Source organism: Paenibacillus aquistagni, from assembly GCF_900177815.1.
In the GTDB taxonomy this organism is placed as follows: domain Bacteria; phylum Bacillota; class Bacilli; order Paenibacillales; family Paenibacillaceae; genus Paenibacillus_B; species Paenibacillus_B aquistagni.
Genome location: NZ_FXAZ01000007.1, coordinates 115,343 through 173,013, shown reverse-complemented (window position 1 = coordinate 173,013; position 57,671 = coordinate 115,343). Strand labels below are relative to the sequence as shown.

General features: G+C 49.4%; 48 protein-coding genes and 1 riboswitch (2 of these 49 running past the window's edge). Of the genes, 36 read left to right on the top strand and 12 right to left on the bottom strand.

Going from position 1 to position 57,671, the window contains the following annotated elements; translation table 11 throughout:
- On the top strand, positions 1-799 hold the 3' portion of the coding sequence (locus tag B9Y93_RS20610) for a DMT family transporter (protein WP_085497755.1). It extends 206 nt beyond the left edge of the window; the window shows 799 of its 1,005 coding nt (coding positions 207-1,005); its start codon lies beyond the left edge, outside the window; its stop codon occupies positions 797-799.
- A 181-nt stretch (positions 800-980) separates the two neighbouring features.
- Here B9Y93_RS20610 and B9Y93_RS20605 read toward each other — a convergent pair whose 3' ends face one another.
- Both B9Y93_RS20605 and B9Y93_RS20600 read right to left on the bottom strand, forming a co-directional pair.
- Positions 981-1,796 (bottom strand): histidinol-phosphatase, encoded by an 816-nt coding sequence (locus B9Y93_RS20605; protein ID WP_085497752.1) that lies wholly within the window; start codon positions 1,794-1,796, stop codon positions 981-983.
- 52 nt (positions 1,797-1,848) lie between these two features.
- Positions 1,849-2,751, bottom strand: a complete 903-nt coding sequence (locus B9Y93_RS20600) for a LysR family transcriptional regulator (RefSeq protein ID WP_085497750.1) — start codon at positions 2,749-2,751, stop codon at positions 1,849-1,851.
- A gap of 361 nt (positions 2,752-3,112) precedes the next feature.
- Between B9Y93_RS20600 and B9Y93_RS20595 the strand changes: the two genes are divergently transcribed.
- Entirely contained in the window at positions 3,113-4,456 is a 1,344-nt protein-coding gene (locus B9Y93_RS20595; RefSeq protein ID WP_085497748.1) for an MFS transporter, read from the top strand.
- A gap of 175 nt (positions 4,457-4,631) precedes the next feature.
- Here the strand turns inward: B9Y93_RS20595 and B9Y93_RS20590 are convergent, their stop codons facing one another.
- Complete coding sequence (locus tag B9Y93_RS20590; RefSeq protein WP_244903518.1) at positions 4,632-7,304, bottom strand: calcium-translocating P-type ATPase, SERCA-type; 2,673 nt, start codon at positions 7,302-7,304, stop codon at positions 4,632-4,634.
- A 265-nt stretch (positions 7,305-7,569) separates the two neighbouring features.
- Complete coding sequence (locus tag B9Y93_RS20585) at positions 7,570-8,541, bottom strand: zinc dependent phospholipase C family protein (protein WP_085497744.1); 972 nt, start codon at positions 8,539-8,541, stop codon at positions 7,570-7,572.
- A 294-nt stretch (positions 8,542-8,835) separates the two neighbouring features.
- On the opposite strand from B9Y93_RS20585, the gene B9Y93_RS20580 reads away from it, so the two are divergent.
- The 4 genes from B9Y93_RS20580 (at position 8,836) to B9Y93_RS20565 (ending at position 13,099) form a co-directional block, all read left to right on the top strand.
- Entirely contained in the window at positions 8,836-10,206 is a 1,371-nt protein-coding gene (locus B9Y93_RS20580; RefSeq protein WP_085497742.1) for a sulfatase family protein, read from the top strand.
- A 123-nt stretch (positions 10,207-10,329) separates the two neighbouring features.
- Positions 10,330-11,652: a glycoside hydrolase family 125 protein gene (locus B9Y93_RS20575; RefSeq protein WP_085497740.1), complete on the top strand. Its 1,323-nt coding sequence runs from the start codon at positions 10,330-10,332 to the stop codon at positions 11,650-11,652.
- A gap of 206 nt (positions 11,653-11,858) precedes the next feature.
- The gene (locus B9Y93_RS20570; protein WP_085497737.1) at positions 11,859-12,305 is read left to right on the top strand and encodes a chemotaxis protein CheX; all 447 of its coding nucleotides are present in this window, start codon (positions 11,859-11,861) and stop codon (positions 12,303-12,305) included.
- Positions 12,306-12,322: 17 nt separating this feature from the next.
- Positions 12,323-13,099: an SDR family NAD(P)-dependent oxidoreductase gene (locus B9Y93_RS20565; protein ID WP_085497735.1), complete on the top strand. Its 777-nt coding sequence runs from the start codon at positions 12,323-12,325 to the stop codon at positions 13,097-13,099.
- A 153-nt stretch (positions 13,100-13,252) separates the two neighbouring features.
- Here B9Y93_RS20565 and B9Y93_RS20560 read toward each other — a convergent pair whose 3' ends face one another.
- Positions 13,253-13,513 (bottom strand): DUF2573 family protein, encoded by a 261-nt coding sequence (locus B9Y93_RS20560; RefSeq protein WP_244903517.1) that lies wholly within the window; start codon positions 13,511-13,513, stop codon positions 13,253-13,255.
- A 180-nt stretch (positions 13,514-13,693) separates the two neighbouring features.
- Here B9Y93_RS20560 and B9Y93_RS20555 point away from each other — a divergent pair, with 180 nt between their 5' ends.
- The 5 genes from B9Y93_RS20555 to B9Y93_RS20535 all read left to right on the top strand — a co-directional run bounded on the left by B9Y93_RS20555 (position 13,694) and on the right by B9Y93_RS20535 (position 20,178).
- The gene (locus B9Y93_RS20555; protein WP_085498009.1) at positions 13,694-14,983 is read left to right on the top strand and encodes a DEAD/DEAH box helicase; all 1,290 of its coding nucleotides are present in this window, start codon (positions 13,694-13,696) and stop codon (positions 14,981-14,983) included.
- 68 nt (positions 14,984-15,051) lie between these two features.
- Positions 15,052-16,203, top strand: coding sequence for an AI-2E family transporter (locus B9Y93_RS20550; protein WP_244903516.1), 1,152 nt, complete (start codon positions 15,052-15,054; stop codon positions 16,201-16,203).
- Positions 16,204-16,304: 101 nt separating this feature from the next.
- Positions 16,305-17,804 carry an ABC transporter substrate-binding protein gene (locus B9Y93_RS20545; RefSeq protein WP_085497730.1) on the top strand — a complete coding sequence of 500 codons (1,500 nt, stop codon included), beginning with the start codon at positions 16,305-16,307 and terminating at the stop codon, positions 17,802-17,804.
- Between the two features lie 320 nt (positions 17,805-18,124).
- Positions 18,125-18,913: an ABC transporter ATP-binding protein gene (locus tag B9Y93_RS20540; protein WP_085497728.1), complete on the top strand. Its 789-nt coding sequence runs from the start codon at positions 18,125-18,127 to the stop codon at positions 18,911-18,913.
- Entirely contained in the window at positions 18,901-20,178 is a 1,278-nt protein-coding gene (locus B9Y93_RS20535) for an ABC transporter permease (protein ID WP_085497725.1), read from the top strand. Before B9Y93_RS20540 ends, B9Y93_RS20535 begins: the two co-directional genes overlap by 13 nt.
- A gap of 189 nt (positions 20,179-20,367) precedes the next feature.
- Here the strand turns inward: B9Y93_RS20535 and B9Y93_RS20530 are convergent, their stop codons facing one another.
- Positions 20,368-21,663 (bottom strand): aminotransferase class I/II-fold pyridoxal phosphate-dependent enzyme, encoded by a 1,296-nt coding sequence (locus B9Y93_RS20530; protein WP_085497722.1) that lies wholly within the window; start codon positions 21,661-21,663, stop codon positions 20,368-20,370.
- A 278-nt stretch (positions 21,664-21,941) separates the two neighbouring features.
- Positions 21,942-22,580: a pyridoxamine 5'-phosphate oxidase family protein gene (locus B9Y93_RS20525; protein WP_085497720.1), complete on the bottom strand. Its 639-nt coding sequence runs from the start codon at positions 22,578-22,580 to the stop codon at positions 21,942-21,944.
- Positions 22,581-22,721: 141 nt separating this feature from the next.
- On the opposite strand from B9Y93_RS20525, the gene B9Y93_RS20520 reads away from it, so the two are divergent.
- Together B9Y93_RS20520 and B9Y93_RS20515 are read left to right on the top strand one after the other, a co-directional pair.
- Positions 22,722-24,224 (top strand): aminotransferase-like domain-containing protein, encoded by a 1,503-nt coding sequence (locus B9Y93_RS20520; protein ID WP_085497718.1) that lies wholly within the window; start codon positions 22,722-22,724, stop codon positions 24,222-24,224.
- 70 nt (positions 24,225-24,294) lie between these two features.
- A complete protein-coding gene (locus tag B9Y93_RS20515; RefSeq protein ID WP_085497716.1) occupies positions 24,295-25,080 on the top strand; it encodes a helix-turn-helix domain-containing protein in 786 nt (261 codons plus the stop codon).
- 185 nt (positions 25,081-25,265) lie between these two features.
- Here the strand turns inward: B9Y93_RS20515 and B9Y93_RS20510 are convergent, their stop codons facing one another.
- Complete coding sequence (locus B9Y93_RS20510) at positions 25,266-27,605, bottom strand: hypothetical protein (RefSeq protein WP_085497714.1); 2,340 nt, start codon at positions 27,603-27,605, stop codon at positions 25,266-25,268.
- Between the two features lie 219 nt (positions 27,606-27,824).
- Between B9Y93_RS20510 and B9Y93_RS20505 the strand changes: the two genes are divergently transcribed.
- The 5 genes from B9Y93_RS20505 to trpB all read left to right on the top strand — a co-directional run bounded on the left by B9Y93_RS20505 (position 27,825) and on the right by trpB (position 31,692).
- Positions 27,825-28,769: a hypothetical protein gene (locus B9Y93_RS20505; RefSeq protein WP_085497713.1), complete on the top strand. Its 945-nt coding sequence runs from the start codon at positions 27,825-27,827 to the stop codon at positions 28,767-28,769.
- A 134-nt stretch (positions 28,770-28,903) separates the two neighbouring features.
- Entirely contained in the window at positions 28,904-29,119 is a 216-nt protein-coding gene (locus B9Y93_RS20500; protein ID WP_085497712.1) for a hypothetical protein, read from the top strand.
- 409 nt (positions 29,120-29,528) lie between these two features.
- On the top strand, positions 29,529-29,969 hold the full coding sequence (locus tag B9Y93_RS20495) for a GNAT family N-acetyltransferase (protein WP_085497711.1): 441 nt from the start codon (positions 29,529-29,531) through the stop codon (positions 29,967-29,969).
- Between the two features lie 109 nt (positions 29,970-30,078).
- Positions 30,079-30,399, top strand: coding sequence for a hypothetical protein (locus B9Y93_RS20490; protein ID WP_085497708.1), 321 nt, complete (start codon positions 30,079-30,081; stop codon positions 30,397-30,399).
- Between the two features lie 135 nt (positions 30,400-30,534).
- Positions 30,535-31,692, top strand: coding sequence for a tryptophan synthase subunit beta (trpB, locus tag B9Y93_RS20485; RefSeq protein ID WP_085497706.1), 1,158 nt, complete (start codon positions 30,535-30,537; stop codon positions 31,690-31,692).
- 113 nt (positions 31,693-31,805) lie between these two features.
- Here trpB and asd read toward each other — a convergent pair whose 3' ends face one another.
- The gene (gene asd, locus B9Y93_RS20480) at positions 31,806-32,618 is read right to left on the bottom strand and encodes an archaetidylserine decarboxylase (RefSeq protein ID WP_085497703.1); all 813 of its coding nucleotides are present in this window, start codon (positions 32,616-32,618) and stop codon (positions 31,806-31,808) included.
- Positions 32,619-32,781: 163 nt separating this feature from the next.
- Positions 32,782-33,885 (bottom strand): YheC/YheD family endospore coat-associated protein, encoded by a 1,104-nt coding sequence (locus B9Y93_RS20475; protein WP_085497701.1) that lies wholly within the window; start codon positions 33,883-33,885, stop codon positions 32,782-32,784.
- Positions 33,886-34,029: 144 nt separating this feature from the next.
- Here B9Y93_RS20475 and B9Y93_RS20470 point away from each other — a divergent pair, with 144 nt between their 5' ends.
- Positions 34,030-35,184: a glycosyltransferase family 4 protein gene (locus B9Y93_RS20470; protein ID WP_085497699.1), complete on the top strand. Its 1,155-nt coding sequence runs from the start codon at positions 34,030-34,032 to the stop codon at positions 35,182-35,184.
- 197 nt (positions 35,185-35,381) lie between these two features.
- Complete coding sequence (locus B9Y93_RS20465) at positions 35,382-39,980, top strand: WIAG-tail domain (protein ID WP_085497696.1); 4,599 nt, start codon at positions 35,382-35,384, stop codon at positions 39,978-39,980.
- A 16-nt stretch (positions 39,981-39,996) separates the two neighbouring features.
- Here the strand turns inward: B9Y93_RS20465 and B9Y93_RS24395 are convergent, their stop codons facing one another.
- A complete protein-coding gene (locus B9Y93_RS24395) occupies positions 39,997-40,365 on the bottom strand; it encodes a hypothetical protein (protein WP_139829200.1) in 369 nt (122 codons plus the stop codon).
- A gap of 65 nt (positions 40,366-40,430) precedes the next feature.
- Between B9Y93_RS24395 and B9Y93_RS20460 the strand changes: the two genes are divergently transcribed.
- The 13 genes from B9Y93_RS20460 (at position 40,431) to B9Y93_RS20400 (ending at position 51,957) form a co-directional block, all read left to right on the top strand.
- Positions 40,431-41,369, top strand: a complete 939-nt coding sequence (locus B9Y93_RS20460; protein ID WP_244903515.1) for a glycosyltransferase family 2 protein — start codon at positions 40,431-40,433, stop codon at positions 41,367-41,369.
- Positions 41,366-42,631, top strand: coding sequence for a glycosyltransferase family 2 protein (locus B9Y93_RS20455; protein ID WP_085497694.1), 1,266 nt, complete (start codon positions 41,366-41,368; stop codon positions 42,629-42,631). The genes B9Y93_RS20460 and B9Y93_RS20455 overlap by 4 nt, the downstream gene beginning before the upstream one ends.
- Complete coding sequence (locus B9Y93_RS20450; protein WP_244903514.1) at positions 42,628-43,386, top strand: glycosyltransferase family 2 protein; 759 nt, start codon at positions 42,628-42,630, stop codon at positions 43,384-43,386. The genes B9Y93_RS20455 and B9Y93_RS20450 overlap by 4 nt, the downstream gene beginning before the upstream one ends.
- Before the next feature lie 13 nt (positions 43,387-43,399).
- Positions 43,400-44,131, top strand: a complete 732-nt coding sequence (locus B9Y93_RS20445) for a sugar phosphate nucleotidyltransferase (RefSeq protein ID WP_085497691.1) — start codon at positions 43,400-43,402, stop codon at positions 44,129-44,131.
- On the top strand, positions 44,128-45,120 hold the full coding sequence (rfbB, locus tag B9Y93_RS20440) for a dTDP-glucose 4,6-dehydratase (RefSeq protein WP_085497689.1): 993 nt from the start codon (positions 44,128-44,130) through the stop codon (positions 45,118-45,120). Before B9Y93_RS20445 ends, rfbB begins: the two co-directional genes overlap by 4 nt.
- Positions 45,059-46,159 (top strand): GT-D fold domain-containing protein, encoded by a 1,101-nt coding sequence (locus B9Y93_RS20435; protein ID WP_244903513.1) that lies wholly within the window; start codon positions 45,059-45,061, stop codon positions 46,157-46,159. The genes rfbB and B9Y93_RS20435 overlap by 62 nt, the downstream gene beginning before the upstream one ends.
- A 39-nt stretch (positions 46,160-46,198) precedes the next feature.
- A complete protein-coding gene (locus B9Y93_RS20430) occupies positions 46,199-47,602 on the top strand; it encodes a glycosyltransferase family 2 protein (protein ID WP_085497687.1) in 1,404 nt (467 codons plus the stop codon).
- Positions 47,603-47,755: 153 nt separating this feature from the next.
- Positions 47,756-48,049 carry a nucleoside-diphosphate sugar epimerase gene (locus tag B9Y93_RS20425; RefSeq protein WP_085497685.1) on the top strand — a complete coding sequence of 98 codons (294 nt, stop codon included), beginning with the start codon at positions 47,756-47,758 and terminating at the stop codon, positions 48,047-48,049.
- A gap of 15 nt (positions 48,050-48,064) precedes the next feature.
- A complete protein-coding gene (locus tag B9Y93_RS20420) occupies positions 48,065-48,397 on the top strand; it encodes an alpha-helical endospore appendage domain-containing protein (protein WP_085497683.1) in 333 nt (110 codons plus the stop codon).
- Positions 48,394-48,702, top strand: coding sequence for a hypothetical protein (locus tag B9Y93_RS20415; RefSeq protein ID WP_085497681.1), 309 nt, complete (start codon positions 48,394-48,396; stop codon positions 48,700-48,702). Before B9Y93_RS20420 ends, B9Y93_RS20415 begins: the two co-directional genes overlap by 4 nt.
- 4 nt (positions 48,703-48,706) lie before the next feature.
- On the top strand, positions 48,707-48,988 hold the full coding sequence (locus tag B9Y93_RS20410; protein ID WP_085497679.1) for a hypothetical protein: 282 nt from the start codon (positions 48,707-48,709) through the stop codon (positions 48,986-48,988).
- Between the two features lie 595 nt (positions 48,989-49,583).
- Positions 49,584-50,780 (top strand): CgeB family protein, encoded by a 1,197-nt coding sequence (locus B9Y93_RS20405; protein ID WP_085497677.1) that lies wholly within the window; start codon positions 49,584-49,586, stop codon positions 50,778-50,780.
- 448 nt (positions 50,781-51,228) lie between these two features.
- A riboswitch (cyclic di-AMP (ydaO/yuaA leader) is annotated at positions 51,229-51,448 on the top strand.
- An 89-nt stretch (positions 51,449-51,537) separates the two neighbouring features.
- Positions 51,538-51,957 (top strand): hypothetical protein, encoded by a 420-nt coding sequence (locus tag B9Y93_RS20400; RefSeq protein ID WP_085497674.1) that lies wholly within the window; start codon positions 51,538-51,540, stop codon positions 51,955-51,957.
- Positions 51,958-52,098: 141 nt separating this feature from the next.
- On the opposite strand, the gene B9Y93_RS20395 is transcribed toward B9Y93_RS20400, so the two are convergent.
- The gene (locus tag B9Y93_RS20395; protein WP_085497672.1) at positions 52,099-53,826 is read right to left on the bottom strand and encodes an ABC transporter ATP-binding protein; all 1,728 of its coding nucleotides are present in this window, start codon (positions 53,824-53,826) and stop codon (positions 52,099-52,101) included.
- Positions 53,827-54,029: 203 nt separating this feature from the next.
- On the opposite strand from B9Y93_RS20395, the gene B9Y93_RS20390 reads away from it, so the two are divergent.
- The 3 genes from B9Y93_RS20390 to B9Y93_RS20380 all read left to right on the top strand — a co-directional run.
- Entirely contained in the window at positions 54,030-55,484 is a 1,455-nt protein-coding gene (locus B9Y93_RS20390; protein WP_085497669.1) for an ABC transporter permease, read from the top strand.
- A 14-nt stretch (positions 55,485-55,498) separates the two neighbouring features.
- The gene (locus B9Y93_RS20385) at positions 55,499-57,004 is read left to right on the top strand and encodes an ABC transporter permease (RefSeq protein ID WP_085497667.1); all 1,506 of its coding nucleotides are present in this window, start codon (positions 55,499-55,501) and stop codon (positions 57,002-57,004) included.
- A gap of 140 nt (positions 57,005-57,144) precedes the next feature.
- Positions 57,145-57,671, top strand: the start of a protein-coding gene (locus B9Y93_RS20380; protein ID WP_085497665.1) for an ABC transporter substrate-binding protein. Its footprint extends 1,294 nt past the window's final position; only the first 527 of its 1,821 coding nucleotides appear in the window; it begins with the start codon at positions 57,145-57,147; the stop codon falls past the right edge of the window.

Below are 57,671 nucleotides of genomic sequence, written 5' to 3'. Positions count from 1 at the left end.
GCTGGAGCGAAGCACAAAAGAGATTCGCGATGAGGGGGGAACTGCTCCGGGCAAGCCGCTTACGTGGGGAAAAAGCTGGCTTCGTGTTACCCGTCTAGCGTCCATTCAGACGCTGCTGCAATATTTATTTTTCTATATCGGCCTTAGCTTAAGCACAGGCATGCAAGGTGCGATTATTACAGGCGCCACTTCCTTTTTCCAAATGGTTGTCGCAAGATTGATGGATCGAAGCGAGCGTTTCACGATGAATAAGACAATGGGACTTCTGCTTGGCTTTGGAGGAGTAGCAATCGTTACCTTCACCCAAGGAGGGCTTCACATGGAGCTTGGTCTTGGAGAGCTCTGCTTGATCTTATCGGCCTTCTTCGGAGGGTTCGGCAATGTTCTCGCCAAGCATGAGGCTAAGGAGCTGCCAGTGCTTTGGCTTACGGGACGGCAGATGTTCCTTGGCGGAGTGGTGCTGATGATCATTGGAGCCGCACGCGTCGGCTTTACGCCTTTTCAGTGGGAGCTGCGCTCCATGCTGCTGTTATTTTATTTGGCCTTCTTGTCTGCAGCAGGCTTTGGATTGTGGAATTTGATTATGAAGTATAATCGTGTAGGGAAGGTATCGATGTTCTTATTCCTTATCCCTGTATTCGGTGTATGCTTGTCTGTCTTGCTGCTGGGCGAGCAGTTCAATCAATGGATATTGCTGGCGCTTGTTCTGGTTGCAGCAGGTATCCTCGTTGTCAACCTTGCACCTAAGAGCAGCAAGAGGCTGAAAGGTGCGCCTTCTGTAAATGTTACACAACCGTAATACTCCTGTTATCGTCACATAATGTTTGGGAGGTAATATAATAGGCAAGACCCCCTTTTGATGAAAATATATATCCCTTGAGGTGACCTGCTCTATGATGCAGGTCCTTTTTTTTGTTCCAAAGAAAAAAAGCTATTCGCACAGCTGGATTGCTGACAAATAGCTCGTATAATTCGGATGGCTAGCGCGGAAGAGGTACGATCTGCTTTTGCTTCTGCCGATAGAACACCCAGCGCTTAAAACCGATCTCCTGAAGTCGCTGCGCAACTTCGTCCCATTCATCGCCAACACGTGATGGCTTATGGGCATCAGAGCCAAAGGTGACATCCACGCCAAAGTGAAGCGCCCGCTCTAGAATATCATCAGAAGGGTACCATCCTCCGCTAAGCTTGGTCTTGCCGGATGTATTAATCTCAATGGCGACATCGCTGTCAGCAATGATTTTAAGCGTCTCATCGATGACTTCAGGCGTCTTGATACCAGAGAACGCTGGATAATTGCCCTTCATGGCATCGATGTGACCAAGAATTTGAAACATGCCTGATTGAGCAGACGCTCGAATCAAACGATAATACTCTGATTTGGTTTCAATGGCCTTGTCAGGTTGAAGTCCCTTCCAGCGAGATTTATTGAAGATGCTGACACCGAATGTGTGATGAATGGAGCCGATAATATAGTCAAAAGGATATTGGACAAGCTCAGCTTGATAAATCGACGCAGATTCAGGGAAAAAATCGGACTCAATGCCGAGGAGAACCTCTATCTTGCCTGCATATTCTTCTTTTAGCTTCAGCACCTCTTGAACATACCCTTCGAACTCACTCTTCTTCATGGTGATCTTAGGGAAGGGCTGGTCTTCGTTATAGGCAAAATACGGCGAATGGTCTGAAATTCCGATGACCTGTAGACCTTGCTTGATTCCAGCTTCGACATAATCACGAATTGTTCCATCTGCATGTCCGCAGCGAAAGTGATGGGTATGCAGGTCGAATTTCATAATGAATCCTCCAATCGAGTAGTCAGAATCATGATGGTATACTATGCGGACTTTATTCCGATGCGTAAAATTGATCCTCTGGCATTCCTTTAAGGTCATTAAGGAACTGCTGCATCGCAGAGTTCAAGTATCGTCCAGATCGGTAAATAACGCCCACAGGATGAGCAGTCTCAAGCTCTTTGATATGGACCATCTTAATGGAGCCGCGCTTTAATTCAGCAGAGACAGACAGCTTCGAGATGATGGCAGCACCAAGATCAAGCTCAACCATCCTCTTTACTTCCTCGCTGCTCGACAGCTCCATGACAATATGAGGCTGAACACCATGTTCGCGGAATACCTCATCCGCGAAACGTCTGCCTACAGTATCAGGCGAGAGCATAATCAGCGGGACATTTTCCAGCATATCAATCGTTACCGTCTGGTATTGAGCCAATGGATGTTCTGGATTGACGACAAGCTCAAATGTGTCGTAGTACAGGACGGATGTGATGAGATTCGGATTGTTCTCCGTCAAATATCCGATGCCGATATCGACGTTACCGGTCTCTATATGTGCGGCTACCTGAGAAGAGGACATGGACAGAATGCTTGTCTTGATAAGGGGATACTGATCTTGAAAATAAGAAAGGATGCGAGGTAGAATCTGTATGGCAATCGAGGTTGTTGTACCTAGTACGATATGGCCTTGCGGTATTTGGTTCAGATCAGACAGCTTCTGCTTCATATCCTCAACGACTCTAAGGATGTTCTCAGCATGCTCGAGAAAGACCTTGCCGCTGTCTGTCAGCGTCACAGGCTGGTTGCGATCGATAAGAACCGTCTTGAATTCATCCTCAAGACTTTTAATTTGAGCAGATACGGCAGGCTGTGTCAGATTAAGCAGCTCGCCTGCTTTGCGGAAGCTCATGGTCTTCGATATCGTGATCAGCGTCTCCAATTGGCTTAAGTTCATCTAACATCCCTCCCATCAATGTATGAATCAACCTGGGTCATCAGGTGTGATACCTCGTACAGCAAGACCACTCCAATAGAAAAAAGTCTTGAAAACCCTCTGGTCAGTGAAGGGGGCACTCATGTGCTTCTATGCTTATGTTACCCGTCACAAAAAACATTTATCAAATTATCCGGATCAATAAATAAAGTTTCTCGTTGTTCTCATTATAGTGTATGATTCGCTTAGGAGCAATGCTGGGAGTTCTTGGGTTCGGCTATCGCTGCATATGCATCAGTATCTTTACAAATTCTTGAATAGTCTAAGCCGCTTAGGATGCACTACGATGAAGTTGAATCAATGATCGAGGGTGGAGATAGGGATGCAGACAAAGCAGCTAAGATATTGGATGCTCTATGATTGGGCGAACTCAGCCTTCGCCACAACGATGCTGGCGGCGGTGCTGCCTATTTATTATCAGAGCGTGGCTGGAAAAGGACTTGAGCAGGCAGCCAGCTACTGGGGCTTTACACAGACGGTCGCGATGCTATTGGTTGCGCTGTCCGCACCCGTATTAGGGGCGATGGCTGACTTGTCCCAACGAAGAATGGCTTTTCTGCGCGTATTTGCTTGGATTGGATCCCTCAGCTGTATATTAATGAGTTTGGCTGGAGAAGGAGATTGGATGCTTGTCTCCATCTTGTTCGTTCTAGGCACGCTTGGCTTCTCCGGAGGCAATACCTTTTATGACTCACTCTTGCCGCAACTCGCCCTGCCTGAAGAGAGAGATGAGGTATCTGCGAAAGGCTATATGTATGGTTATATTGGCGGCGGTGTCTTGCTTGCAATCAATGTTGTCATGCTGGAGAAGTTCTCTTGGTTTGGCCTGCCTGATAAGATTAGTGCGACACAAGCCGTATTTATTACAGTGGGCGTATGGTGGTTTTTGTTCTCACTTCCGCTGTTCCGTACGGTGAAAGATCCAGCGCGAACAGCAGCTAGACCAATTGGATTGTATATCAAAGAAGGATTTGGGCGGGTAGGGGTGACGATCAAGCGATTGCCGAAATACCCCGAACTGTTAAAATATCTGCTCTCCTTTTGGTTTTTTAATGATGGCATTACGACGATTATCAGCATGTCGGCCATTTACGGCGCAGAGCTTGGAATTGGCACAACTCATCTTATCGTTGCTTTATTAATTACGCAGTTTGTGGGCATCCCGTTTACGTTCTTATTTGCCAAGTATGCGCGGGCGATCGGCTCCAAGCGAGCGCTCTATATCTCCTTGCTTGCGTATATGGGAATAGTGGGAATGGGTTACTTTATGCAGAATGCCCTCCATTTCTATTTGCTTGCTTTTATGGTTGGGATGGTGCAGGGCGGCAGCCAGGCAGTGGCAAGGTCGATCTACAGCCAAATGGTGCCCAAAGCCTATGCAGCCCAGTTTTTTGGCTTTTTCAGCCTCTCAGGGAAAGTATCGGCGTCCATTGGTCCAGCGGTGTTTGGTACGGTGGGACTGCTTACTGGCTCTACAAGAACAGCGATTCTGTCGATTCTCCTCTTCTTTATTGTTGGACTGATCATGCTTCGCTTCGTGGATATTGACAAAGGCAAGCGTGAAGCAGAAGCAGCTGATGAACAGGAGCACCTTCTTGGAAGCTCGCTTTTGTCCCCGAAGGAAAAGAGTTCACTGCAGCGAGACGAGGATCAGACCTTGTTGTAGGTCGAATTGTATCCGAATGGAATCCAAGTTGAATTCAGATGATTGAGAAGAGGACCTCAGCTATCACTTTGACGTGGCGGCTGAGGTCCTCTTATGTGTAGGGAACTGCCCATCTTCATATGAGCATTAGAGGGCAGTTTCTATATTTATCATGTAAATCTTTACCGATCCTGCATCACTTTCTGCCTGACATGCGGACAAATAGTTTCACGATCTCAACCAACGGGATGATCGCGACTGCGGACCCAATGACAATAAGCCATTGTTCGAGGTTCAACTCGACCACGCTGAACAGATCATTCATGAACGGCAGCAAGATGACGAGGATAACAAGCAGGCCGGAGAGCACGGCGGCACCATTCAAATAACGGTTCGAGAAGAACCCGATAGAGAATATTGACTTTCGGTTCGATCGAACGTTGAACGCATGTGTAAGCTGGATCAAGCCGAGTGTAGCGAAGGCCATCGTTACCGCATGAGCCTCGGAATAATGCGTATGGCCCCACCAGTAAGCCCCTAGCGTCAATCCTGCCTCCAGAATCCCTTGATAAATAATTCCTGCTCCAACTCCATCGGCAAATACGCTTGTTGACGACTTCCGAGGCGGCTGCTTCATAATATCGTCTTCCGCCTTTTCGAAGCCAAGCGCCAATGCAGGCAGTGTATCTGTTACAAGGTTGATCCACAGAATATGAATCGGGAATAGAATCTTCCAGCCGACAAGCGTAGCAATAAACAAGGTCAGCACCTCGCCTAAGTTAGCAGACAACAGGAACTGGATTGCTTTTCGAATGTTGCTGTATACCTTGCGTCCTTCTTCGACGGCTACTACGATGGTGGAGAAATTGTCATCTGCCAGCACCATATCGGACACGCCCTTGGACACATCGGTTCCTGTGATGCCCATGCCAATGCCGATGTCAGCCGTTTTAAGGGCAGGGGCATCATTGACCCCGTCTCCAGTCATCGCTACGATCTTGCCGCGCTTCTTCCATGCCTGAACAATTCTAACCTTATGCTCTGGTGACACCCGGGCATAAACGGAATACTGGGTTACCTTCTGTTCGAATTCCTTCTCATCGATCTGGTTCAATTCGCTTCCTGTTAATACGCCGCTCTCATCCTGAATGATATCGAGCTCCTTCGCAATCGCTGCAGCGGTATCGCGATGGTCGCCTGTAATCATAATAGGGCGAATGCCCGCTTCTTTACAGATTCGTACCGCATCCTTTACTTCTTCTCGCGGCGGATCGATCATGCCGACGAGTCCTGCAAAGACAAGGTCACGCTCCAGTGCATCAGAATGGATGTCGTCAGGCAGCTTCTCGATGTCGCGATAGGCCGCAGCGAGAACGCGGAGTGCTTTGTCTGCCATCGCTTTGTTCGCGGCGGCAATTTCTTTTTTATATGCTTCGCTTAACAGTTCGACCTTGCCATCTTTCACTATATGCGTACAGCGTTCAAGCAGCACATCCGGTGCTCCCTTGGTCATAATACGCAGGGGTGAGCCATCCTCATCATGCATTTTATGAACCGTCGTCATGAGCTTGCGATCTGAGTCGAACGGGAGTTCGGCAACACGCGGATATTGTTCCTCCAGCTTATGCTTGTTAAGGCCTTGCTTCAGGGCATAATCAATCAATGCAGTCTCTGTAGGATCCCCAAGAAGCCGCGTGCTTCCATCCTCCTCCGTGATCTTTGAATCATTACACAAGGTCATGATATATAAGAAGCGGTCTCCATCAAGATGACCAAGCATCGTTTTTTCTTCATCAATATGATGCTGGCCAACATAAGCCTGCTGCACCGTCATTTTGTTCTGTGTCAGCGTTCCGGTCTTGTCGGAGCAAATAATCTCGGTGCTTCCCAGCGTTTCTACTGCTGGAAGCTTCCGGATAATCGATTTGCGCTTAGCCATCTTCTGTACGCCGAGTGCCAAAATAATCGTGACGATGGCTGGCAAGCCTTCTGGAATCGCCGCCACCGCGAGCGAGATGGAGGTAAGCAGCATATCTAGCCATTCACGGCCCTCAAAGTAGCCGATGCCAAACATGATGGCAGCGACAATGATAATAATGATCGTAAAGTATTTGCCGAGCTCATTAAGCTTCTTTTGAAGCGGAGTAATCTCATCTTCCTCTTGTGAGATAAAGCTTGCAATCTTGCCGACTTCTGTATGAACGCCAGTTGCGGTTACGACCCCAACTCCACGTCCGTATGCAACATTGCTGCTCATGTATGCCATATTGACCCGGTCGCCAATGACGACATCGGCCTTTTCAAGGGGAGCCAGCTCTTTATCGACGGGCACTGATTCGCCTGTCAGGGCCGCTTCCTCAATCTTTAAGGAAGCTGTCTCGATGAGCCGCATATCGGCAGGCACTACATTGCCAGCCTCAAGCAGCACGATATCCCCTGGAACAAGGTCCTCTGCTTTTATCGTAATCACCTGGCCGCCTCGACGAACTTGGGCGTTGGGGGATGACATTTGCTTTAAAGCGGCTAGTGCATTCTCCGCTTTATTTTCTTGCACTACACCTAATATCGCATTGATTAATACAACCACGACGATGATAATCGAATCGGTCCACTCTCCAAGCAGCCCAGAGATAACTGCTGCGACAAGAAGTATGATAATCATGACATCCTTGAATTGAGCAAGCATCTTCTGCAGAAGAGACTTTCCTTCTGCCTCCTGCAGCATATTTTTGCCGTATCGTTCTAGACGAGAGGCGGCTTCTGCTCCATCCAATCCTTGCTCTTTCGCGCTCAAGCGTGCAAGACTGTCTTCTACCGTTAGGGTATGGAAGGCTTGTTCCTGCTGCGAATCGTGTTTGTGGCTGTCCACCAGCATCCAACTCCAATCGTATGTATTTCTGTGTATATGAGCATTTATTACTATATAACCGAAGGGATCTTGGTCTGAATCCATTACAGTATCGGTTTGGGGTATGAACGCAGAACGTTCAAGATTTCTTCACAGCCATGCTTATGTGCGAATGACGTATCTGGAAGGAAGGATATGCCCCGCACATCTTTTTGTAACTGGCAGAAGAAGCTATCTCTAGCTTATACCATTGTTTGTTCAGTTATGTGAATGTCCATGCTCATTTCTAATTTGCCTCTAACCAGATAGGGTCCTCTGCAACTATAGGACGATTATTGGAAAGTTCTAATCCGGTCTCGTAGGAGCGATTCCCGAGAATACGCTCAAGCTTGTCGTATGCTTGACTTCTCCCTGATGGAGGCGGGGAGTGGTGCGTGTGCCATTCGTTGTGCCAGAGGTCCAATACGGCATGGATGGCTTGAAGGCCATCTATTCTTGCTGCCTCCCACATATCCCAGATGGACGTCATATATCTTTCGCCAGTCCCTGTCGGATCAAGCCATGGCCGATGCTTGATATTGAGCACATCATGCTTGCCGGTGCTCCGCTTGTAGACAAGCGCTTCTGCTTGATAGAAGGTGAGGATTCGCTTCCAGCCATAGGGATCAAAGCACAGCTTCTGAACCGAGATCATATCACGGATGGCATCATTCCACGCACGCTCAGGAATATGCGGCTTCAATGCGGGATAAAACCGATCCACAACACGCTTAAACCCTGTAATGACACCATCTGGCAGCATGCCGTCAATATCGATTAGCTTCCAGACGGGTGTGTTCCAAGTGGACAACTGCAGCTTCTCGCGTACGATATGGGTATCCATGAGAACCTCGAAGCGCTGATGATCCCATTTGCGAGAACCAGACCTAGAGAATACATAAGGATGCATATGGCGATCCAATATGTGATGCAGCATGAATCCTAGCGTATACAAAGCCGTAGCATGATCGTTATGCCGAACATGCGACAATAGATCCATAAGCACAGGACCGCAATGCTCGTTGTGCATCGCGCTGCCAAGCTCATTCATCGTCTTTCCTTTTTGCCAGGGCAAAAAATGATGGTAGAACAAGAAGTCAGGACCTTGACAGCCCATATTAAATACATGCTGCTGCTCCTCCGTGCGAATCCAATCCGCGAGATCAGCTTCTGCAAGCAGCTCTTGACCGAATATAAGATGCGTCCATATATTTGGCATAGATCAACTCTCCTTTAGTTCAATATAATGATCGGCCATTGCAATCATCTGCACTCTGAGAGGATGGTTTTGATACATCCATGCTGTCCATATCTTATAAGCATATCGTCTTTTTCATGGAAGAGGGATAAAAGCTTTGTAAAAGGTTTACGTTTTCGTGAAGAAGAAATTGATGGCGTTTACAATAAATCATGCTTGTGTGATGATAGACATACCTATGAGGAAGTCAACCTTATCATAAGCAGCAAGGATGAAGGTTCAACTTTCGTGTCAAAGAAGAGGGGAGCGCGTGTAATGGATAAGCAACGACCAAATGTAATTGTACTTGTGGCAGATGATCATCGCCATGAAGCCATTCACTGGCATGGCAATGAAGACGTGAAGACACCTGTGCTTGATGATCTGGCTAAGCGAGGCGTAAGCTTCTCGCATACTTACATTAACGGCGGATTGGATGGAGCGGTCTGTGCCCCAAGCCGAGCCTGCTTGAACAGCGGCTGTACCATTATGGGGGCTACCGTTAGCCAATCCTTAGAAGATACACTTGAGAAGATGACCATTGCGAAGAATCGGGCAACGCTCGGAGAGACCTTTCGAAAAAATGGCTACCATAGCTATGCAGTTGGCAAATGGCATAATGACAAAGAGAGCTTTCAGCGAAGCTTTCAGGATGGGAACAACATCTTCTTTGGCGGGATGAGCGAGCATCGCAAGGTTCCGGTCTATCCTTATGATCCAAGCGGAGAATATGTCGCAACGCTTCGTACCATCGAAACGACCTTTTCAACCGAATTGTTTACGAATACAGCGGTGGAATTCCTAGATCGCTATAACGAAGAAGAGCCCTTCTTCTTATATGTAGCTTATACTTCGCCTCATGATCCGAGAACAGCGCCTGAGCCGTATGCTTCGATGTATGATTCAGAGGGCCTGAATCTGCCTCCAAATGTGTGGGAGCAGCATCCGTTTGACAATGGAGAGATGACGGTAAGGGATGAGCATCTAACCTCAGTCCCTCGCAAGCTGGAAGAAGTGAGGCAAGAGATTGCGGATTACTATGCAATGATAACCCATATGGATGCTCAGATGGGGCGGATTGTGGAGAAGCTGCGCGAGAAAGGACAGCTTGAGCATACGATTGTTGTGTATACGTCAGATCATGGGCTTGCAGTCGGACAGCATGGCTTAATGGGCAAGCAGAACGTTTATGAGCACAGCATTCGAATCCCATGGCTGATGAGCGGACCTGGCATTGCGGAAGGCGTTAAGGTATCAGGGCAAGTGATGCAGATGGATATTTTTCCGACGCTTTGCTCGCTCGCGCATATCCCGATACCATTGTCCGTGGAAGGAAGAAGCATGGCCGATGCAGCAGCTGAGACAGGGACAGCGCCTTTCCGCGATACTGTCTATTCCTTGTATAAGGATACGCAGCGAATGGTTAAGGACAAAACGTGGAAGTATATTCGATATCGCACCTCTTCTCATACAGGCGAGGGCAGCGATGAGGTTCAGTTGTTTTGCCTAGAGAAGGACCCTTGGGAGATCCATAATCTCGCATATGATGCGGAATATGCGGATAAAGTGAAGGAGATGCAGGCCAGGCTTCATCAATGGATGCTTCAAGCCAATGATCCGTTTATACAATATTTTTCGGAAGAATAGACCATGAGATAGGTCTAGCCACTGAGAACGTATACATGTAAACTAGAGGTGTCGTGGTGTTATCGCTATCAATCATGACATCCAACATAAACATATAAAGTGGACCAATGTGGAGGAGAAATCATGGAGAATTTTAGACTGCCTAAGATTGATATGCCTAAATTTGAAATGCCAGCAGCGGTAAAACAGGTGCTAGCTGAGGCCGAGAAAGAGCTTGCTCACCGTCCAAAGCTGCTGCAGCTGTTCAAAAACTGCTTCCCGAATACGCTTGAAACAACAACAAAGCTGATGGAAGACGGCACAACGTTTGTCATCACAGGAGATATTCCTGCTATGTGGCTTCGCGATTCTGTTGAACAGGTGATCCATTATGTGCCGTTTGCGAAGGAAGACAAAGAGCTTCAGCGCATTATTGGCGGTTTGATCAAGCGCCATATGATGTACATTAATCTTGATCCTTATGCGAATGCGTTCAACGAGACAGCCAATGACTGGCACTGGGATGCCAATGACCAAACGGATATGAGCGCATGGGTATGGGAGCGCAAATATGAGCTCGATTCCCTCTGCTTCTCCATCCGTCTTGCGTATACGTATTGGAAGGAAACTGGCCTTACGGATATTTTCGATACGAACTTCAAAACCGCAATGCGTAAAATTGTAGACTTGTGGAAAGTAGAGCAGCGCCACTTTGAGCAATCGCCTTATCGCTTCAACCGTGAGAACTGCCCGGATATCGATACGCTTCGCAATGATGGCATGGGCATGCCGGTCAACTATACGGGCATGACTTGGTCTGGCTTCCGTCCATCCGATGATGCTTGCGACTTCCACTATAATATTCCATCGAACATGTTTGCAGTTGTCAGCTTGCGCCAAATGCAAGAGATCGCTCGCTACGGCTTCCGCGATGAGCTGTTCGTTGCAGAGATGAAGAAGCTTGAAGATGAGATCAATCACGGCATCCAGCTGTATGGTGTTGTCACGCATCCGAAATACGGCCGCATCTATGCTTATGAGACAGATGGCTACGGCAACTTCTGCCTGATGGATGACGCAGGTACGCCAAGCTTGATTGGCATTCCGTACATCGGATATGTCGGCAGCGAAGATGAAGTGTATCAAAATACACGCCAATTTATCCTGAGCAAGGACAACCCTTATTACTTCGAAGGGAAGGTTGCGAAGGGAATCGGCAGCCCGCATACGCCAGACGGCTATGTATGGCATATGGCGTTGTCCATGCAGGGCTTGACAGCCAGCACAGATGAAGAGATGGTGGCGATGGTCAACATGCTTGAGGCCACTGATGCAGATACAGGCTTCATGCACGAGGGCTTCCATTCGGATGATCCAACGATCTTCACGCGCAAATGGTTTGCTTGGTCCAACAGCTTGTTCTCCCAACTGGTGTACAAAGCGATGAAGCGCGGCCTATTGAAATAATCATAAAGGACGGGATATCCCGTCCTTTTTTTGCACCTTTCGACATATAGTGTGTGGAATCGAGTATAGGACGAAATGAATAATTGTTTGATTAATCTAGTTCTTTATTCGTGTTTTCAGTATAATAGTCGTAGCATCGTAAAATGAACCGGCATGGTGCATGTCGATTAGACTCTTTTGTTGTCGGAAGGGGCGAAGTGTTATTTATGGAAGCAAAATGGATACACCCATTTCTTCATTCTGCTTGTACGGTGATTGAGCAGGTCGTACAGGTTCGCCCTGAGCGCGGGGAAATGGAGATGACCGTATGGAGCGGTGATCACGACCTTCTAGTGAAGATCGAACTGACAGGACAGCTGTCCTTGGATATTGCATTTGGTCTAAGTGAAGAAGTTGCAGTAAAAATGGCTTCTGCGATGATGGGAGGATACCCGCTTGAATCTCTCGACATGATGGGAGAAAGCGCGATTTCTGAGCTTAGCAATATGATTAGCGGTAACGCCTCCACTTTGTTATATAATGAAGGCATTATAGTGGATATTACGCCTCCTCAGTTGTTTAGAAGCGAAGCGCTTGGGCAGGACAGTGCGATGGCGGTTCCACTGCACCTCGAACATATTGGTCGATTCGATGTATTGGTGAGAGTCGGCTAGAAAGGCAGAGCGAAACGATGAGCTTACAGAACAAAATCGTCTTGATTACAGGCGCATCCAGTGGGATTGGCGCGCTTACTGCAAAGTATGTCTCTGAAGCGGGCGGAATACCTATTCTGGCTGCGAGATCAGAAGCGAAGCTGCAGGAGGTGTCAAAGTCCATTGCTGGCGCTCATGAATGCATGGTGCTGGATGTTACGGATGAGCAGCAAGTACATATGGTGATGGAAGCGGTAATCGCGCGTCATGGCAAAATCGATGTTCTGGTCAATAACGCGGGGTTCGGATTGTTCAAGATGGCGATGGAGATGCCTATTCAGGAGTTCGAAGCGATGATGGATGTCAATTATATGGGGGTTGTTCGCTGCACGAAAGCGGTGCTGCCTTCGATGCTTGCGCGCGGTGCGGGACAGATCGTCAATGTAGCTTCGATTGCAGGCAAGATTGGCACGCCGAAGTCAACCGCTTATTCTGCGTCCAAGCATGCCGTGCTTGGCTTCACCAATTCACTGCGCATGGAGCTTGCCCATACTGGCGTGATTGTATCTGCGATTAATCCTGGTCCCATAGACACACCATTCTTCGATACGGCAGATCCATCAGGCCAATATGCAAATAATGTACGCTGGTTTATGATGCCGCCAGAGCGTGTAGCAAAGAAAATTGTCTCTGTCATCGAACGGGGACGCTCTGAAGCTGATCTTCCTCGTCTAGCCTCGATCGGCGTGAAGCTTATGCAGCTGTTCCCTCGCTTATCGAGCGGTGCAGCCGCAAAGCTGCTAAACAAGAAATAAAGACACCATAAAAAGGTCCGCCATTACGTTCAGCAAACTATGGATCACTCATGATGAATACAGCTTCATGAAGCTGACATGATCCTGTCGCTGCAGTGAATAGGCGGACTTTTTTGAATAAGAGAACGTTTTGCCCATATCACAAAGTGTTCTCTATTTTCCTGCTTCGCGATGAGCTTCGTTAAGTGACTTCACCTGTTCGAACAAGGCCTTCATCTCTGCCTTGGCCTCAGGATGGCTCTCATTCCAATGCCGCATTAGATTGGGCATCGTTTTATGAATATGATTCATGACCGCCCATTTTTGGATCATGTCTATACTTTCAGCATCATCTTTGCCGATAAGAAGCTCCGTATATTTTTGAAGCAAACCTTCAAAAGCGGCATCTGCTTGATTATCTTGAGGCTGCTGCACAGTGCTCCCTCCTTCATGATCAATTATTGGCTCAAGCATCATCTGCTTAAGTGAAGAGCAGATGACCTATACTAAGGTTAGCATATCCTACCATGAGAAGAAAGTTGGAGGATAGGATTCGTTTTCGCTATAATGGAGCGTAGCGTAGGAAAGTTAAGGGATTTGCAACAGAGAGGAACGATGAATTTGACTTTTACATTTAAAGATTTGCACATAGGCGAGGCTTATGTTACCCGCCTTGCAACGCGTGACATTCATACCGCATCTCCTGTGCAGGCTGAGGCTATACCAGCAGCATTAGAGGGCAGAGATGTGCTTGCGCAGTCTCAGACCGGAACAGGGAAGACACTAGCTTATCTGCTGCCTGTATTGATGAGAATTCATGCTGAGGAGAAGCGCACTCAAGCTGTAGTCGTTGCGCCAACACAAGAGCTTGCGATGCAGATTGTGCGCGAGGCAGAATTTCTAGTGGACACAATGGATATACGTATTCAGCCATTGATTGGCGGAGCGGCGCTGCACCGTCAGGTGGACAAGCTGAAGCAGCGTCCAGAGGTGGTTGTAGGAACGCCTGGCCGCATTCGCGAGCTCGTTGAGATGAAAAAGCTGAAGATTCATGAAGTTCATACCATCGTTATTGATGAAGTGGACCATGTGCTGCAGCAGGGCGCTGCTCATGATATGGACATCGTCTTGAACCGCGCGCCTAGAGACCGTCAGCTGCTCTTCTTCTCGGCTACATTGCCAGATGAGGTTCGCGAGCTTGCTGACAAGTGGATGCAGGACCCAGCTCACATTGGGATCGACCCGGATAAGCGTGTAGCGTCGACCATCGTCCATTCCTACTTCGTGACTGAGGAGCGCGAGAAGATTGATATGCTGCGCAAGCTTGTTCGCCATTGGGAGCCGAAGCGGGCGCTTGTATTTGTGAATGACTCAAGCATGATTGGCGAGTGGGAAGCGAAGCTCCGTTTTGCGAAGATGTCTGTCGCTTCATTGTATGGGGATGCGCCGAAGCAGGAGCGCGTGCGAGTGCTGCGCCAGTTCCGAGAAGGGGAATTCCAGCTGCTGCTGGCGACAGATGTGGCTGCAAGAGGATTGGATATTCCGGAGATGCCTTTTGTATTCAGTTTGCAGCCTGCTATTGATGCGGAGCATTATGTTCATCGGGCTGGACGGACCGGTCGTATGGGACGCAAGGGCGTATCGGTGAACCTGATTACAGAGAAGGAACGCTTTATTATGCGCAAGTTCCAAAAACAGCTCAACATCGAGATGCATGAGCAGGCGTTCAATAACGGACGTGTCCTTCCTGTTGAAGAGCGTAAAAAGCAAGCGAAGCCGAAAATGAAGCGCAGCGCAGCTGTAAAATCGGTCAATAACAAGAAAAATGATCGTCATCGGGAACGCAAAAATAAGGGAGCGCCAAAATGGTTGAAGGAGAAGCGCGACTCTTCCCCGTCAGATTAAGGAAGATATAACGCAATTGCTATTGATGCCCTTCGATCACATGGTGGTCAGTCAGGAGTATAGAGCTATTGGACAATCATAATAAACGCCCATTGGGTGACATGAGAAAGTACCTTATCATCGCTACTTATACCGTGGTGCTGTATCTCTTATTAACGAATCTAAATACGGTCAAAAATTTCCTGTATGAGCTGTCAGGCTTACTGAATCCGGTTATTTTGGGGATTGCGATTGCGTATGTGCTTAATATTTTATTGAAGCAGTTTGAGGAACGAATCTTCAAACCGCTTAATCGACGCAATCACCCCTTATGGAACCGATTCAGACGTCCCGTATCCTTGCTGCTCACGTATGTGACGACATTCCTCATCTTTATTTTGCTGGCCTGGTTTATTCTCCCACAGCTGTTTACGAGCTTATCGATGCTGATGAATGTGATTCCAAGCTCCATGGAGTCTGTGAAGCTGTGGATTGAGAACTTGGCCGCAAATGCACCTGTTGACAGCGACATCCTGCAGAAGATTGCGCTCAACTGGAATGAAATCATGCAGAAGGCAGCAGAGTGGATGGTCAATATCATTCCGTATGTGCTTACCTTCACGAAGGATTTTACGGCGAGTCTATTTAATGTGATCATGGGCATCATGCTGTCTGTTTATCTGCTGCTGAGCAAGGAAAATATCATACGCATTTTTAAGAAGCTATTGTATGCTTATCTTCCAAAGCAAAAAGCAGACAAGACCCTGGAAGTGGGCACGATCACGAACAAGGCGTTCAGCGGGTTCATTGCAGGCCAGTTGACAGAAGCGGCCATTCTTGGCGGCCTATGCTTCGTCGGGATGACCTTGTTCTCCTTCCCATATGCGTTGTTAATCAGTGTCATTGTAGGGGTAACGAGTGTTATCCCGATCTTTGGCGCGTATATTGGGACCATCCCGAGCGCATTCATCATTCTTATGATTGATCCGCCGAAGGCCTTCTGGTTTGTTATTTTTATTCTCGTGCTGCAGCAAATTGAAGGAAATATCATTTATCCAAAGGTTGTCGGCAATTCCATTGGCCTCTCAGGCGTATGGGTGCTTGCAGCGCTGCTAATTGGCGGCAGCCTCTTTGGCCTTGTGGGCATGCTCCTTGGCATCCCCGCATTTGCCGTCATATATACGCTTGTGCGCACGATGACGAACAAGCGGTTAGACAAGCGCAAGATTAAGATTGAGTAGGTCATTTGTCACATTTTTAAATGGATACAGTTTTGTCATTTGTAATAATGAATATATACGCTTATACTCATTTGTATATATTTGTATAAGGGGGAATTATTTTGTCATCACGTTTAACAAGAAAATGGTCAATCACCTTATGCTGTGTTTTGCTCATGATGACCTTGCTGCTTCAAGCGTGCTCGGGAGAGAAAGCACTGCTTCCAGAGCTGCCGAAGGATGGGACAGGCACTCTTCGTGTCATGTACTATGATGAGGATCAATTCTATCGTCAATATGGCGCATATTTTGCGATTGAATACCCGGACATTGCTCTCGAAGTGATTGGCACCAACGATTTGTACTCCAATGAGGAGTTCCAAAAAGATCCTCAGAAGGGGATGCTGGAATTCGTTAAGAAAGAAAAGCCAGACATTCTGTTGATGGATCAAGATTCGTTGAAGAGCTTTGCAGAAGAAGGCATTTTGTACAATTTGGACCCGATTATCCAGCAGGAGCAGTATCCTGTAGCTGATTTCCTGCCAGGACTTATTGAATCTCTGCGCGAGATGGGCAATGGCAATCTATACGGTCTAACACCTACATACAATGCGCAGGCTATTTATTACAATGCTGATTTGTTCAAACAGCATAATATTGAGCCGCCTCACCATAAGATGACTTGGGATGAGGTGTTGAATCTTGCTGCTCGCTTCAATCAAATTGGTTCAGGCGAGGATCAAGTCTACGGGTTGTACAGCCAGTATTCCGATTCCATGCAATACTTGATGAACATTGCCAGCACAATGCAGCTTCGCCCAGTAGATGCCAGCGGGTCCAAGGTGGTTATGGATTCAGATGGCTGGAAGCAGGCGTTCAAGATGGTAGCTGATGGGGTCAAAGACAAGTCTATCTTTGTCCCTACTCGTACTGAGAACGGAATGGTACAAGGCCAGGATGATCTCTTTATTAAAGGAAAGGCCGCAATGGTAATGGAGAGTTCTTGGTTTGCCAATCAGATTGGCGACCGTTTCAAATGGGATAAAGAACTGAAGCCATTCGACTGGCAAATGGTTACGATGCCTATTAACCCTGCTACACCAGATCAATCGGCAGCCGTTGGTTTCTATAATATTATGGGTATTCATCAAGATGCTGCGAATAAGCGCGAAGCTTGGGAATTGATCAAATTCATCAATAGTGATAAAGTAGCGAAAATCAACTCCAAGATGTCGTATGGCGAGCTTCCGACACGGATTTCTTACGTGAAGGAGATTGCAGGCAAGAATGCAGAAGCCTTTACAATGCTGGCTCCATCTTCGTCGGGCAATTCGATCTGGAGCTCCCTCTATGCGAATAAGAATGTGCCTGAGAATTTCTACATGATTCTCAACCAAAGCATTAATGAAGCGATGGATGCGATTGTGAAAGATACGAAGTCTGTCGATGAAGCGTTAGCTGAGCTTCAGCAGAAGCTGCAAGCTGCTATTGATGAGGGCAAGCGCCAGCAGGAAGAGGAGAAGGCAAACGGAGAAGAGAAGTCAGAGGAAACATCTGAAGGGACTGTCGAAGGAACAGCTGTCGATACTTCGGATACCGAGACTTCAACAACGACAGAATAATAGACTTGCGTGGCGGCAAGCCTTACCGAGTAAAACTAGTGTTTAAGTGACTGCTGTGCTGCTAAGTCCGTATTAGCCGCACGATGGCTATAGGCGATCCTGCAGCGGATCGTCCCAAAATGAACGATTGTGCATAGACAAGCTGTCTCCTAGGGGGCAGCTTGTTTATTTAGTTTTTGAGAGGAAAGCGCGGGTACTGTCAAGCTGTAAGGAAACGGAGAAAAGGGATGAAATGTTAACAGCATGTGGACATGATCACATATGCTTATTCGCATCTCTCGCTCGAAGTCGATATAATAGTAGCTGAGGTGAATGACAGGATGAATCCACTATTGGAAGTGAATCAATTGACGGGAGGCTACAGCATCGGCAGACCCGTGCTGCACGATGTCAGCTTTGCCATAGAGCCAGGTGAGATGGTTGGTTTAATTGGACTTAATGGTGCAGGCAAAAGCACCACGATGAAGCATATATTAGGACTCTTAGAGCCTCAAACCGGGCAAATACGCCTTGGCGGAAAAGCCTTAGATGAGAATCCGGAGCAGTATCGGGCCAGCATGGCCTATGTGCCAGAGTCCCCGATCCTGTATGATGCGCTTACGGTAAGGGAGCATCTCATCTGGTCGGCAACCGCTTATGGGGTGGAGGAACGTACTTATGAGGAGAGGCTTGTGCATCTGGCTAAGCTCTTTCATATGACGCCTCATCTAGACAAGGCTGCTCAGCATCTCTCCAAGGGAATGCGGCAGAAGACGATGCTGATGAGTGCGTTTCTAGTAAGGCCGCCCCTATATGTCATTGATGAGCCTTTTCTTGGACTAGACCCATTAGGGATACGTTCCTTGCTTACTTTCATGAATCGCATGAAGGAGGAAGGCGCTTCTCTGCTAGTAAGCTCCCATATCTTATCCACGATTGAGGATTACTGTGACCGATTTGTGCTGCTGCATCATGGGAAAGTTCTAGTTGCGGGCACTGCGGATGAGCTTAGAGAGAAGCTTGCAGCCCGTGGTGGGCAAGAGGCACGTACTACGCGGCTGGAGGACGTATTCTACGCCTGGGTAGGCGCTGATGATGAAGATGGCGGGGAACTCATATGGCGCGATTAAGAGTGAATGCACGCGCACCTAAGTTTCAGGGCAGACTGCTTCAGGATACGGAGCAGTTATGGCGATATCGGGTTCAAGAATTCTGGGGCGAGGTGATCCCCTACCTCGGTTATGTCATTCAAAGCGGGCTCGGATTCGTCATTGCATTTGTGTTTATTGCCGGGACGGCCCTATACGCTTCTTTTCTAGATCAGATTCCAGCAGGATTTCCTGTGCGAGAGCTGGGATGGATGCTGCTGTCGCCTATTGTCGCCTATACGACTTATCGGACCTTTCTGCAGTCCGCCGATCTTGGTTATCTACTGCGGCTTGAGCATCGCATGAACCGCTATATGAAGCGAAGCGTGCGTTATAGTCTAATGCCAAGAATGGTGCTGCTGATGGCGGCATGCCTTATCTATTGGCCGCTCTATTCCCGAGCGGATGAGGCTCCTAAGCCGCTCTTCGTGCTGTTGGCTGCATTCGTGGTGCTGAAGTTCGTTGCGGCTTATGGGGCTTGGGGCGAGCGGCATATGCATGACCGCCGCTTGAAGCTTGCCTGCCGCATCATTCGCTATGCATGGTCATGGGGCGCTGCGGCTTGCTGGTTATGGCTTGATATTGGCATGGCTGGTCTATGGACAGGGCTTGGAGGGCTTATCTACATTGCAGCGATATGGAAGCTGCCTAAGCTTGCATTCCCTTGGGAGGAGCATATTGCGCTGGAGCAGGTGCACCGCAATCGGATCTATACGTTTTTGAGCGGGTTCGTCGATCTGCCGACAATGAATAATCGGCGCTTCAGCCGCCCTTGGCTTCATGCACTGGGGAATCGATATGCCTTTCAGAAGAAAAAAGCATATCGCTATTTGCTCGTCAAATCGTTTGTGCGAAGTGAGCTCTTGGGTATTGTTCTTAGGCTGATCGTCATTGGAATCATTTTGTTGTGGTGGACGAAGGACTCCATATGGAGCTCGCTGCTCCTGCTGCTGCTCATGATTACGATTCATGCTCAGCTAAAGGCCTTGCTGCAGCTGCATCGCCACGATGTCTGGTTGAAGCTCTACCCTGTGGCGAACCAGGATCGGTCTGTTGCGATTAGTGGGGTATACGCGCAGGTGCTAGGCTTATGCGTCCTCCTGCTGCTGCTCCCGGTTATTGCGGGCGGACTGTCGATTCAGGCGAAGGGCGGGATAGGTCTAGGTGCCGCCGCCGCTTATGTTCTGTTGTGCTGGCAGCGCAAGCATGCCATTGAGCGGCTGATCTCCACAGAGGAAGAGGAATAGGGTGGCGAGCTTCCCATCCCTCAGGAAGCGCTCGCTCGAGGGCTGCTGAGGATACCTTACGCGTGCACGGTGTGGACAAAGATTAGGCAAAGAACTTTTAGACAAAGAAATCAAACAAAGAAAACCTCCTGTACAGCTGGTGGAGTCAGTCCCAGTGAGCTGAGCAGGAGGTTGTTTTTAATAGGATTATTAGGCCTTAAGGTCCAAGACCCCTTTATAGATAGTATCGAACAATTCCTCCAGATCCTCTTCTGCGATGCAGGAGAAGGCAACTCGAAGATCGGTCTCGCCAAGCGCGATTGTGCCAATTTCATATTGCTCAAGCAAATGGGTGCGAAGCGTCTCCGCATGGATATCCTTCAATTGCAAGCACATAAAGTATCCTGAGTTGAAAGGATAGTAGTTCCATACATCCCCGTATTTGCCGCTGTCCAGTATTGCTTTGACCTTATTGGCGCGGCCTTTCATAATATCGAACTTTTCCTGCTTCTGCTGCTCGAACAATGGTGAACGAAGCGCATGAATAATAAAAGTCTGCGACGGGTGCGGACCGCTTGAGATCGTCGCACGGATGATGCCTAGTGTCTTCTGTTCCAAGGCAGCGAGCAATGGCTTGGATGGTGAAGAATACGTGATGAATCCAACGCGGAAGCCCCATACATATTCTTCTTTCGTCGCGCCGTCCACTTTCACCGCCAAGATGTTAGGGTGAATGGAAGCCAAGGAACCAAATAATGATTCATGCACAGAATCTTCGAAGAACAAGCCGAAGTATGCGTCGTCGGTAACGGCAACAATCTTCATGCCCGCCTCTGCTGCTTCTGTCAATACGCTTACAATCTCTTGGCATTCTTCATGCCCCGGAGTATAGCCCGTAGGGTTGTTAGGGAAATTCAACACAACAATGGCCTTGCCCTTTGGCTGCTGTTCGAAGAGAGCCTGACGCAATCCCTCGCTGTTAAACTTCCAATCTGCATTGTACAGCGGATAATAGACCATCTCAGCTCCGCGGCGAATGCTGAAGGTTAATTCGTAGTTCTCCCAATTCTTGTCCGGCATGATGACCGGATCGCCTGCATCGGCGAAGAGATCGGCCACGATGCTGAGTCCGTGCGTCAGTGCATTGGTTACAATGGGATTACTGATTGATTTATCTTGCAGAGAAGGATTCTCCTTCAGCATCTTTTCCTGCCACAGCTTGCGAAGCTCCGGCTTGCCTGCTGGAGGTGCATAAGGGTAGATGTCCTTGGGTTCAAAGGCAGACAAAGCATCCTGAATGACAGGTAAGTGCATAGGCGCGCCACCTTCTGTGGCAATTCCGATCGTAGCATTGAATTTCTTGGCCTTGCTGGATGCTTCAGCGGATTGGCTGAGGATTCCTTCCTTCGGGAAGTAAATCTCTTGTCCAAGACGTGACAGCATAGCATACACTTGTTCATTCTCGTGACGAATCGTTTCATTTAATTGGTGAGCGAGTGGGTTCATCTCTAACATCCTTCCAATTTCTTTCTTGCCGGATAGGAACGTTGACTATTGGTGTTCAATCGTGTCAGCAGGAAACATCCTATCGGCGAATAACCTACCTTTGAATGCAGTCACTCTTTTTCGAAAGACCTCGACGAGGTGTTTTTCATCAAAGCGTTGCCCCTATTATAGCCCATCCATGAACGTTCGTCATCGACCTTTAACGGTTGTTCGTTGAAAATTTGTTGAATGTTGTATTCGTCTGTGTGACAGCTGTTCTTCTTGCGTGAACACTTTTGCTAATCCTGTGTGTGGAATGGGCATCGCTTCGGATTCAGCTGTTCCATCCATTGTATGGTCGCGTTGTCTCCCGGAGCCTGTCTGTTCGTCAAACCCTCTGTGATCTTGGTCCTACGGCTCTCGTTAAGATTCTGGCCAAACTTGAATTTGGCTGTAAGCTCCTTGATGTCGAGCTTGTATACAAGCATGCCGGCATCCTGCTTGGCGTAGCCCTCTAATGTCCAATCGAAGGGGGCATATCCTCCTTCTGGCTGAAGCTTCTGCATGAAGGAAGTGAAAAACAATGTCTTCTCCTCGTTGTCCGTCACCACCTCGATCTCGCCCCTTGCATGAACAGAGCGAAAATAGGTTGTGGCAGGACAGGCGTACACAGGGTCCAAGAATGTAGATGGAATCATGGAATGAATCTCGGAGACGCTGAAGGAGGCCTTTGGGCACGCTTGTATCTGGCGAACCTTCTCTCCTTTTTTGCTGCTGTGAAAATAAAATGAGTGCTTCTCTGGCAGGTAGTCGAACAAGATCGGTGTGAGTCTAGGATAGCCATTCTGTCCCAAGGTACCTAACACGCCGAATCGCTGCCCGCGCAAAAACGCCGTGATTTGTTCTTGGTCGTGCACTTCGAACTCTTTTCTTCTCATTGATCAAAGGCCCCCAATCTGGAATAGATAGCAGTAAGTTTAGAATGGAATTGGTTATGCAAATAGATCCAAAATGAAGTATTATGATTGTACCAGTTGTACAAAATGTGAAACGTGAATGGGCTGCAAAGGGGGGAGAACATGAATGGCCTTAGCGGCTATCATACTTGGCTCGCGCAAGGCTTCGGCAAGGAGGAGTCTTTGTATCGATGCTTGAAAGAGCAGATCCTCGACGGAAGGCTGAAGCAAGGGGATGTGCTGCCTTCAACACGAGAAGCGGCCAGAGCCTTGCAGCTGTCGAGAGGCACGGTCATTACCGCTTATGATCGTCTGCGAGCGGAAGGCCTGGCACTTGCGCAGCAAGGCGGATATACGCTCGTTGCCTATACTACAGAAGATCGAGCGCCTAAAGAGCAGCAGGCGCCGCTTCCTCGGCTATCCGGCTTCGGTGCACGGGTCCTAGCGCTTAAGCGTAATGAAGGCATATCCCGTGATTTGATTAAGCACGAGAATAATATCCTTGATCTATCTCCGCAGGAGTGTACGGGGCTTGAGCTCAGCAGAGAGACTTGGCAGCGCTGGATGCGTGAAGCTGTGCGCGAGTTCGCTTGGCAGAAAAAGCGCATGAATCCCCTTGAAGCGGATGAGAGCTCGCTTGAGGCGGCGATTGAGCTTCATCTCATGCGCCATCGGGGCGTAGAAGCGCATCGCTCTAATATTCGGGTCACAAGAGGATCACAGGAAGCGATCATGCTGCTTGTACAAGCCTTGATCAATCCTGGGGAACGGGTGCTGATCGAGACGCCAGGCTATGCAGGCATCCGCTATATTGTGGAGTCTGTTGGCGGGATACCCGAGTATTACAATGTGCAAGACAGCAACCAATTAGAAGACATCCTGTCGGTAACAACGGCTAAGCTTATGATTCTAACACCCAACCGTCAATTTCCAACTGGAGCGACAATGGAGTGGCAGCAGCGCAGTCAGGTGCTTCGATGGGCGCAAGAGCAGGATGCGCTGATTATCGAAGACGACTTCGACAGCGACTTCGGGCTTGGCAGCAAGCGATACGAGCTGCTGCAGTCGATGGATCATTCTGAGCGTGTGCTCTACGTAGGTTCTTTCTCACGAACGATTCATCCTACACTTCGCTTGGGGTATATGGTGATACCAAGCCGTTTGGTTCCGATTATTGACGCCATTCGAGGGGTATATCACCGATATGAGGCCATTCCGATGGAAGAGCGGGCGCTGGCTTTGTTTATGCGAAGCGGAGCTTATGAGCGACATTTGCGTCGCACACGAAGAATAATTAGCCAGCGAGCACCGCTTTACAGCGATCGGTTGTCTCAAGCGATCGGTTCTCTAATGGAATGGAAGCCTGATCATATCGCCTTGCACATTTACGCGGAGTGGAAGGGATCGCCGTCTTCCTATGCAGCCTTTAAGCAGCTAGCCTTGAGCCATGGGGTCAGCTGGAAAGATGGCTGCATATATGAGCATTTATCGTGCGATCATAAGCTGGAACCGACTATGCCGTTCAGGCCGAGCGCTCTATTTGGCCTTGCTCATATGAACCAAGCAGAATGGGAGCTCGGCTGTCAGCGATTGAGATTGGCGGCTCAATCGATGTCGTCCTTCTAATCATGACGGCATGGATTAAGGCGTGGAATCCGTGGAAAAATGATAGAGATGAATCAAAGGAGGCGGATTCATGTTAACAGCTTCACCTGAATCTTATGTTTGGAAGCCGTTCATTGCGAAGATTACCTGTGAGCCGAATTGGAAGTGGCAGAAGCGAGAGCTGCCGATGGCAAACTACGACTTGTTCTATGTATGGAGCGGTGAAGGCGAGGTCGTGCTGAATGATGTGCCTTATCAAGTAGGCAAGGGAAGCTGCTTTTTGTTCCGGCCGGGCGATCATACAAGCGCTACCCACAATCCGCAGAAACCCTTAACACTAACTTATATACACTTTGATATCGATGAAGAGGTGCACAGTGTCCCTGAGCCTTATCGAGTGGTCATCGAAACGATTGATTTTGAGCATTTGCTGTCTCGATTTGTACGCTTGTACCTGACGAAGCCCTATGGCTACGAGGTGGAGCTTCAGCTTGTCTTAAAGCAGCTTATGATCTCCCTGCTTCGTGCTGACCAGGAGGAGCCGGGAGAGAGAAGCACGAGCCAGCAGCTTGCGGTTTCTATTTACGAAATTGCCAACTACATTCACCAGAATCCAGGGATTGCGCATCGGATCGAGGACTTGGCGAAACGGGCCCAGCTGTCTCCACGCTATTTCTCTGTGAAATTCAAGGAGATGATTGGCGTATCGGTGCAATCTTACATTATCCGTTCTCGAATTGAACGAGCGGAGCATTTGCTGCACCATGCAGGCATGAATGTGACGGAAGTTGCCGATGCTCTCGGTTATCGCGATATTTTCTTTTTCAGCAGGCAATTCAAGCAGTATACAGGGAGAAGTCCGTCTGAGATTCGGTAGGTCTGTATCAAGGAAATAAGGAGCTGTCATTATGGCAGCCAATAGATGAAGCAGGGTAAGATCACCTGTTGTCGTGACAATCATATGAAAGTAATTATTATAAAGGGCATTTGTAAAAGGCGGCATGTCTAGTGACATTAGACATGCCGCCTTGTTTGCATTCAATAGGAGATGATCGATGGCCGTCACAGATAGAGCAATTGAAGCTCTGCGCCATTCGCAGGATGCGTGAAGGCAACAGCGAAGGTCGATGAGTAAGCCTCCCAGTCGCATGTGCATGGAAGCTCAACATGCCCGTGCCTTACGATGATTTGAGCTGGAGGCGCAGCCGCAGCGAAGCGAAGCACCGCTCGGACACCTGCAGGACCACGGACGTGGTAGAGATGGCAGCTCTTCACTGCGTGCAAGGCTTCATTCTTGTTCTGAGCGTTGGAGTCAATCTTCGTCACACGTCCTGCCGCCGCAACGAGTACAGGCTCAATCGCTCTATGGGGGCTGATCTCGTTCAGGTCATACAATAAAGCCTGCTCTCCGGGAGCAACGGACCATTCGGTCACAGCGGACAGGTTGCCGTCGAACAGGTTAACGAAGCGACCATGAAGCACGAGCGGCTCCTTGCTTATGCTTTCTTCCAGCACGGCTGCGATCAGGTAGGGGCCGCGCTTGGCTGCTAGAGCATGGCTTGGCTCTAGTCCTTCGCTTGATCCGTGCTTCCAAGCCCATCCCTTCGTGACATGCATAACGAGCTGCGCGGCATTCTCAGCAGATTGGGTAAAGGCTGCGGGGGATTCATGAAGACAGATGACGCCGCCCTTGCCAACTGGCTGAAGTTCACGATGATTCGCATCCAATAATGCTTGAAGGTCAAGTCCCAGCGTCTCAAATAAATGATGAGCAGGGCTCTCATAGCAACATTCCCCTTTGTTCCACCATTCTCTGACCGCATGATAGGGGTCGCGTCCGTCTCCGACGTACAGAAGAATACCTCCGCTCTGCACCCATTGCGCTAAGCCGTAATGCAGGTCCATCGTCTCCGGCTTCATATATTCATAGCTTAGCAGCAGTACATGATAGGATGCCAGATAATGCGGGATGCGACGTACATTATCGAGTTGGACAGGTCTTACGGGATAGCCCTGCTTGAGGAGCGGCATGGCAAGCCCGAAGAAGCCATCCCATGAGATATGCTCCATTTCCGAGGCAAAGCGCGTATGTTCATCGACATTCTCCCAATCAAGTGAGAGATCAAGCCGCTGATACATGGCGGAATCAGCGACGAGCACCCCGATCTCGGGGCGAGAGGGACGGGCAGCTTGGTTAGTGCCCATAGACTGCTCGGACTTGCCGGATTGATTCGGCAGGAGGCCAGCATTTCCAGCGGCACCATCAAGATGATGTGGAGCAGGAAGTCGTCCCAGCACCTGTTCGGGAGTCCCCACGATGCCGCCAAGCGGCATCTGCTGCAGCGCATGAATCGTGCTCAGCAGCACAGTTCCGTAGGCTTCCGGCAGGGGTTGTTTGACTGCACAGCCTTCCTTTGCATAAGCGCCTTTGTATATCCGATGCGGCCACGGCGCGACCTCATAATGGTTGATATGAGGGTGCAACAGGGAGGCTACAACGGTTTTTTTATAGTTGGACTCGTAATCTTCCCAGGTGTGGCCGGGATGGTCTTCTATCGGATCATGCAAAAACCACATCCTGCGGTCGCTGCCTCGCACTAGCTCCTGCATCACGCCATACTCCAAATAAGCGGTTTCAAAGGTACGCTCCTTGCGCTTGCCTTGATACACATTAGGCACACGAGACGTGCCTGTCCACACCTGCGCGATAAAACCATCAATGCCATCAAGTTCCATAAGCTTGGACTCAGGGCTCACGATTCGCCACTGGCAGTAGTTGATCAGGCTGTGCGTCGGGATGAAAAAGCGAACTTGCTTGCTATGTACATGCTTCGCATACGACTTCACGGCGGTGCTGATTCGATCCAAGGCTTGCGCATATAAATGCGCCTTCAACTTGGATGCGCGATACTGGGCATCAGGGGTTTGATGCGGCGGCATCCAAGGCTCCTGATAGTATAGCTCCCATTCTCGCTTGAAGGCTTCAGAGTAGCCGCCTTCGACCCAGAATTCGGGCTCCTCCATGAAAAAGGCTTCAACGCCTGCATCGACCGCAGCCATTAAACGCTTAGTTATATAATCAGAAAATGAAACCGTAGGAACCATGTAAGGAACGTCATCGGTTTCGTGAATAAGGCGAGTTCCATTTGCTCTTGTCTGCGCTTCGTCCCAGTGCTCTCTGCCATCTACATGGCCGTTTAGATAGGGCTGATATTCTCCCCACGCTGTTCCGGTCATTAAGCCGACGGTGTATCCTTGCGCTTTCCAGCCTTTGATCCGATCTTCCATGGTGTCATCGATCCCATAGACCATGACCATATCCGTCTGCAGATCAATTGCAGGCTCATATGCTTGAATTTCTTGAAAGCTTGTCTTTTCGTTAGGTCGCTGTCTCGCTAACATGAGGTTCCCTCCTGCGAATGGTGTAAGACAATGTGATGCATTTATTGTATCAGAGGATGCTTGCTCCACCCAAACGTAAGCCTGCTAGTCTGCGTGCACTTCCTTGGGAGCATTAGGGAGAAGCATATCGTGCCAAATGTTATTTTACATAAGTTGACACTACAGGTGGGTGTATACAAAATGAGAAGAAGATGCTTCATGAAAGGAGTATGATGAATAATGGTAGATATTAATCATCCTGTGTTCCGAATGCCTTCGCTGTTGCAAGAAGTTATACGATGGGAGCAGGAATGTGCCGCTCATGTTCCCTATCTGGAAAGACCGTCAGGCTTATTTCTTGGTATCGAAGGCGACGGTAATGGCTACTATCTTTGTTCACCTATTGATAGTATCCGATTTGCGGATACGGGAATGGATGGCATTCATTATGCTTTTCTGACCGACTTTGATGCCAATCAAGATTTAGCTAAGGTTCCAATCATTTGTGTATCTCCAATGGACTTTGACAATGCTGTCCGACTTGTTGCCTGCAATCTGCGACAATTTTTTCAATTATGGTTTAGCCATGACGGATGGGGCAGGGCTCTTCTGTTAAATGATTTTGAGAGCGATGAAGCTTATGCATGTCATATTCGCAAGCAGATGGAGGAGACTTGCGCATCGGATTCCTTTGATCAGGAACGATATCATCGGGAGCTGCGCGCTGCCTCTGCTTCAGCTGTGCACCGCTTTGGCTTGCAGGACATTAGCAACCCAGTTGAACACATACGCTGGATTCGGCAGCAGCGCAAACCATGCTGTCTGCTTCCGACTCAAGATGGACTGGGCATCATGCCATTAACGTCCAGTATCGAGAAGGTTGAAGTTGAGCCCCACCCATGGTCTGCTATGGATATTGAGTATGAAGACCTTCAGGCGCTTGATGCATTCCTCTCCAACAGCTCCATTGAGGCGATCCTTTCTTTTGTTCGCGATTATCAGCATCAAGGAGTCGTTCATGAGCCGTCTTTGCGGCTTATAGGTGCTTCGTTGCAGCAGCATGGTTTCGAGCTTGAAGCCAAGAAGCTTCGGGATGCGGTGTATCCGTTTCTAGAACAAAATCGTGGGGGGGTTCAAGTACTCAGTGTCGGTATGATCATTGGAGAGAACATAGGTGGAAATTAAAAATAAATTCACGGTAGAAGGGAAATGAGCGTGAGAAGGCAGCTGGAAAGACAAACGCGCAGACTTATTACTTGGAGTCTACTTATTCTGTTAATGGGATTAATTATTGTCACCTCGCCACTATGGATGCTTTTTTGCCAGGAACAAACGTAACAAAGGGCTTGTTCCAATCGATTTATTATGTACAGCTGATGAATGGAGAGAGCGAAGAAGAAGTATTCCATCATGATATGGAACGGCAGGGGTGGTCATTTGTGGATCAGAGAGGAAGCCTTTATCGATATGAGAGGGAGCAAGAAGTGTTGGAGATACGAAGTACTCAAGTAAAAACCATGCTCAAAACATCGTGAAGTTGTCATAGTAATTGTATGGCATGCCATTGCTTCTGTATCAAAGGAGAAGGTCATAGCATAAATATTATACGATTGCACGTAGAGAGATTAGCAGCAGGCTCTAAGTCGGAGGAGCTGTCGGAGTATACAGTGTCTTGCTTATGCATTTATTGAATTGACGTTGCGCTCATGATGCTCTAGAATGTCGATGAGCAAGAGGGATGCCTTAGGCAAGGAGATGAGGCGTAGTAAGGAAAGTCTGTAATTATCGCATCATCGGTGGAGCTGAGATTGAGAAGACCCAGACATATGGCTTAAGATCCTAAAAAGGCATAAGACATTGGCATCACAATCTCTTGCTATGAACAATCGCTCCGTTTTAATGAATACATAGACCTACACATCAAGGGAAGAAAAGAGGTTTGCGATGAGTACCATTCAGATTGGCCGCATTACACAGGAAGATCTAATACATCTAAAGCAAATTTACGAAGAATTAATAGAAGAGCCTACCGATCTCGCTTCATTGGAAAAGCAATTCAAGGAACTGGATCGAGATCCGCATTATTATTTGCTTGGAGCTAAGGATGGCGATGAGCTTGCCGGTACAGTGATGGGCGTTATATGTCGAGATTTGATTGCAGATGGCAGACCGTTTATGGTGATTGAAAATGTAATCGTTTCCCAGCACCATCATCGGAAGGGCGTCGGCCAGCTGTTAATGAATGAGTTGGAGCGCATCGCTGTTGAGCATCACTGCGGGTATATGATTCTCGTATCTAGTGGTCATCGCACAGCAGCACATCGTTTCTATGAAAACCTAGGCTACACGGAAGATGTAAGAGGGTTCCGCAAGCCGCTTCTATAATTATTTCCCGGGAAACATGCGGTAGGGATGACGATCTTCATTGGACCTGTCTCCTATCAGCAACGAACAAGTAAGCAGGATACGAAGAGGTTGGAGGCGTCCATGATCTATGTACGTTAAGGTATATCAATATAGTGTGCAGGCAGAACAGATTGAGCAGTGCTTAGAACTCGTCAGCGAGTCAGATCTTCTCTACAAGCAATTTGTTAATTATACGATGCTTATTCGCAGAAGTCGCGAGCAGCCGACTAAGCTGACCGAAGTTCATCTGTATAAGAGCGAAGAGGAATATGTCGAGGCGATGGGGAAAATGAAGGATGATGTTCAGATTCAAGCGCTGTTCGAGCAATTTCTCCGTACATTGAGTCCAGAGAATCCCGAGATTAAGGAGGAGACCTATACAAATGGTTCTTCCTTTCTTATTGATTAGCGGCACAATGAGTCGAGGAATCACGAACTCACGAAACTTTAACGCTTCTATTAGGGTAAAAAAGATAGACTGTACCCCTGTAGTGTATTAAAATGTTTGTTACGATGGGTAATCCTACCAAAGGGGTGCTGTAAGATGACAACGACAATACAAGCCGGTATGTACGGTCAATTTGGCGGGAGCTATATTCCGCCAGAGCTGCAAGGTGTAATGGAACGATTAGCAGAAGCATTCCACCATTACAAGAATGACCCCGAATTCAATGAGGAATTTCGATATTATTTGCGGGAGTTTGTGGGCCGCCCGAATCCGCTGACTTATGCAGGACATTTGACGGACAAGCTCGGCGGGGCAAAGATTTATTTGAAGCGTGAGGACCTGAACCACACCGGCTCTCATAAAATTAATAATGTGCTCGGGCAGATTCTGCTGGCGAAGCGAATGGGCGCGCACCGGATCATTGCTGAGACGGGAGCAGGCCAGCATGGTGTTGCAACTGCTACTGTATGTGCAATGTTCGACATGGAATGTATCGTCTACATGGGAGAGAAGGATATCGAGCGTCAAGCGCTGAATGTGTTCCGCATGGAACTGCTTGGCGCTAAGGTCGTATCTGTATCAAAAGGGCAAGGCCGCTTGAAGGATGCCGTAGATGAGGCGCTAGGCGATTTGGTAGCCAATTACGAGAACACCTTCTATTTGCTGGGCTCTGCGGTAGGCCCATATCCATATCCGGAGATGGTACACCATTTCCAAGCCATCATCAGTGAAGAATCGAAGCGTCAGATTATGGAGCTTGAAGGCAAGCTGCCGACTGCAGTTATTGCTTGCATTGGCGGGGGAAGCAACGCCATTGGCGCATTCGCCCATTATATCGATGAGCCGTCTGTTCGACTTGTGGGTGTTGAGCCAGCAGAAGCGGCGACGATGACATTTGGCGTGCCAGGCATTATTCAAGGCTTCAAATGTTATGTGCTGCTTGACGAAGAGGGCAACCCTGCGCCTACGTATTCCATTGCGGCAGGTCTTGATTATCCGGGTGTTGGCCCAGAGCACAGCGCGATGAAGGAGAATGGCCGTGCGGAGTATGTGGCGGTCTCGAAGGAAGAGGTGCTGGAGGCATTTCAGGTGCTGACCAAGACGGAAGGGATTATACCGGCATTGGAGAGTTCCCATGCTGTAGCGCATACCTTGAAACTCGCCCCTCAACTTAGCAAAGAGGATGTTCTGATCGTGAATATCTCTGGAAGAGGAGACAAGGATGTAGAGCAAGTGTTTGCAATGCTTAAATAAATGCAGCTTGCTGCAAGGCTGATTCATTTAAGGATTTTAAGGCTATCGTGATGTACAACAATATAACAAAGGGATGCGCCCTCAGCGGGCTCATCCCTTTTTTTACACTTTGTTTATGCTTTTGGTTCTGGAGCAGGCTTCGGGTGAAGCTGCCCGAGCGATTCGCCCATCTTGACCTTATCGCCAAGCTTCAAGTCATGCCGAGGATCAAAGGTATGATTCTCAGTAAGCAAGACGACAGTAGAGCCAAATTCGAAATAAGCAAGCTCAGCACCCTGATCATATTGATCCTGCACTTTGCCATCCGCATAGCGGATGCTGCTTACATTGAGCGCTCCTACTTTTACGACCGACACTTCTCCATACGCATGCCGGATATACGTGATTAATCGTTCATTGCGGCTTAATACGCGCGGCATGTGCTTCAGGCCAAAGTCGTTTACGGGATATACCTTGCCAAGGACATGCTCGCTTTCCACGGTGTGACCAGCAACAGGTGCATGAATGCGGTGATAATCCGTTGGACTTAAGTACAGTACAAAGTAATACCCACGCTTATACTTTTGCAGGTGCGGAGACTGGTTCAACAGTTCCTTCAGGGTATAATCCTGTCCTTTTACATTGAGCAGCAGCCCATCTTCAATTGGCCCCATGCCTGTAATCAGAGCATCCACGGGACTGATGAGAAGATCTGTTCCTTCTGCAATCATCCGTGACCCGGGCTTTAAGCGGCGGGTGAAAAAGTCGTTCAAGCTCTTATACGCTGAGATGTGCTTCTCTGCTTCTTCGATGTCTATGCCATAGGATCTGGCAAAGGTCGGAATCAGCTTCCTGCTCAAGCGCGAACTGGCGAAGCTCCCCGTTATTCGGGATACCCATTTGCGCGAAGACAGCTCCGTAAGTAGACGCAGCAGTCGTTTCATCATAGTCATTAATCACCTTGGACAAGAACGCGAGAGCGTTCTGTGTATTTATGGATGTCAAGGATGACAAGTCCATTGATTTATATTGACACAGAGCGCTCTATTTTTCAATAACTCCTTTAATAACGGATGTAACAGACTTTGATTCTGTTAAGAGGGTGGACGGCTATCCTACAGGATGCCGGCTATGAAGCAGATGAATGCCGTATTCCATGGGGTTGCTGTAGGTCATTCGCCATGTATCCAGTAAATGGGCTTCGCGGAAGCTGTAACGTTGATCGCGGCCATTGCATTCTATAAAGAGAGGAAGCCCTTCGGGGGATACTCCCATATCAAGTCCAAGATCAGCCATGTGCGGCAGTGCATCTGAGAGTGTCTCAGCAATGCGAAGCGCTGTATCTTCAATTGCTTGCTTAACCTGTGAATAGGAAAGAGCTGGCAGCGACTGTGCTGCGATCTCCTCGAAGGTGCGAACGCTGCCTCCTTGAGCTACGTTAGTCACAAACGTATGCCTTGGCGCCACCTTGCCTACAATTCCGGTTATCTGCCATTGGCCGGTGTAATTGCGCTGAACGGATACACGCAGATCGAAGGGGCGTTCATCATAGGAAGCAAGCGGAAGCGTCTCTTGAACGAGATATCGTGTGGCGTTCATTCTTTTTACAATAATGGATGGCAGTGTATGGTGAGCGATCGGCCGGATCCTCCAGCGCTTGCCATGCTTGCGGCTGCTGACCGCATAGCAGGCATTCCACCCTCGCTCTGTGCGCTCGAGCTTCATAAGGCCTTTGCCTACGCTGCTGTTGTCAGGCTTTAAGATAATGGAGTCATGGCGTGACATCATATCCAGCACACTGCTCTTGGTGGCAAGATGCGTCTCGGGAAGATGAGGGAGCAGTGAGGGATTACAGCTCAGCAGGTCATGAATCTTCATTTTTCCATAGCGGTTCACCTGATTGTAGAGCAGGATTCCCCGCTCAGCGAGCATCGAGAGCTTTTTTGCAGCACGTGACCGAAAATAGATAGCTCGATTATGAATGACGTCTGGCAGCGGGAAGCTTTGTTTCACATAATGATGATGGTGCCGAACATAAGCTAGAACTCGCATGGATGGAAGATGGATATCTTCGATGCGAAAAAAAATCGGGGTAACACCGTGTCGACGTGCAGCATCCTCGTAGAACGAGATGGCCTCATGACGCGTCCGGCCTCGAAGAAGCCCCTTTAGCATATTTGCATTAAACAGAATGCCGATACGGCTATCGGACATGTTCGTTCCTCCTCTTCGTCTGGAGGCGCCTAAGGCGCCTAAACAAGCGGCATGTACTGCATCCTATGTATGTCCGCTGCAATATGTATGGACGAGTGGAGACTATCGAAGTGTCTAATTTTTGCGATAAAAGAGGTGAAGGACATGCGGCTCCCCCGTGTGGCAGTCATCACTCCAGGTACTTTTCCCATTCCTTCAGGAGCTAGCAGCTCTGTCGAGCGCGTCGTTGAATACGTAGTAGGTCTGGCAAGTGATCGAGTTGAAGCACGAATCTATGCGAGACAGTGGCCAGGGCAGGAACTGTATGGTTCGGTGCGTGGTGTTCCATGTGAGCGTGTTCGTTCCTCCGGAGGGAGCCGATATATACTCGGGGTCATCGCGAAGCTTCAGCAATTTGATCCGGACATCATTCAAGTGGAGAATAGACCGCGCTTTGTGCTGACGGTTAAGCAGCTGCTTCCGCATAAGTCGGTATGGCTGAATCTGCACTCTACCACCTTTATGAGCAAGCAGCATATTCCTGCAAGGAAGCTGCGAGCTGCGTTTCGCGCTGCGCAGAGAATCTTCGTGAACAGCCGTTACTTGTACAATCAGGTCGTATCACGCGCACCGGACTGTGCCGACAAAGTGATTGTCAACCCGCTTGGCGTCGATGGAGGCCGCTTCAAATCCCGCTGGGATGAGGAAGGCGAACGCAGATATCTGGCTGGCAAGCAGATGCAAGGATGGAGTGAACGAAGGATTATTTTGTACGTTGGACGCTTGATTCCATTAAAAGGGGTTCATCACCTGATTCAGTTGATGCCAAGACTTGCACGCGCCCATCCCGATGTGCTGCTTGTTGTCGTCGGCAGCGCATCATACGGATCCAGGCGAAGAACCAAATACGTACGCAGGCTTGAGCGGTTGAGCAGAAGGTGCGAGAGGCATATTCGCTTCATTCCTTACGTGTCACATGAAGAGGTCCCTGCTTGGTATGCCCTTGCAGATATGGTGGTCGTCCCATCGGTGGAGAGAGAGGCGTTTGGGCTCGTCAATGTCGAAGCTATGGCAACTGGGGTGCCTGTGGTTGCCTCTAGAGTAGGAGGCATTCAGGAAGTGGTTGTGGATGGCGTTACGGGGCTTCTTGTCCCGCCTTATCGGCTTCAAAGGGGGCTCGCTCAATCTCTGGAGCGGCTCTTGGCTAATCAAGAGGAGTGTGAACGCTTTGGCCGCGCCGGTGTGGCGCATGTAGAGGCGAGCTTTACATGGAAGCGAACGGCTGAACGCTGGGTAAGCGAAGTGGAACAGCTTCGATAAATGATGGATGGAGAGCATGCAGTCTCGCAGTGATGAGATTGCATGCTTTTGTTTGTAGACCAATATCACGCGGGTAGAATGGGAAGTTGTAATTGATAATTAAATAAATGAGATGAACACTTCTGTGACGAGTGGGCGCATCTCGGCATATGATGCCTTAGCTATAGACTCGAGCCCATCTCGGAAGGAGTGCGAAAATGAAAAAGAAGAAAAGCGTTCGCTCGTCAGGAAAGACGAAGAAGCCGCTGTACTTTGTCGACAACCCTAATACATCTGAGCTTAGGATGCTCGATAAGATGTCTAAGAAAAAGAAAAGCGAAGCGACTCAGAAGACCGTCAAGTTGAACGCGGTAGCAGCGATGAAGCAGCTGCAAGAGGAGCAAGACAGTAGCACGGAATCGGTGAATCATAAGGAGCAGTCCAACACAGAAGCTGTTCAAAGTCATGAAAGTGAAGCCAAGCGATCTGATCCTAAGCCGCAGGAAATTATTATTAGCAAGAGCTGGTCACAAACGGCTCCTTCGATGCAGGAGCCAATGGCGCAGCCCTTTTCCAATATGGAGCTTGTTACCTCAAGCAATCTGAAGATTAACAATGCACAGTCCAAGGACGAAATGAAGGAAGCAGCAGTCCATCCTACCGAGTTGGAAGCAGCAGGCGCCAAGGAAGGGAGTACAGAACGAGCTCGCGAAGAAGCTGGACGATTACTCCTAAGCGAGGCAGAGAAAGTGTCGCGGATGGAAGAGAAGCGCAGCAGGCAGCGAGCAAAGGCAATCATATATACGGATGACCTCGCCGATGAATCGGTGACAAACGAGAAGCTTGCACCCAATGCAATCGACAGCTCTAAGCTGAGACGCGAGTCGATTGATGAGCATGCATTGAAGGATTATTCTGTTACAGGAATGAAGCTAGCCGAAGGCGCAGTGACAAGTTCCAAGATCGCCCAAGAATCCATCGCAGAGGAACATCTGATCCCTAACTCGATCTCGGGCTCGAAGCTGCGTGATCGCTCCATTTCCGGCAGGAAGCTGAGAGACGGAAGCATCACGAGCGAGAAGCTAGCGGATCGAACGATTGATGCCGCTAAAATCGCAGAGGGCTCTATCGATACGAAGCATCTGCGCGGACTGCTCATTTCAAGCGAGCTGCTTATGGATCAATCGGTTACAACCGAAAAGATACGAAGCGGTGCGGTGCAAACGGAGAATCTAGCGAATGACAGTGTAGATACCTCTAAGCTGGGAGAGGAGTCTGTAACGACTTCGAAGCTGCGCGCTAGAGCGATAACGAGTGAGAAGCTTGCTGCAGGAAGCGTTCAAGAGGAGCAGCTTGCGGATCAGAGTGTGAGCGGCCGGGTGCTGCAGGATGGCGTTGTTCACAGCAGGCATCTTGGAGAAAATCAAGTGAACAGCGCCCATGTGATTAAGGCGAGCATCGGCAGCACTCATATTCAAGCAGCCAGCATCGAGTCAACACATATCGCAGAAGGAGCCGTTCAGCCGCAGCATCTTGAGCGTGAAGCGATGCGCGAAGAACATATTGGCAAGAAAGTCATCCAAGGCGCTCATCTGCAGGATCAAGCGATTACAACAGCTAAGCTTGGAGATCAGGCCGTGACGACTGTGAAGCTGGTCGATCATGCGGTTACCTCGTCCAAGATTGCGGATCAAGCCATTGTCTCGCCTAAAGTAGCGGATGAAGCGATCTTATCCAAGCATATGGCGAAGCAGTCGGTCGGATCTAAGCAGCTTGCTCCGCTTTCTGTTAGCGGTCAGCACCTGCAGCCAGAGTCCATCGGCGGCGAGCATCTGGAGCAGGATTCGATTCGCGCGCAGCACCTGCGTCAGGGATCGGTGACGAGTGATGCGATTGCTCCACTATCAATATCTCGGATTCATCTTGCTGAGCAAAGCGTAAGCTCTGTACATCTTGAAGACGCCGCGGTAACCGAAGCAAAGCTTCGTACGGGGAGCGTAACAACAGGCGTTCTGGCTGATGAAGCGGTGGTAGAGTCGAAGCTTGCTTCCGAGAGCGTCAGCAGTGAGAAGCTTCAATATGGAAGTGTAGAATCGCATCATCTGCAGGATGAGGCAGTTACTTCAGCGGCGCTGCGATTCGGAGCTGTTGGTGAGGAGCACCTTGCGGAGCAGTCTGTTCACAGTCGTCATATTTGCGACGGCGCTATTATGACAGAAGGATTAAGCAGCGAAGCCGTAACAAGTGAGAAGCTCGCCGTTCAGGCGGTTACCGAGCAGCATCTTGGTGAGGGCGTCATCTATTCCCATCACCTCGCTGATCATGTTATCACCTCGCTTAAGCTCTCTCCAGAGAGCGTGTCAAGCGACAAGCTGAGTGATCATGCCGTCATCGAGAGCAAGCTTGCCCAAGGATCGGTTACAAGTGAGAAGCTCTCTGAGAACAGTGTTCATGCTGAACATCTCGCTCCTCTTGCTGTAGCAAAGGAGCATTTGCAAGAGCAGTCTGTTGCATCCAGACATCTTGCAGAAGGGTCGATCCAAACTGATCATCTGAGCGTGGATTGTGTAGATACGTTTGCGATTCAGCGTGGAGCGGTCACATCCGACAAATTGGCTGAGGCGGCAGTAGGAACGGAGCAGCTGGCGAGCGAGAGCATTCAGGCGCGACATCTTGCCCCTCAGTCTGTGACAGGAGAGGCACTCGCAGGCGAGAGCATCACAACCGATCATCTTGCTGATGGAGCGGTGACAGAAACGAAGCTTGCCGAAGGCAGTATTAGTGGTGATAAGCTGCAGCAGAACGTCATCAAGAGTGATCACTTGCAGGCAGGAAGCATATGCGGCGAGAAGCTGCAGGCAGGAAGCATTGCCTCTCATCATCTTCGCGAAGCTGTTGTCCAATCGGAGCATTTGGCAAATTGTACGGTTGGCGAGCAGCATTTGCAGCCCGAATCGATTCATGGCGGCATGCTGCAGATCGGCAGTGTCGACAGCCAGCACCTCTCTTCACAAAGCGTCCAAGGCGAGCATCTGGCAGTAGAAAGCATTGCTGGCAAGCATATCAAGGTCGAGGCGGTTCAGGCCTATCATATTAAAAAAGGCAGCCTCTCCCCAACACATCTGAGCCCCGATATGCTGACAGCCGATTATTTGCTCGATGGAAGCATACAAGGGGAGAAGCTCGCTGACGCCTCCATCGCATCTTCGCATCTGCAAGCAGGCATTATCCATCGGGAACACCTTGGAAGCAGATCCGTCGATGAAGAGGTTTTGGCTGATGAAGCGGTTCGCTCCGAGCATCTCGCAGCAGAGTCTGTGTACGGCCACCATCTGATGCCGTATTTGATCGAAGAGCAGCATCTTCAGGACAGAATAATCTCTGAACGTCATTTGCAGGCGGGTATCGTGCAAAGTGAGCATCTTGCGGATGAGGCCATTACCAGCGGCCATCTTGCCCTTGGAGCGGTGAACGGAGGAGCTATTCAGTCAGGCAGCATCCTGAATCAGCATCTGCAGGATGGCGCAGTAGACAGCCGCGTGCTTGGGGCAGGATCGGTTCAGACCGAACATCTAGCTCATGAGGCCATTCATAGCGAGCAGCTTGCACACGAATCTGTTGGTGAAACGCATATTCGTCAGGGGGCAGTTGGCGAGCGGCATATTAAGCCCCAAGCAATAGTCTCGGAGCATCTTGCTGAAGGCTCAATACTTCCGCACCATATGCATAAGCAAAGTGTATCAGCTGAGCATCTGCAGTCAGACAGCATTCGAGCGGATCACATGCAAGCGGAGGCAGTTACAGCAAGACAGCTTCAATCTGGCAGTGTGACGGGAGAGAAGCTTGCGGAAAGTGCTGTGCGTGCAGAGCATTTGGAGGACTTTAGCATCATATCCTCTAAGCTTGCTCCAGAGAGCGTGCAATCGGAGCATCTTGTTCATCTGTCTGTGCTGTCTCATCATATCGGCGACCAATCCATCAAGTGCTATCACATGGATGAAGAGGCAGTTAGGCGTGAGGCGATTGCTGACGGCGCAGTGAATGGGGAGAAGCTGGCGCTGCAGTCGATTGATGCTGTCCATCTGCAAGAAGGCATTATTCATCGGCAGCATGTTGCGAACAGCTTCCTGCAGGAGCTTGAGGCCTATGTTCAACAGGCGGTGGAACAAGTTCAGGCTGATCAGGAACGGCATCAGCAGCTCGCCCAGGAAGAGGTGAAGAGCGAGCATATCGCACAGCAAGCGATAGGATTGTCGCATCTTCAGCCCGAAGTTCTGCTGGAGTGGGCAGCGTCAATGAGAAACGCCCTGCTGGAGGGAGCGGCTGAGCTCCATGCCATTCAACATGTGCCGTCTATCGTGCTTGAGATCGGCAGTGTGCAGTCTGAGCATGTTGCGCCAGGCAGCATCTGCAGCGCGCATTTGCAGGGAGGAGCTGTTCATGCGCGGACGATCGCCAAAGGTGCCGTGCATGAGGAGCATCTGGCGGATGAAGCGATTGCTCCTCGCCATCTTCGCTTTAATCCTGTGCAGGCGAATGCTAATGTGAAGAATGCACTGCAGCAGTTCGGCCATGCTGCCTTTGCTTTTGACCATACGGAGGAACGGGTTGAAGTGCTTATTTCCTTCGATGAGCCATTCGCAGATGATCAGTATGCGCTCGTCGTGTCCACGAATCAATCGGCCTGCTATGCGGCTGTAAAGTCGCAGCATGCTGCGGGAGCCATTGTTGAGGTGGTTCGAACGAGAATTGCTCCTGAGTCAAGCGGGCAGATCGCATGGATTGCAATGGGGACAGCTAATGATTCCTGTGTCTAGCCGTTAGATATGTACATTAACGCGCACGATAGGTTGCAGTTGCCTGCGGGTTAATCATGTGACAAGGAGAGTAGCAGGCAAGTAAGGCGATCTTGTTGCGTTTGCTTCTGTTGAAAGTAAAGGTCGGGCGATCGGGAAGATCTCCCGGCCTTTTTCTAAATGTGAGCTTGAGTTTTAAGTTCTTGCTGCTTGCTTCTTGAGCATGTGGTTCGTCAAAGAGAGAGGCTGGTTCTATCAAAATGGCGGAGTAAACGATGCTTAGCAGGTTATAGGAGTGTGCTGCATGGCTGTGTCGGAAGTAGGTAGGAATCGTCATTCGTGCCTTGATAGGCATATCTCGTGCATAGGCTGAATCTCTTGATAGGGCGTACAGCCGCCGTTCCACCCCTTATCCCCAGTCATACTATGTCTTGTAACAGCAGGTATTCACATAAGCAGGGGGTGTATGAGTTGCGACGAGGAAAAGCGGCAAGCATGAGCACTCGTGCTGGTAAACGCATAGGCCGCACAGGCCATTCAGCAGGGCGTTTGAAGCGTCAATCGATGCGGTCAGTCACGAGTAGAAGACTTGGATCAAGTCGAGTTATGAAGCATCGCCAGGGAAGAAGGGATCGTGGATTCACGCGGTTGACCTACATGCCGCCTCATCCAGAGCCGTTGGTCTCAGTCATTATCCCTGTTATGAATGAGCGGGCGACCATTGCCCGAGTCGTAAAGGAAGCAAGGAAGGTCCATCCGGCAGTGGAAGTGATCGTCGTTGCCAATGGAACCAACGATGGTTCCGATTATATCGCAGAGCGGCTTGGTGCCATCGTGCTGCGTCATCAAGAGGCCTTGGGCCATGATGTGGGGCGCACATCAGGGGCGCTTGCTGCAAAGGGGCAGGTGCTGCTCTTTATAGATGGAGATATGATCATTTCTGCGGCAAGGCTTCGCCCTTTCATTCATGACATTATTCAAGGAGCCGATGTCGCGCTGAATGATTATTCTGGGCCGGTTCATAAACGACAGGTGCATCGGGTTGTCTTGGCCAAGCATGCCCTTAATGCCTTATGTTCTCGTCCAGATCTAAGAGGGGCGTCGATGACTGCCGTTCCGCATGCAATAAGCCGTAAAGCACTGGACTCGATAGGAGCGGATGCTTTATCCATTCCGCCACTTGCTCAAGCTACCGCTATTCACAAAGGGTTGACGGTTGTTCGGTCGTCGTCTGTTGATGTTGGGCGCTTAAATCCAATTCGGGCAAGACATTTTAGGAAAGATCCGCTTGAGCCATTAATTGACAATGATCATCTTCAATCCATTCGTTGGCTGACAGAGCAGGCCGGAAGTCGTGGAGGTTACACAGATCTTGGACGCAATCGGCAGATTGTGAGGGAGCAGACATGATGCATGAGGATCAAGAACGGGTTGGCAGTGAAGAGCAAATTGCACAAATCAAGCGGTTGTCATCTTCTAGCCCGACATCTCGCGCGGCAAGAGCAAGGAGACGAGAGGGAACTCGACTGTCAAAGTCCTCCCGTTGGATGCGTTCGTCTAGAGCGGGGAGAAGAAGCAAGCGCTCAAGAATGACAGGCAAACAGCGGCGAGGGAAAGCAAGACGGGTACGCTCTAGAAATCGTATTCCGATGAATAGGGGGGCTGTGCTTCCAACAGGTTACGGACAGCTTGCGACTGCTGCCGGCGAGAGAGACGGGCAACGATTGGCGCAAGAGGGATACCATCCAAACGAGCTGCAGCGCTTCTCGCTACAAGCTCGCCAAGCATTTGCACACTTCGCGCATACATTATCACCAGGCCTATCCTCATACCCGATGATCCCGCTGTTGAGTGACGCCTATATGCAGGGGCTCGCCTCGGCATTCCACGGTCAGCTGCCCACCCTTATGCTGCTGCCCACCACGATGAAGCTGTCTGTCGTTATGTGCGCCATGAATGAAGAAGGGCGCATCGGTTCTGTCCTGCAAGAGGTGAATCGCCTTGCGTTAGATGAAATCTATATTGTGGTGAACGGGTCAACAGATCGGACGTTGGAGGAAGCTCGAATAAGCTCCCCGCAAGCCACTATCGTTCATTATCCTGAGCGAGTTGGCCATGATGTTGGACGTTCCATTGGTGCGAAGCTGACTCGATCGGAGGCGGTGCTGTTTGTAGACAGTGATATTGCGGTTCCTGCCGAACAGCTCGGTGCCTTCCTATGGTCGATCGCCCAAGGGGTGGATGTGGCCTTAAATGATATTACGCCGCTGCTGCCTCCATTCGACAGACAGGATTCGATCAGCTACTGCAAGCAATGGCTGAACGCCTGCTTGGGCAGGCCGGATCTGGAGTCCAATTCTCTGACTGCAGTTCCCCATGCCTTAAGCCGCCAAGCCATCGATAGGGTTGGGATAGAAGCGCTCAGCGTACCGCCGCGCGCTCAGGCGCTTGCTTTGCTTCATGGACTTCGAACCGAGACGGCAGCAACCATAGATGTTATTACACATAATCAAGTAAAAACGACTAATAGCGGCGCAAACAACCAAGTAGCCCAACTGATTCTAGGCGATCATTTGGAAGCCTTCCATACAATCTGGAGTTGGAAAGGCAATGCCTTAAATGAACCGCAGCACAGCAGACAGCACATTGCCGTAAGGAGGAATAGGGAATGAGCGAAGCGATGTCAGGGCCTCCGGCGGCAAGCATTGTCATCCCAACGTACAATCGCCTTTATTTGTTGAAGTCCTGCATAGAGGCGATTCGGGCGCATACAACTCCTTCTTATGAGCTGATTGTGGTGGATAATGGATCTACAGATGGAACAGCTCAGTATTGCAAAGAAGAGCGAGTTCCTTTTATATCCTGCCCTAGCAATCTTGGGTTTCCGGGGGCATGCAATCTCGGCATGAATGTGAGTGCGGGCGACATTATTATTTTGTTGAATAACGATGTCATTGTGTCTTATCGCTGGCTTGATAATATACTGGAAGCATTCAGGCTGCATGAGGATATAGGCATCATTGGGCCGCTCACGAATTATGCCAGCGGGAGGCAGTGCGAGCCTCGTGCTTACGATGATCTAGAGCAGTTTCACCATCATGCGAGGCAATGGAATAAGCCTGATCCGAAGAAGCATCAGCGTGTGCTGCGCGTGGTGGGATTGTGCTTAGCCGTTCGCAGATCCGTTATGAACCGGATCGGGCTCCTTGATGAGCAATTCAGTCCCGGCCATTTTGAAGATGACGACTACTGCCTGAGAGCCAGAATGAGCGGTTACGGCATTATGATTGCCCGGGATGTATATGTGCATCATTATGGAAGTGCAAGCTTCAAGGAGCATGGCGAGCATGCGCTTAAGGAGCTTGTTCGGCGCAATTATAAGCGATTTGTAGATAAATGGAGCATTGATCCCCATCAGTTTATCTAAGGAGGGAGACTGTGTGAAAGGAATTATATTAGCGGGCGGCACAGGCAGTCGGCTGTACCCGCTGACGAAGCTCATCAACAAGCATCTCCTGCCCGTCGGCAAGCATCCCATGATCTGCTACGGGATTGAGCGGCTTCGAGCAGCGGGCATTCGGGAGCTCTTTATTGTAACGAGCAAGATGTCGGCGGGATTGTATGCTGAGTATATCGGAAGCGGCAAGGCCTTCGGCGTCAAAGTGACCTTTGCTGTTCAGGAAGAGGCAGGCGGCATTGCTCAGGCGCTGTCACTGGCAGAGCCTTATATCGTTCCAGGCGAACGCTTCGTTGTACTGCTTGGTGATAATCTATTCCAGGATGATCTGCTTGCTTACGTGTCTGCATTCGAGGAGCAGCCTTCAGGTGAAGCACGCGTGCTCTTGAAGCGAGTCCATGATCCTAGGCGCTATGGAGTTCCTGTCTTTGATCCTGAACGTCGAGAGCGCATTCTCTACATCGAGGAGAAGCCGAAGCAGCCCCAGTCGAACTACTGTGTCACGGGAATCTATATGTATGATACGGAAGTATTCCGGCATATTGCAGAGATTGCTCCTTCAGCCAGAGGAGAACTTGAGATTACAGATGTCAATAATGCGTATGCGCATAGCGGCAAATTAAAATACGATATTTTGCAGCGCTGGTGGACAGATGCCGGAACATTTGATTCGCTCCAAGAGGCAGCCGTGAAGCTTTGGGGGGTACAGCTATGAAAAAATTGCTTGTCACGGGCGGAATGGGATTTATCGGGAGCTGCTTTATTCGAACAATGCTGGCAAAGCATGAGGATATCCACATTACGAACGCGGATCAGCTGACGTATGCCGGCAATCCCGATAACGTGAAGCCCTTCGATACCTGCGACCGGTATGCTTTTATACGGACAGATATTGCAAATGCCGCTGATGTAGAGCGGCTATTCGAGCATGGAAGCTATGAAGCGATATTCCACTTTGCTGCTGAATCGCATGTTGATCGCAGCATCTCGCATCCTGAGCAATTCGTCGTGACGAATGTGCTTGGCACCTTCCACCTGCTTGAGGCCGCTCGCCGCCATGGCGTTGGTACTTTTCTTCATGTTTCTACAGATGAAGTGTATGGAGCGCTGGGCGATGAGGGAAGCTTCAGCGAGAACTCGCCGCTTGAGCCGAACAGTCCTTATTCGGCGAGCAAGGCTTCGTCAGATCTTATGGCAAGAGCTTATGTGAAGACGTATGGTTTGCCCTTGATCATTACACGCTGCTCCAATAATTATGGCCCTTATCAGTTCCCAGAGAAGTTGATTCCGACCATCATATTGCGCGCACTGCAAGATCAGCCCATACCTGTATATGGCGATGGCCGGCATATTCGTGATTGGCTGTATGTAGAAGATCACTGTCTTGCCATTGAGGCAGCTTGGAAGAGAGGCAGGGTAGGGGAAGTATACAATATTGGCGGACATGAAGAGAGAACGAATATCGAGATGGTGCGAATGATTCTTGAGCTGCTTAATAAGCCAGCATCGTTGATTACTTATGTGCCTGATCGACTCGGTCATGATCGAAGATATGCGATTAATCCTGACAAATCTGCAAAAGAGCTTGCCTGGCAGCCCAAGCTGAGTCTTACTCAGGGCTTGATGGAGACCGTGCAGTGGTATGTGGATCACCGCGACTGGTGGGAGCGGGTCCTCTCAGGCGCTTATCGAGAAGGGTGGTGAAGAGGTGACACTCCTTCGCTCTCTTTCTGCGGCCAAGCGCCGCAAGAGCAGAACTTCGCTTGCACGTTCAATAAGAGGAAGAAGAGTAAAGATGCGGGGAAGAGCAAGGCGCGGCAAGCGAGGCTCAGGACGTGGAAAACGGATTCGGAAGCGCCGTAATCTCAGGGGAATGAGACAGCAATCCCAAGAGCTCTTATTGGACCTTGAGAGCGAGCGCCAGATTGCCTTTGAAGATGGCTTCCGAAAAGGAAAGTATGAGGGCGGTGAAGGTTTCCTAGCGAAACTCATTCCCGAGCATATGATCCTCCCCGATATTCCAGTTGAACATGTCATTGCGCTTGGCTTCGAGCAGGTAAGGCATCTGCTGCAGACGCTGGTCGATCCCGCGGATATCTTCATTCATATGGAGAGGGCGCTGGAGCGAAAGGAGCCATTATCAGTCGTAAGACTAGGAGATGGCGAGCTGCTTGCTCTTGCGCATGACCGGGTCTTGTCTTCGGCACTCGTTCGCAAGGAAGCACCGTTCTTAGGCTATGCAGGTATGGATATCCCTGATCATGAGTATCGCGATCAGCTGGCGGAAGCTGTCCGCCAGGCAACCTTTGTCGGCATACCAACGTCCAGAATGCCGAACTTTCAAGGCTTGATGTATCCAACATTCCGTGCATACGGCATGGAGGTCAGGCATATGCGGCTGACCTACTCGACGGTGAATTATATGCTCGCTCAGTATGGTCATCTGAATCGGCTCTTGCAGGGCCGAAGGGTGCTTGTTATCGGCAATGCTGCTGAAGCATTGGCGCATGTATTCCGATCAAGAGGCATCGCGGTGGCTGGTGTTGTAACTCCAGTGATGGGTGTAAGAGATACCCACCGAGTGCTGGCGGAAGCAGCGACATATGACTTCGATCTTGCCTTGATATCGGCAGGCATTCCGGCAGTGTTGTTAACCCAGCGCGTTGCTTCGCAGTTTGGAAAGGTGGCGCTTGATTTCGGGCACCTCGCCAATAAGATTGCAAGCGGAGAGCTTGGATTCTAATGGAATGAGTGAATATGATGAGGAGATGGAGGAAGGCAGATGGCGAAGCTGCTCAAGAAGGCTCGGACACGCAACCGCCCGCGACGGAGCTTAAAACGCAAGCCGAAGCGGCTTGTCAAAGGGAAGTCCAAAGTTAAGGCCAAAGTGCCGACCCGAACCGTCATCCATAACGATGAATATGAACATGGCTATGCGCTCGGCTATGCAGAGGGGTTGCGTCGTGGTCAAGATGAGTATGAGGCTCCATTAGATGGCACGAGTATTATTATAGCCAATTACAATAAGCTGGATCTGCTCAAGCAATGCTTGGACAGCATTCGCATGCATACCCCGAATCCGCACGAGATCATCGTGGTGGATAATGCATCTACGGACGGAAGCGCCCAATTCCTAGAATCATGCTCTGGGAAGCTGAGATACCATATCCATGAAGTGAATCGAGGGTTCTCTGGGGCGGTAAATACCGGGTTGATGATGGCAAAGGGACGCACGATCTGCATTTTGAATAACGACATCATCGTAACGAAGAATTGGCTCACCAACCTTTTGAACGCCCTGAACAGCGATTCAAATATCGGCATTGTCGGTCCTGTGACCAATTATATTGGCGGGCCTCAGCAGATTCAGGTGCCATACAGCAATCTTCAAGGCATGCAGGTCTTTGCTGCTAGGCATAATGTCGCGAATTCAAGCCTGTGGCAAAGCGTGGATCGGCTTGTCGGCTTCTGCTATTTGCTGCGCAGGGAAACTTTTGAGGCCGTAGGTTATATGGATGAAGGCTTTGCAATCGGAAACTTCGAGGATGACGACTATATCATCCGAACAAGGCTGACGGGAAGAAGGCTTGTTATCGCACGGGACTGCTTTATCCATCATGTGGGCAGCCAAAGCATGAAGGCGCTGGGAGAGCGGCTCCAGGAGGTCAATGACAAGAATGCGGCATTTTTCTCTGCAAAATGGGCCAATGCGCATGATTGGGTAAGTCGGGTAAGGGCGCATTCCACTCGCAGCGTGCTTCGTGCCCAATCCTTCTACCCCTCTCATGTTGCGGCAACGGGGCTTAGCGATACGATTTATTGGATTGAACATGGCACGAAGTATCCATTGACAGGACCCGTTCATATCCCTGTTGTGAAGCTGTCGCAAATGGATCTGCTGGGCTTTGGCACAGGTCCAGTGATGGATGCCAAGACTGCTGCAGTCAAGTGGAATGAGCAGTCGGCTCCGGATGGCAGCATTCCAGACGGAGGTATCTTTACCACAGAGAACGGTCGATGGTTCCAGCGCCAAGGAAGCTCCTTCCACGAATTTGTTAGCCAGCATGCCATTGCGAGATGGTCGATGGAAGGCCGAGTTACACACCGAAGCGAAGCTGATCGCCATAAGCTTCAAGAAGGCATGCCCATCATTGCAGCTCCAATGATTTACTCTTATCATCTGTAGTCTTGTCTTTTATCTCAAAGTACAGATCCAGGACATTTAGGCAAAATGACCGTATACAGATGGATAGGCACGGCATATGTTGTAGAGACATGCGTATGCCTGATTTATGAGGAGACAAGGCACAGGCCATATAGGCATTTTGGAGGGATGATGATGCAGCACAACGTAAATGAAATGATCCAGCATATGTCGCATACCCAAACCCATATGGCAAGGGTGCTGGATGCCGAGCGGCAAGTCGCGGTTAGGATGGCGCATATTATTCACCATCTGCCTGATCTTCACCCGGAATTCGAGGGGCTTGCAGGGCTTAAGGAGCAATCTGGCCAAGTGACGCGCAATCTAATTGCCTACTTGAACAGCCTCTCTGCACTTGAGGATGCCATGGCGCTGCAACTGCAGTTTATTGTACGTGAAATGCAGAGTACCCGAGATGATCTGGAGTAGAAGGAGTGGGTCAAGGTGAGTCGGGAACACGCTTATGCGACCATGCTTGAAGCCATGGCCAAGATGCAGTGGAATGTGGCGCAGATACTTGAAGCGAAGGCGCTGGAGGCGGAGAAGAATCGAAACTGGGTATTGAATCATTTGAATCAGCAGGCTTTTGCAACTCATCTTGAGCAGTTGAATGAGCCAATGGAAATTCATGAGCAGGTGATAGAGGTGCTGGAGGGGCTCGCTAAGCTGCAATACAGCTTGGCGCGCAACATGAATGTGCTCCTGGTGGAACCATCCCGAAATGATTATAGTGGAAGTGCAGATGACAGCGAGGATGGAGAGGGGTATTCCTCATGAGCAGCTCTCCTCATTATGATAGACGGACGGAAGCCCAGATTAAGATGGTGGAGGCGATGGCACGCAGCCAAGCTGCGCTTGCCCGCCTGCTAGAACAATTAGCAGACATATCGGAGCTGTCTCGCCATCAGTCGAACCTTATCCACGATAATATTCTTTCGCTCACTCACTATCAGCAATCCCTTTGCCATACGGTGACAGGCTGGAGATGGAGAGAGGTGAAGCAGGGCAGTGCTGGGATGCCCTGGCTCAATCATCAGTATCCGCTCGATGTGTCAAGGATTCATAGAGTGGAGGAGGAATAGCAGCTTGAAGAAGCGTAAAAATCGTTTGTCGGCGGCGTCTAAAAGAGGCGGTGCAAGAAGAAAGGGCAAAAGCGGACAACGCGCTGGCTCTCTAAAGGGGAAGAAGCTGAAGCGCAGTCTCAAGCGAGGCAGCCTGCGCGGCAAAAAGCGCCGCAAAAAAGGGAGCTTAAGGAATGGCCGCATGTTCAATCAAAGCTATGGAACGGCTTATGAGGAAGGCTTCCGTGTCGGCTTTGCCAAAGGATACGAGGACGGTCACCAATTGGCCTATGCGGCCAAGGCATAATAGGCACACCCCGCTAGCCGTACAGGCTGTTGCGGGGTTTTTAATAGCTGAATCTGATTAGAGCTGAGCGCTCTAAGAGCCGCTGCTTCGAATACAAGAGCGTGTTGCTATAACAAGCAATGAGCTGCAATCGGATTGCGGGGCATCTGCCTGATTTGCTCGCCTCCTAGATAGTGGTCCATGAATTTGTGCAGGGCAAGACATATATTGAGAGTGACTATAACGATAGAAGTCTATAAGAGTGACTGCATGAAGTAACAGCCGCAGTGATACCGCGCTGTCGTTCATATTTTACACATGGCAAGGAGAATATGATGAAACAAGCTCGACTAGCTGCAAAAAGAAGAGTGCGTTCACGAACACAACATGCTTCTTATAAATGGAGTTCACGGAGATTCAATATGATTTGGCGCATGAGCAAGAACGGCTTGCGATCGCGCTTCGGGCTGTACAGACGACCTACAGCCGGCATTGGTATGAGTATCGTGTACATCGTCTGCTAGAGTGGTTGGCGTGATCAAGGGCGGCGGGATGAAGTAAAGGAATGCAGCGAGGCTGAACGAGCAGAGAGAATCATGGCACAAGGAGTGATGACATGGCCAGGAAGAGTGTTCGCCAGCGACGACGATTACCCTTACGCAAAAAAAAGCTGCTTCGCAGCAGCAGATGGAAGCGCCGAGGTAGAAGCAAGAAATCAGTCCGGGTTAGAGTGAACTGGAAAAAACGGGGGCGGGCTCAAGGGCTGCATGATGGGTTTCAAGAAGGATATTTGCGAGCACGCGCTGATGTACTGTTTAACACGGTTCATCCCGACGTAAAATACCGGCCGCTGCATGTTCTATATGTATCTACGGGGAAAGGCATGCCTTATTCGCCTATTGATGAAGCGATGGTCGCTTCGCTGCAAGGTCTGGTCAGCCGTGTAACGATTGCAGGGCCTAAGGATTCGGTTGCTTCTATGGCAGCTGATCTAAGGCCAGATCTTGTGCTTGTCTTGGACGGCATGGACTTTACTGCAGAGCAGCTTGATGAACTGCGCAACCTAGGCATTCGAACAGCTGTATGGATCACGGATGATCCTTACTACACCGATACGATGGCGCGAGTCGTCACACACTATCATTATGTCTTTACATTGGAATTGAATAATGTGGGCTTCTATCAGTCATTAGGCTGCCCTCATGTTTATTACTTGCCATTTGGCGCCTACCCTGGACACTTTAGGCCTAAGACAACACCTTCGCCGGGACAGCGTGATGTAGGATTTGTTGGGACGGCCTATTGGAACCGCGTTCGATTTTTCGAGCCTATTGTTGATCGCATGATGCAATATAATGCTTATTTTTCTGGGTTGTGGTGGGACCGATTATCGAAGTATCACCATTATGAATCAAGAATTGACCTTGGGAAGTGGATGAGTCCACAGGATACGGCAGAGACATATAATACCACGAAGATTGTTATCAATATGCATCGTTCGCCTGACGATGAATCGGTAAATACCAATTCGACTAGAATTATGGCATCCTCGCCTAATCCAAGAACGTTTGAGATTATGCTGTGCGGCACGCTGCAGTTAACCGACATTCGCAGTGATCTTGGACGTTTCTATACGCCAGGAGTTGAAATTGAGACTTACAGCTCGCCAGAAGAGATGATGGCCAAAATCGATCATTATCTGAAACATGAAGACGAACGGCGCAATATCGCCTTGCGTGGACTTGAGCGAACGCTTCGCGATCATACCTATGCCAATCGCTTGAATCAGCTGCTGGGTACTATCTTTGGGTAGATAGTAGGGGATACGGGAGCCAAATCCTCCTGCTGGACTTGGGCTGACTGATGAAAATGTTCGTATGGCAAGCTCGATAGGGGAATATAGCAAGGTTACACATGAGACCTCGTTTTCCGCTGCAAGGTGGAGATGAAGGTCTTTATTTATGGCGTATGATGCCTAAATGAAGAGTGGATTGTTGTCACGCTAAAGCTTAAATAGAACGAATTTATTTCGATGAAGCGGTTACAAGCTGCTTAATCGCCATTTATCTGCTTCAAGCTAAATAGGCATTGCATTAGAGCGATAGCATGAGGGAGACAGAGATATGGAGCAGAAAAGTTGAGATTAAACAGGATTTTGTACGACAATGGCTCAAACAAGGACATATATGAACATTTGCTCCCATTTACAGTCTCTTGGGGAAGGAGTAAGATTCACTTCATCAACAGTAGAACAACCGTTATCGTCTTGATCGCTGAGTTCCGTTATGTTCGGAAGCGGGGGAACCAATGATTATTCAGGCGCTTAAGCAGCTATGCTTGCGGCCTGAAGACGGGGTGAATCTGGCCAAGCAGGAAGAGGGAGGGCAATGTCTGCACTCCATTCCGTGAAAAAGGCTGGTAGGGCGACTCTTCGATTCCGAACCCGACAGCTAACCTCGTAAGCGTCCGAGGAGAGGCATGATGATGAAAACCTAGCGTGACACTACGGTTTAAGTACGGCCTCTCACCCGAAGGAAAGGTGGATACGGGATAAGGAGGCGCCAAAATTTATGCAGCACACGGATCGAATGATAACTATATTCGCTCCGAATACGATGGGCGAGGATTTTATTCGCCAACTGCGCGGAGCAGGGATGAAGGTTGCAGCAATCGTGAATAACATGCGAGGAATAAAGCGCATGGAGAAGCTTGGCATTCATGAGGTATGGAAGATTCGTACAGCCGACAGCATGACGTTTCCACCGGAGACGCCGATTGGACGCATTTATTTGTTTGAATCCAGCTTTACCTTGACGTGCCGTTTGCTGCAGCTTATAAGGCCTTGCACCAGCGAGCGCATCGTAATCATCACGAAGAATCATTATCCGCGTTCGATTTACCGATTATTAGGCTGTGATATGGTCGTGTATACGCAATCCGACAATGTATCTTTCTTACTGTCGGATTTGCTGACAGAGCAGTCCAAGTAATCAGAGCACGCCTAACAAACAGCATCCCCCTATTCAAAGTAGAACAGTTCTACTTTGAATAGGGGGATGCTTTGTGTCTAAGCAACTGCTTGTAATGGCGCTCTCGCCAGTTCCGAGAACATTGGACTACTCTACGTTCTACTATACCGCGACCCAGTGTCCTTTGCTAACTTCAACCAACTTGGCATTCGCCACATTATACTTATCCTCTAAGGACGACTCGTCCATCAGCTTGCGGCTCTTCTGTGCTTCAATCTTGGGATCAGGAATCGGAATCGCCGCCAGCAATGACTTCGTATAATCATGCTGCGGATTCGAATACAACTCCTCGCTCTCGGCCAGCTCGACAATCTTGCCCATGTACATGACAGCTACACGGTCGCTGATATGCTTGACCATCGACAGATCATGGGCAATGAAGAGATAGGTCAGCTGAAGCCGCTGCTGCAGCTCCTCAAGCAGCTTAACAATCTGTGCTTGAATGGATACGTCCAGTGCGGACAGCGGCTCATCGCATACGATGAACTTCGGATCGACGGCAAGCGCTCGCGCAATGCCGATGCGCTGTCTTTGACCTCCAGAGAATTCGTGTGGAAAGCGAAGGGCAAAGGATGCATCCAGCCCAACCATCTCAAGCAGCTCCTCTACTCTCTTCCGGCGTTCCAGCTTGCTTAGCGAGAGCTTCTGCACGTCAAGGGCTTCACCGATAATATCAAGCACCTTATAGCGCGGATTAAGCGATGCATAAGGATCTTGGAAGATCATCTGCATGTAGCGGCGCATCATTTTCATTTCCTTATTGTTCATGCGGCCAATGGACATCCCTTGATAGCGGACATCGCCTGCCGTAGGCTCATGAAGGCGCAGAATGGTGCGTCCGGTCGTCGATTTGCCTGAGCCGGATTCGCCAACGACCCCCAAGGTCTCGCCTTGCTTAATATGAAAGCTGATATCATCGACCGCCTTCAAGACCTGGCCTTTGCCAAGCTGGAAATAACGCTTCAAGCCCTGTACCTCAATGAGCGGCTCTGCAGCATTAGGAATTAGAATAAGCGGCGCCTCCTTCGGCTTCTTCTTCTCATGAAGCTTAGGCAGAGCATTCAGCAGCTTCAGCGTATATGGATGCTTAGGACGCTCGAAGATCTCCTCCGTTGTTCCTGTCTCTACAACCTCGCCTTCCTTCATCACCACGACACGATCACACATGCCGGCAACAACGCCGAGATCGTGCGTGATCAGAATAATGGAGATGCCAAGGCGCTCCTGCATGCTTTTCATCACATTTAGAATCTGTGCTTGAATAGTCACATCAAGCGCGGTAGTCGGCTCATCCGCGATAAGCAGCTGCGGTCGGCAGGCGAGCGCAATGGCAATCATGACGCGCTGCCGCATGCCGCCGGAGAATTCATGCGGATATTGCTCGTAGCGCGCCTCACTATCCCGAATGCCAACGAGCTTCAGCATGTCGATGGCTTCTTGCTTCGCCTGTTGACGAGACAGCTTCTGATGCTTCATCAAGCTCTCTGTGATTTGCTTGCCGATCTTCATCGTCGGGTTCAAGGAGGTCATCGGATCTTGAAAGATCATGCCGATGTCGCGTCCGCGGATGCTCTCCATTTCTTTCTCGCTCTTATGCGCAATGTTCTCGCCAAGGAAGAGAATCTCGCCATCCTTTACATAGGAGGGAGGAGACGGAAGAAGACGCATGATTGAACGTGCAGTTACACTCTTGCCGCTGCCGGATTCTCCTACGATGCCAAGCGTTTCTCCCTTCTTGACTTCAAAGCTTACGCCGCGAACGGCATCGACTTCACGCTCTCTTCCTTGAAAGGAGACATGTAGATTATGGACCTGCAATATCGTTTCCATCGATTCACCTGCTGTCTAGGATATTGTTATCGGCAACAAACTGCCACAAAATAACAAAGAAAACATTGAAATTGTAGTAACGAACGATTTATATTGTTACAAAGATTACTATAGAAATTATTGACTTTTAAAAAGCTTGTCTATAATATACTATACAGATCGGAATTATGCAATTTAATAGAATGCGAGAGGAAGTAGTGACAATGAAGGAGGCCTTAAGGGTAAGAGACGTACACTCGAATGCAGGACTTGCCGACATCATTGGCAGCGCCTATCGTAAGATGCTGCTGCATCCTATCTATCGATGGATCGTGCTGTTAGTGGGCTTGCCCGTCAATTTCGTTGTACTCCTCTTCTACCTCTATCAAAGACGGAGTGACACCTATTCCGAGATTCGAAGGAGGACGAAGCAGGAACTGCTGGACTCTGACTATAAGAAGGAGCTTCAAAGCTCCTTTGCTGAACAGCTTGATCGCAAGGAGCAATTTTTCGGCGGCAAGATAAGCGAGCAGGAGCGAAAGCGGCAGATTGAGCGGTGGACGGAGGAGGAATTCAACCGGACACTAGAGGAGCGGACAGAAGCGAGACTGGCTGAGCAGGGCCAGACGAGATTGAGCTTTGCCGACACCTTTGCCGAGCTTATGAATAAGCCGTGGTTTTGGATCTTCTCAGGCGTGCTTGGACTGCCTATGCATCTTATGATTCTGCTGTACAACAGTCCTTATCTTAAGTATTTGATGGAGCGTCTTGTCATGACGCTGCTTGTGATATTGGGTGTCGCCATCGTTGTCTTCACCATCTTGCATTTATCGCCGCTTAATCCGGCAGCGAATATATTGGGCGAGACGGCAACTAAGGAACAGATTGACAACTTCAATCAGATCTATGGGCTCGATCAGCCCTATCTGGTACAGCTGTGGAACAATCTCAAGGGCATCTTGACCTTTGATCTTGGGAAGTCTTTTGCAGGCAATGAGCAGGTAACGACAGCCATAGCGAATAAGTTTCCGATAACCCTTACATTATCTGTCATTTCTTTATTCGTGGCACTGATCATAGCGATTCCTGTAGGCATGATTTCAGCCACTCGGCCGAACTCATTTTTTGATTATACTTTTATGTTTATCGCATTATTGGGCTTGTCGATACCGAACTTTTGGCAGGGGTTGATCTTCATACTGAACTTCTCGATCAAGCTCCACTGGCTGCCGGCAACTTTCAATCCGCAGAATTGGCTCTCTATGATTATGCCAGTGATTGTGCTTGGCACGGGGCTTACTGCCGCAGTCGCCAGAATGACGCGCTCCTCGATGCTTGAGGTCATCAATGAGGACTACATTCTCACGGCGCGGGCCAAGGGGCTGAAGCGTCGAGGTGTATTGCTTAGGCATGCGGCGAGCAATGCGATGATTCCCATCATTACGGTGGTTGGACTGCAGTTCGGCGGCATTCTTGGGGGAGCTGCTGTGACTGAGAAAGTATTCAATATTAGCGGGATTGGAAGCTATATTGTCGATAAGCAGTTTATTCCTGACATTCCAGCCATCATGGGCGGCGTTGTATATACGGCCATCACGATCTCGATCATTAATGTCATGATTGATATTCTCTATGCCTTTTTCGATCCGCGGATTCGATCCAAGATGAAACAATACTGAAGCAGGTGTGCGTCATGAAAAAGAATCTTACGGCTCAAGACATTTCATTTCATATCAAATCAGTGCGAGAGTACGGGCAGGCTCACTTTGCCTGGATCGTTTCCTTTATTCTCACGATCATCTTGCTGCTGAACAGCTTTGACAACAGTGCCGGAAGCGTGAAGCCAGCGCTGCTAGCCTTAGGACTTGCCTATGCGGGCTGTACACTGCTTCAGGCGATCATTGCGATTCGCATTCGCGGTGATGTATTGAAGCGAGGGGGCATCCAACCGCTGACCCGTGCGCTTGCCGGGGTGTTGCTGTTGAGCGTGGTGACGGGCAATGTGTTCACCGTGACCGCAGCTGCACAATTAGTGAAGCGTAAGAAGAGCGCGGAATATACGCTTGGCGTTTACATGGTGCTTACGCAGCTGTTTGTCACCGCAGTATCGGCTGTTAACTTATTTAAGCCTTATGTGTCCGATACCTTTATGGTTGGCATGCTGCTCTTGAGCATCATAACGGTCATCCAATTCGCAGGGCTGCTTATTGTCATTAGGATTGATCGCTTAGGGAATTACCCTAGCTGGACCAATGCATTAGCAGGAATTCTAATCGCAACCGCTGTTACCGGCAACTTGTTTGCTTTGATTCTGGGGCTTCGACTGATCGCTAAGTGCCGTCAAAGCCTAAATCCTAATTACGCAAAGCGAAGCAGCATCTGGGAGCGGCTCACGAACAGCAACACTTCAATGCTCGGGTTGTTCTTTATCTTATTTATTTTTACCTTATCCATGTGCAGCCTGCTTACCTTCGAGTACAGCTTTGCTGTAGAGAACAATTATGAGGCAATCCTGCAGCACTCCAGTCTTGCCTATCCGTTTGGCACGGATAATTTCGGCCGGGATTTGTTCTCACGGATCGTGTTCGGTGCAAGGATATCGCTTCTGGTTGGTCTCGCAACTACCTTGATACCCGCCATTATCGGTGGCGCCCTTGGCGCATTGTCCGGTTATTTTGGAAAGATGACAGACAACATCATCATGCGTGTGCTTGATGTGCTGTACGCCATTCCAGGCATCCTGCTTGCCATTGCCATTATCGCAGCATTTGGGGCCAATACGGTCAATCTCATCATCGCTCTTAGTGTAGGCTCGATTCCAACCTATGCGAGGACGATGCGGGCGAATGTCATGATGGTGTCCACCTATGAATTTGTGGATGCGGCAAGAGCATTCGGCTCGAATCATTTATCGATTTTGTTTAAGCATGTAGTGCCGAACTCTCTGGCGCCGATGATTGTAAAATCGACCTTGACGATTGGGGGAGCGGTTATTGCGACCAGCAGTCTCAGCTATCTGGGACTAGGGGTTGAGCCGCATATTCCAGAATGGGGCAATATTCTTAAAGTAGGCAGCGCGTATCTAGAGTCCCATTCATACCTGGCCATTTATCCAGGGCTCGCCATTATTGCTTTGGTGTTATCCTTTAACTTCTTAGGTGACGGTTTGCGCGATGCACTTGATCCGAAGTTAGACTAAATCATACAGGGTCCATATTCGATTCATCTCCTCTTGACGTAGATGTGACGCATTGTGTCGTATTATGATGCTCACTTGGCTATTAGGGAGGCGTCGAGAATATTGACCCGCCATTTCATCATTATTTTAGGAGGTCCATCATGAAAAAAAGTGCTTATGTCTCGCTATTACTCACGCTTGTCCTGCTGATTAGCGCATGCTCCGTCAAGACAAAGTCCGAAGCGAACGATACGAAGCCAGAGACTACGACAGAATCGAAGGCCAACACATCAGGCGTTGAGATTGAACTGCTTGGAATGGCAAGCGGGGAATCGGATCTTAACATTGTCCGCGACCAGCTGACCAAGAATGGCTTCAACGTGAAGCTGAACATCCAGCCGGATTACGGCAGCTTCAAGGCGCAGGAGGATGCAGGCAATTATGATATCTCCTTGTCTGGATGGACAACTGTCACTGGCAACCCGGACTATGCGGTACGTTCGTTGTTCAAAACAGGCGGGGACTACAGCAAGCTCTCCGATCCTGAAGTAGATAAGCTGATTGACGAGGCAGCAACGCAGACGCCGGATCAATATGTGGATACGTATAAGCAGTTCGAACAGCTGTTGGTATTTGACAAGGCGTATATCGCGCCATTGTATATTTCCTATAAGAGCCAAGCCTTCAA

What these genes read in the sequence shown, in the direction of transcription:
- B9Y93_RS20605 (WP_085497752.1), bottom strand. Translation starts at nt 1,796, where the DNA reads ATGAAATTCGACCTGCATACCCATCACTTTCGCTGCGGACATGCAGAT.
- B9Y93_RS20600 (WP_085497750.1), bottom strand. Translation starts at nt 2,751, where the DNA reads ATGAACTTAAGCCAATTGGAGACGCTGATCACGATATCGAAGACCATG.
- B9Y93_RS20595 (WP_085497748.1), top strand. Translation starts at nt 3,113, where the DNA reads ATGCAGACAAAGCAGCTAAGATATTGGATGCTCTATGATTGGGCGAAC.
- B9Y93_RS20585 (WP_085497744.1), bottom strand. Translation starts at nt 8,541, where the DNA reads ATGCCAAATATATGGACGCATCTTATATTCGGTCAAGAGCTGCTTGCA.
- B9Y93_RS20580 (WP_085497742.1), top strand. Translation starts at nt 8,836, where the DNA reads ATGGATAAGCAACGACCAAATGTAATTGTACTTGTGGCAGATGATCAT.
- B9Y93_RS20575 (WP_085497740.1), top strand. Translation starts at nt 10,330, where the DNA reads ATGGAGAATTTTAGACTGCCTAAGATTGATATGCCTAAATTTGAAATG.
- B9Y93_RS20570 (WP_085497737.1), top strand. Translation starts at nt 11,859, where the DNA reads ATGGAAGCAAAATGGATACACCCATTTCTTCATTCTGCTTGTACGGTG.
- B9Y93_RS20565 (WP_085497735.1), top strand. Translation starts at nt 12,323, where the DNA reads ATGAGCTTACAGAACAAAATCGTCTTGATTACAGGCGCATCCAGTGGG.
- B9Y93_RS20555 (WP_085498009.1), top strand. Translation starts at nt 13,694, where the DNA reads ATGAATTTGACTTTTACATTTAAAGATTTGCACATAGGCGAGGCTTAT.
- B9Y93_RS20540 (WP_085497728.1), top strand. Translation starts at nt 18,125, where the DNA reads ATGAATCCACTATTGGAAGTGAATCAATTGACGGGAGGCTACAGCATC.
- B9Y93_RS20535 (WP_085497725.1), top strand. Translation starts at nt 18,901, where the DNA reads ATGGCGCGATTAAGAGTGAATGCACGCGCACCTAAGTTTCAGGGCAGA.
- B9Y93_RS20530 (WP_085497722.1), bottom strand. Translation starts at nt 21,663, where the DNA reads ATGAACCCACTCGCTCACCAATTAAATGAAACGATTCGTCACGAGAAT.
- B9Y93_RS20525 (WP_085497720.1), bottom strand. Translation starts at nt 22,580, where the DNA reads ATGAGAAGAAAAGAGTTCGAAGTGCACGACCAAGAACAAATCACGGCG.
- B9Y93_RS20520 (WP_085497718.1), top strand. Translation starts at nt 22,722, where the DNA reads ATGAATGGCCTTAGCGGCTATCATACTTGGCTCGCGCAAGGCTTCGGC.
- B9Y93_RS20515 (WP_085497716.1), top strand. Translation starts at nt 24,295, where the DNA reads ATGTTAACAGCTTCACCTGAATCTTATGTTTGGAAGCCGTTCATTGCG.
- B9Y93_RS20510 (WP_085497714.1), bottom strand. Translation starts at nt 27,605, where the DNA reads ATGTTAGCGAGACAGCGACCTAACGAAAAGACAAGCTTTCAAGAAATT.
- B9Y93_RS20505 (WP_085497713.1), top strand. Translation starts at nt 27,825, where the DNA reads ATGGTAGATATTAATCATCCTGTGTTCCGAATGCCTTCGCTGTTGCAA.
- B9Y93_RS20495 (WP_085497711.1), top strand. Translation starts at nt 29,529, where the DNA reads ATGAGTACCATTCAGATTGGCCGCATTACACAGGAAGATCTAATACAT.
- B9Y93_RS20490 (WP_085497708.1), top strand. Translation starts at nt 30,079, where the DNA reads ATGTACGTTAAGGTATATCAATATAGTGTGCAGGCAGAACAGATTGAG.
- trpB (WP_085497706.1), top strand. Translation starts at nt 30,535, where the DNA reads ATGACAACGACAATACAAGCCGGTATGTACGGTCAATTTGGCGGGAGC.
- asd (WP_085497703.1), bottom strand. Translation starts at nt 32,618, where the DNA reads ATGATGAAACGACTGCTGCGTCTACTTACGGAGCTGTCTTCGCGCAAA.
- B9Y93_RS20475 (WP_085497701.1), bottom strand. Translation starts at nt 33,885, where the DNA reads ATGTCCGATAGCCGTATCGGCATTCTGTTTAATGCAAATATGCTAAAG.
- B9Y93_RS20470 (WP_085497699.1), top strand. Translation starts at nt 34,030, where the DNA reads ATGCGGCTCCCCCGTGTGGCAGTCATCACTCCAGGTACTTTTCCCATT.
- B9Y93_RS20465 (WP_085497696.1), top strand. Translation starts at nt 35,382, where the DNA reads ATGAAAAAGAAGAAAAGCGTTCGCTCGTCAGGAAAGACGAAGAAGCCG.
- B9Y93_RS20455 (WP_085497694.1), top strand. Translation starts at nt 41,366, where the DNA reads ATGATGCATGAGGATCAAGAACGGGTTGGCAGTGAAGAGCAAATTGCA.
- B9Y93_RS20450 (WP_244903514.1), top strand. Translation starts at nt 42,628, where the DNA reads ATGAGCGAAGCGATGTCAGGGCCTCCGGCGGCAAGCATTGTCATCCCA.
- rfbB (WP_085497689.1), top strand. Translation starts at nt 44,128, where the DNA reads ATGAAAAAATTGCTTGTCACGGGCGGAATGGGATTTATCGGGAGCTGC.
- B9Y93_RS20435 (WP_244903513.1), top strand. Translation starts at nt 45,059, where the DNA reads ATGTGGATCACCGCGACTGGTGGGAGCGGGTCCTCTCAGGCGCTTATC.
- B9Y93_RS20430 (WP_085497687.1), top strand. Translation starts at nt 46,199, where the DNA reads ATGGCGAAGCTGCTCAAGAAGGCTCGGACACGCAACCGCCCGCGACGG.
- B9Y93_RS20425 (WP_085497685.1), top strand. Translation starts at nt 47,756, where the DNA reads ATGCAGCACAACGTAAATGAAATGATCCAGCATATGTCGCATACCCAA.
- B9Y93_RS20415 (WP_085497681.1), top strand. Translation starts at nt 48,394, where the DNA reads ATGAGCAGCTCTCCTCATTATGATAGACGGACGGAAGCCCAGATTAAG.
- B9Y93_RS20405 (WP_085497677.1), top strand. Translation starts at nt 49,584, where the DNA reads ATGGCCAGGAAGAGTGTTCGCCAGCGACGACGATTACCCTTACGCAAA.
- B9Y93_RS20400 (WP_085497674.1), top strand. Translation starts at nt 51,538, where the DNA reads ATGCAGCACACGGATCGAATGATAACTATATTCGCTCCGAATACGATG.
- B9Y93_RS20395 (WP_085497672.1), bottom strand. Translation starts at nt 53,826, where the DNA reads ATGGAAACGATATTGCAGGTCCATAATCTACATGTCTCCTTTCAAGGA.
- B9Y93_RS20390 (WP_085497669.1), top strand. Translation starts at nt 54,030, where the DNA reads ATGAAGGAGGCCTTAAGGGTAAGAGACGTACACTCGAATGCAGGACTT.
- B9Y93_RS20385 (WP_085497667.1), top strand. Translation starts at nt 55,499, where the DNA reads ATGAAAAAGAATCTTACGGCTCAAGACATTTCATTTCATATCAAATCA.